Annotated in this window: 48 protein-coding genes (1 of these 48 running past the window's edge); 15 read left to right on the top strand and 33 right to left on the bottom strand. The window is 57.9% G+C overall.

The annotated features are described in order from the left end of the window. A protein-coding gene (locus UP06_RS07050) for a LuxR C-terminal-related transcriptional regulator (RefSeq protein ID WP_045001639.1) crosses the window boundary here: on the bottom strand, positions 1–434 show its 5' portion. It extends 193 nt beyond the left edge of the window; only the first 434 of its 627 coding nucleotides appear in the window; the start codon lies at positions 432–434; its stop codon lies off the left edge, out of view. 879 nt (positions 435–1,313) lie between these two features. Here UP06_RS07050 and UP06_RS07045 point away from each other — a divergent pair. Continuing rightward, positions 1,314–1,652 (top strand): H-NS histone family protein, encoded by a 339-nt coding sequence (locus UP06_RS07045; RefSeq protein ID WP_045001665.1) that lies wholly within the window; start codon positions 1,314–1,316, stop codon positions 1,650–1,652. Positions 1,653–1,706: 54 nt separating this feature from the next. On the opposite strand, the gene UP06_RS07040 is transcribed toward UP06_RS07045, so the two are convergent. After that, on the bottom strand, positions 1,707–1,955 hold the full coding sequence (locus UP06_RS07040; protein WP_045001637.1) for a hypothetical protein: 249 nt from the start codon (positions 1,953–1,955) through the stop codon (positions 1,707–1,709). Between the two features lie 316 nt (positions 1,956–2,271). Between UP06_RS07040 and UP06_RS07035 the strand changes: the two genes are divergently transcribed. From UP06_RS07035 to UP06_RS07025, 3 genes are all read left to right on the top strand, one after another. Then, entirely contained in the window at positions 2,272–3,111 is an 840-nt protein-coding gene (locus tag UP06_RS07035) for a 2OG-Fe(II) oxygenase (protein WP_082078633.1), read from the top strand. 142 nt (positions 3,112–3,253) lie between these two features. Then, positions 3,254–4,222, top strand: a complete 969-nt coding sequence (locus UP06_RS07030; protein ID WP_045001636.1) for a hypothetical protein — start codon at positions 3,254–3,256, stop codon at positions 4,220–4,222. Further along, positions 4,219–5,220, top strand: coding sequence for a methionyl-tRNA formyltransferase (locus UP06_RS07025; RefSeq protein ID WP_045001635.1), 1,002 nt, complete (start codon positions 4,219–4,221; stop codon positions 5,218–5,220). Before UP06_RS07030 ends, UP06_RS07025 begins: the two co-directional genes overlap by 4 nt. 42 nt (positions 5,221–5,262) lie before the next feature. Here UP06_RS07025 and UP06_RS07020 read toward each other — a convergent pair whose 3' ends face one another. Further along, complete coding sequence (locus UP06_RS07020) at positions 5,263–5,874, bottom strand: transglutaminase-like cysteine peptidase (protein ID WP_045001634.1); 612 nt, start codon at positions 5,872–5,874, stop codon at positions 5,263–5,265. A gap of 434 nt (positions 5,875–6,308) precedes the next feature. On the opposite strand from UP06_RS07020, the gene UP06_RS07015 reads away from it, so the two are divergent. Beyond that, positions 6,309–6,791 carry a hypothetical protein gene (locus UP06_RS07015; RefSeq protein ID WP_045001633.1) on the top strand — a complete coding sequence of 161 codons (483 nt, stop codon included), beginning with the start codon at positions 6,309–6,311 and terminating at the stop codon, positions 6,789–6,791. Here the strand turns inward: UP06_RS07015 and UP06_RS07010 are convergent. From UP06_RS07010 to UP06_RS06970, 9 genes are all read right to left on the bottom strand, one after another. Continuing rightward, entirely contained in the window at positions 6,761–8,077 is a 1,317-nt protein-coding gene (locus tag UP06_RS07010) for an HlyD family type I secretion periplasmic adaptor subunit (protein ID WP_045001631.1), read from the bottom strand. The two genes, UP06_RS07015 and UP06_RS07010, sit on opposite strands and share 31 nt — an antisense overlap. Beyond that, a complete protein-coding gene (locus tag UP06_RS07005; RefSeq protein ID WP_045001629.1) occupies positions 8,074–9,777 on the bottom strand; it encodes a type I secretion system permease/ATPase in 1,704 nt (567 codons plus the stop codon). Before UP06_RS07005 ends, UP06_RS07010 begins: the two co-directional genes overlap by 4 nt. Before the next feature lie 325 nt (positions 9,778–10,102). Then, positions 10,103–12,571: an Ig-like domain-containing protein gene (locus UP06_RS07000; protein ID WP_050031572.1), complete on the bottom strand. Its 2,469-nt coding sequence runs from the start codon at positions 12,569–12,571 to the stop codon at positions 10,103–10,105. 823 nt (positions 12,572–13,394) lie between these two features. Then, a complete protein-coding gene (locus UP06_RS06995; protein ID WP_082078627.1) occupies positions 13,395–14,162 on the bottom strand; it encodes a class I SAM-dependent methyltransferase in 768 nt (255 codons plus the stop codon). After that, positions 14,149–15,444, bottom strand: a complete 1,296-nt coding sequence (locus UP06_RS06990; protein WP_045001627.1) for an O-antigen ligase family protein — start codon at positions 15,442–15,444, stop codon at positions 14,149–14,151. Before UP06_RS06990 ends, UP06_RS06995 begins: the two co-directional genes overlap by 14 nt. 93 nt (positions 15,445–15,537) lie before the next feature. Further along, positions 15,538–16,461 carry a right-handed parallel beta-helix repeat-containing protein gene (locus UP06_RS40625; RefSeq protein ID WP_197087136.1) on the bottom strand — a complete coding sequence of 308 codons (924 nt, stop codon included), beginning with the start codon at positions 16,459–16,461 and terminating at the stop codon, positions 15,538–15,540. Then, positions 16,461–17,465, bottom strand: a complete 1,005-nt coding sequence (locus UP06_RS06980) for a glycosyltransferase family 2 protein (protein WP_045001625.1) — start codon at positions 17,463–17,465, stop codon at positions 16,461–16,463. The genes UP06_RS40625 and UP06_RS06980 overlap by 1 nt, the downstream gene beginning before the upstream one ends. After that, positions 17,462–18,712 carry an acyltransferase family protein gene (locus tag UP06_RS06975; protein ID WP_045001623.1) on the bottom strand — a complete coding sequence of 417 codons (1,251 nt, stop codon included), beginning with the start codon at positions 18,710–18,712 and terminating at the stop codon, positions 17,462–17,464. The genes UP06_RS06980 and UP06_RS06975 overlap by 4 nt, the downstream gene beginning before the upstream one ends. 117 nt (positions 18,713–18,829) lie before the next feature. After that, complete coding sequence (locus UP06_RS06970) at positions 18,830–20,212, bottom strand: class I SAM-dependent methyltransferase (RefSeq protein ID WP_197087135.1); 1,383 nt, start codon at positions 20,210–20,212, stop codon at positions 18,830–18,832. Between the two features lie 327 nt (positions 20,213–20,539). Here UP06_RS06970 and UP06_RS06965 point away from each other — a divergent pair, with 327 nt between their 5' ends. Beyond that, on the top strand, positions 20,540–21,874 hold the full coding sequence (locus UP06_RS06965) for a glycosyltransferase family 4 protein (protein ID WP_082078625.1): 1,335 nt from the start codon (positions 20,540–20,542) through the stop codon (positions 21,872–21,874). Between the two features lie 24 nt (positions 21,875–21,898). Here UP06_RS06965 and UP06_RS06960 read toward each other — a convergent pair whose 3' ends face one another. From UP06_RS06960 to UP06_RS06920, 9 genes are all read right to left on the bottom strand, one after another. Beyond that, positions 21,899–23,038: a DegT/DnrJ/EryC1/StrS family aminotransferase gene (locus UP06_RS06960; protein ID WP_045001622.1), complete on the bottom strand. Its 1,140-nt coding sequence runs from the start codon at positions 23,036–23,038 to the stop codon at positions 21,899–21,901. Continuing rightward, on the bottom strand, positions 23,035–24,033 hold the full coding sequence (locus UP06_RS06955; protein ID WP_045001621.1) for an NAD-dependent epimerase/dehydratase family protein: 999 nt from the start codon (positions 24,031–24,033) through the stop codon (positions 23,035–23,037). Before UP06_RS06955 ends, UP06_RS06960 begins: the two co-directional genes overlap by 4 nt. Continuing rightward, on the bottom strand, positions 24,030–25,208 hold the full coding sequence (locus tag UP06_RS06950; protein WP_045001620.1) for a DegT/DnrJ/EryC1/StrS family aminotransferase: 1,179 nt from the start codon (positions 25,206–25,208) through the stop codon (positions 24,030–24,032). Before UP06_RS06950 ends, UP06_RS06955 begins: the two co-directional genes overlap by 4 nt. A gap of 112 nt (positions 25,209–25,320) precedes the next feature. Beyond that, entirely contained in the window at positions 25,321–25,827 is a 507-nt protein-coding gene (locus tag UP06_RS06945; RefSeq protein ID WP_045001619.1) for an acyltransferase, read from the bottom strand. A gap of 22 nt (positions 25,828–25,849) precedes the next feature. Beyond that, entirely contained in the window at positions 25,850–27,319 is a 1,470-nt protein-coding gene (locus tag UP06_RS06940) for an oligosaccharide flippase family protein (protein ID WP_045001617.1), read from the bottom strand. Between the two features lie 48 nt (positions 27,320–27,367). Next, positions 27,368–28,429, bottom strand: coding sequence for a Gfo/Idh/MocA family protein (locus UP06_RS06935; RefSeq protein WP_045001616.1), 1,062 nt, complete (start codon positions 28,427–28,429; stop codon positions 27,368–27,370). A gap of 68 nt (positions 28,430–28,497) precedes the next feature. After that, positions 28,498–29,760, bottom strand: coding sequence for a UDP-N-acetyl-D-mannosamine dehydrogenase (gene wecC / locus UP06_RS06930; protein WP_045001614.1), 1,263 nt, complete (start codon positions 29,758–29,760; stop codon positions 28,498–28,500). Continuing rightward, a complete protein-coding gene (gene wecB / locus UP06_RS06925; RefSeq protein WP_045001612.1) occupies positions 29,753–30,877 on the bottom strand; it encodes a non-hydrolyzing UDP-N-acetylglucosamine 2-epimerase in 1,125 nt (374 codons plus the stop codon). The genes wecC and wecB overlap by 8 nt, the downstream gene beginning before the upstream one ends. Before the next feature lie 3 nt (positions 30,878–30,880). Continuing rightward, positions 30,881–31,675 (bottom strand): WecB/TagA/CpsF family glycosyltransferase, encoded by a 795-nt coding sequence (locus tag UP06_RS06920; RefSeq protein WP_045001657.1) that lies wholly within the window; start codon positions 31,673–31,675, stop codon positions 30,881–30,883. Between the two features lie 200 nt (positions 31,676–31,875). On the opposite strand from UP06_RS06920, the gene UP06_RS06915 reads away from it, so the two are divergent. After that, a complete protein-coding gene (locus UP06_RS06915; protein WP_045001611.1) occupies positions 31,876–32,763 on the top strand; it encodes a glycosyltransferase family 2 protein in 888 nt (295 codons plus the stop codon). Here the strand turns inward: UP06_RS06915 and UP06_RS06910 are convergent. Genes UP06_RS06910 through rfbC form a run of 8 tightly spaced genes read right to left on the bottom strand, consistent with a single transcriptional unit; the run spans position 32,760 to position 41,429 of the window. Beyond that, a complete protein-coding gene (locus UP06_RS06910) occupies positions 32,760–33,977 on the bottom strand; it encodes a hypothetical protein (RefSeq protein ID WP_245305426.1) in 1,218 nt (405 codons plus the stop codon). The two genes, UP06_RS06915 and UP06_RS06910, sit on opposite strands and share 4 nt — an antisense overlap. Positions 33,978–33,999: 22 nt before the next feature. Further along, positions 34,000–35,427 (bottom strand): HlyD family type I secretion periplasmic adaptor subunit, encoded by a 1,428-nt coding sequence (locus UP06_RS06905; protein ID WP_045001610.1) that lies wholly within the window; start codon positions 35,425–35,427, stop codon positions 34,000–34,002. Continuing rightward, positions 35,424–37,637 (bottom strand): peptidase domain-containing ABC transporter, encoded by a 2,214-nt coding sequence (locus UP06_RS06900; protein WP_082078623.1) that lies wholly within the window; start codon positions 37,635–37,637, stop codon positions 35,424–35,426. Before UP06_RS06900 ends, UP06_RS06905 begins: the two co-directional genes overlap by 4 nt. Further along, on the bottom strand, positions 37,615–37,950 hold the full coding sequence (locus UP06_RS06895; protein WP_045001609.1) for a hypothetical protein: 336 nt from the start codon (positions 37,948–37,950) through the stop codon (positions 37,615–37,617). The genes UP06_RS06900 and UP06_RS06895 overlap by 23 nt, the downstream gene beginning before the upstream one ends. Positions 37,951–37,975: 25 nt before the next feature. Further along, entirely contained in the window at positions 37,976–38,893 is a 918-nt protein-coding gene (gene rfbA, locus UP06_RS06890) for a glucose-1-phosphate thymidylyltransferase RfbA (protein WP_063775639.1), read from the bottom strand. Then, positions 38,802–39,791: a dTDP-4-dehydrorhamnose reductase gene (gene rfbD / locus UP06_RS06885; protein WP_045001608.1), complete on the bottom strand. Its 990-nt coding sequence runs from the start codon at positions 39,789–39,791 to the stop codon at positions 38,802–38,804. Before rfbD ends, rfbA begins: the two co-directional genes overlap by 92 nt. An 8-nt stretch (positions 39,792–39,799) precedes the next feature. Then, entirely contained in the window at positions 39,800–40,858 is a 1,059-nt protein-coding gene (gene rfbB / locus UP06_RS06880) for a dTDP-glucose 4,6-dehydratase (RefSeq protein ID WP_045001606.1), read from the bottom strand. Positions 40,859–40,871: 13 nt separating this feature from the next. Then, entirely contained in the window at positions 40,872–41,429 is a 558-nt protein-coding gene (rfbC, locus tag UP06_RS06875; RefSeq protein ID WP_045001605.1) for a dTDP-4-dehydrorhamnose 3,5-epimerase, read from the bottom strand. 318 nt (positions 41,430–41,747) lie between these two features. On the opposite strand from rfbC, the gene UP06_RS06870 reads away from it, so the two are divergent. The 3 genes from UP06_RS06870 to UP06_RS06860 all read left to right on the top strand — a co-directional run bounded on the left by UP06_RS06870 (position 41,748) and on the right by UP06_RS06860 (position 47,842). Continuing rightward, positions 41,748–44,084: an AAA family ATPase gene (locus tag UP06_RS06870; RefSeq protein ID WP_349509923.1), complete on the top strand. Its 2,337-nt coding sequence runs from the start codon at positions 41,748–41,750 to the stop codon at positions 44,082–44,084. A gap of 88 nt (positions 44,085–44,172) precedes the next feature. Then, the gene (locus UP06_RS06865; RefSeq protein WP_045001604.1) at positions 44,173–46,197 is read left to right on the top strand and encodes a hypothetical protein; all 2,025 of its coding nucleotides are present in this window, start codon (positions 44,173–44,175) and stop codon (positions 46,195–46,197) included. Positions 46,198–46,384: 187 nt separating this feature from the next. Then, complete coding sequence (locus UP06_RS06860; RefSeq protein WP_045001603.1) at positions 46,385–47,842, top strand: exopolysaccharide biosynthesis polyprenyl glycosylphosphotransferase; 1,458 nt, start codon at positions 46,385–46,387, stop codon at positions 47,840–47,842. A gap of 22 nt (positions 47,843–47,864) precedes the next feature. Here UP06_RS06860 and UP06_RS06855 read toward each other — a convergent pair whose 3' ends face one another. Next, positions 47,865–48,233, bottom strand: coding sequence for an H-NS histone family protein (locus tag UP06_RS06855; protein ID WP_045001602.1), 369 nt, complete (start codon positions 48,231–48,233; stop codon positions 47,865–47,867). Between the two features lie 672 nt (positions 48,234–48,905). Between UP06_RS06855 and UP06_RS06845 the strand changes: the two genes are divergently transcribed. Then, positions 48,906–49,292 (top strand): H-NS histone family protein, encoded by a 387-nt coding sequence (locus tag UP06_RS06845; protein ID WP_045001600.1) that lies wholly within the window; start codon positions 48,906–48,908, stop codon positions 49,290–49,292. Between the two features lie 167 nt (positions 49,293–49,459). On the opposite strand, the gene UP06_RS06840 is transcribed toward UP06_RS06845, so the two are convergent. Continuing rightward, on the bottom strand, positions 49,460–50,458 hold the full coding sequence (locus UP06_RS06840) for a nucleotidyltransferase family protein (RefSeq protein WP_045001652.1): 999 nt from the start codon (positions 50,456–50,458) through the stop codon (positions 49,460–49,462). Positions 50,459–50,519: 61 nt separating this feature from the next. Then, entirely contained in the window at positions 50,520–51,737 is a 1,218-nt protein-coding gene (locus UP06_RS06835; protein ID WP_245305425.1) for a serine/threonine protein kinase, read from the bottom strand. Between the two features lie 921 nt (positions 51,738–52,658). Here UP06_RS06835 and UP06_RS06825 point away from each other — a divergent pair. The 4 genes from UP06_RS06825 to UP06_RS06805 all read left to right on the top strand — a co-directional run bounded on the left by UP06_RS06825 (position 52,659) and on the right by UP06_RS06805 (position 57,120). Continuing rightward, complete coding sequence (locus UP06_RS06825; RefSeq protein WP_245305424.1) at positions 52,659–54,155, top strand: coiled-coil domain-containing protein; 1,497 nt, start codon at positions 52,659–52,661, stop codon at positions 54,153–54,155. 122 nt (positions 54,156–54,277) lie between these two features. Further along, a complete protein-coding gene (locus UP06_RS06820; RefSeq protein WP_156162819.1) occupies positions 54,278–55,318 on the top strand; it encodes a TAXI family TRAP transporter solute-binding subunit in 1,041 nt (346 codons plus the stop codon). Positions 55,319–55,978: 660 nt separating this feature from the next. After that, on the top strand, positions 55,979–56,572 hold the full coding sequence (locus UP06_RS06810; protein ID WP_082078621.1) for a DsrE family protein: 594 nt from the start codon (positions 55,979–55,981) through the stop codon (positions 56,570–56,572). Between the two features lie 230 nt (positions 56,573–56,802). Continuing rightward, positions 56,803–57,120 (top strand): hypothetical protein, encoded by a 318-nt coding sequence (locus UP06_RS06805; RefSeq protein WP_045001595.1) that lies wholly within the window; start codon positions 56,803–56,805, stop codon positions 57,118–57,120. 243 nt (positions 57,121–57,363) lie between these two features. Here the strand turns inward: UP06_RS06805 and UP06_RS41415 are convergent, their stop codons facing one another. After that, positions 57,364–57,531: a hypothetical protein gene (locus UP06_RS41415; RefSeq protein WP_197087134.1), complete on the bottom strand. Its 168-nt coding sequence runs from the start codon at positions 57,529–57,531 to the stop codon at positions 57,364–57,366. Positions 57,532–57,671: the final 140 nt, after the last annotated feature.

The following is a 57,671-nucleotide window of genomic DNA, read 5'->3' as shown; positions in this document are numbered from 1 at the left end:
TCATCAGTTGCGGGGGGGTCCTTACTGCTCTCCTGGCTGGTCCGTGGAACAGACAGCGGTCTCTGGCCCTGTGCAACCTGTCGCAAGACCTCCACCAGCGTCGCCGGTGTCGCATCCTTCGAAACCACGGCATGCGCGCCATTCGCAGCCAGTCTCGCCAATTCACGGTCCTCGGCTAAACCGGTAAAGAATACCGCGCGCGTACGCAGGCCTGCGGACTTAGCGAAAGCGAGGATTTCCACTCCATTCATGTCGGGCATTGCGACATCGAGAAGCAAAATGTCGGGAACAAGACGTCGCATCGCCTCGATGCAGTCTGCACCGCGGCCGCAGGACGCCACGACAGCGAAGTCATGCTGCGCTGCAAGAGTGATATTGATCCCTTGCAGGACAATGGGATGTCGGTCTGCGATGACGACTGTGATGCGGCGCATGCTTCGTCAACCTATTCCCAGAAACCCCGCGGGCGCTAGCTTAATCCCGTTAGACGACAATTCATTGTAAAGCAGGCCATATTTACCAAGGCTGCAATTTCGCTCTGACAGAATGTCGCACTCCCCTCGGACTTACTCCGGCAACACCTGAGAGCAACATCACCAAATGTCAACCAAAGGATGCGTAAGGTACCTCAAGTACGCAGGGCTTTGAATAAACTCCAAAAATGCAGATTCATCGCGAAAAGGGCGGAGTTGAGATCAATTGACGATAGTTTCTATATAGAAGTTCGCGCAATAAGTGTGGCGGCGCCATGGCTGGGACATCCCGTCATATGATGACCGACATCCACTATTGTTACGTCAGGCCCTATTACCAACGACATATAGGGACATTTCGATTTCAAATCTACCATGAGCCAGAGTTCGCCCAGAGGAGTGAGGACTCGACTCAAGGGAGTGACAAAAAGGAATTTCCTTCTTTTAAAAATTGGCTTCAACCTTTTTCAAGTTCGGTCGCGTGCCGGCCCGAGGGGCTCAGAGGTGCGAGTTCTGTCTCCGAACCGGCACAACCGCTAGTAATGAGTAGGTTGTCACATGTACTGTTCAATTATTTTACGCCAAGCACACCAAGCTCTAATCGTTCAATTCGCGGAATTGCAGAATTTGCGTAGTCGCGTGCTGGAGGCCGAGCAGCGACTGCTCGGTACACGGCGACGGGCGAACAGGCAGGCGAGATTCCGGCGCGTTCGTAAGCGCGGACTGAGCCGGTAGTGCCGGCACTTCATGGAGCTAGGCCGCCGGCCCTCAAGCAGGATCGTACTTGCTCAATCGGGGTATGACCTGATAGTTCCCTCCACTTGGATGGGGAAGGGTTCTATGCAGAAAGACGATTGGGCATCAATGCCCACAGCCGAGCTGTGGGCGCTCTACGACGGGGTGACCGCTGTCCTCAGTCGCAGACTGGCTGCAGAAAAAGCCAAGCTGGAGGAGCGGCTTCGCCGAATAGAGGGGGCCGCCGGCACAGCCCGAAGCGATGAAACTGTGCGCCGCCCTTATCCGGCAGTCTTGCCCAAGTACCAGAACCCGAAGAACCCCTCCGAAACCTGGTCGGGTCGCGGTAAGCAGCCCCGGTGGCTGAAAGCCCAGCTCAGAGCCGGAAAGAAGCTGGATGATCTCCTGATCGACCGGCCATCCAAGCGGCGGCGGACCGGCTGAGCCCTGCTGGACCGGTACGGCGTTCGCATACCAAAATTGGCGGCTTGGCCTCTCTCAGCGGTCACGGTCCTCTTTACCGTTCGGACTACCGTCGCCGCCGCCGTTGCCATAGCCATAGCCATAGCCATAGCCATAGCCATTGTTGCGATGCGCAGCGTGGCCGCCCGAGCTGGCTATCGCGGTCGAGGTTAGAGAGGTGGAAAGCAAAAGGGTCATCACCGGCGGAGTCACGGCTGCAAATTTTCCGCAGCTCTTTAAGAACTCCCGGCGATCCTCACTCTCTTCGATATCAAGGTGGGTCATCACCACACACGAACGCCTATTTAATAATAACCCAAAACCGACAAATCACAACTTAAATATGTTAATTGTACGGTTTTAAGTTTCAACTTGCAATCACTCCTCGCTGCAGTCTCTCGACATTGGACGAAACAGGCACCAAGTCGTCGCGCAAGAAGCGTCGAAACGCTCTCTGCAAATAGGGCCGGCAATCGCGCTCACGCCGCCCCCCGGTTCCACAATATTATTAGTTTTGACATTTAATTTGATCGGATTTATCTATTTTGATATAATCGGAAATGATCACGTGGCTGAAGCAATAACCGTCAGGAGATGCGGATTGTACGTCGATTTTCAGCTTCACTCACTCAGCAGACTCTTCGCCCGGACGGATTCCCTGCGGTACGAGTACGCCAATGCCCAGCCTTGGCCCCACATCGTCGTCAATGACGCGTTTCCCGAGAGACTGTTGGACATGGTCGCCGCCGAATGCGCGGCGATCAAGGCAGCCCGGCTTATTGCAACCAACACTGATCGCTTGGTGAAGCAGGAAAGTTCGGAAGGTTTGGGGCCGGCTACCGAGCATCTACTAGAGTTCGTCGACAGTGATCGTTTCAGAGACTTCATCTCGGGCATAACCGGAGTCGAAAATCTTATCGCCGATCCGACGCACAAATTCGCCGGGGTGCACAGAACGCCCGCAGGTGGCTTCACGAAAATTCATCGCGACTTCGAGATTCACCCAGCGACCGGCCTCTTCCACCGTGTAAATCTGCTCATTTATCTCAATAGGGACTGGCCCGACGATTATGGAGGCAGTTTGGAATTGTGGCCTCCAGATATGTCAGCGCTTGGACGCCGAATCTTCCCAAGATTCAACACCATGATCGTCTGGGAGACACATGGAGCCACGCTGCATGGCTTGCCTGATCCCGTCGCTTGCCCAGCCGAACGAATGCGCCTCTCGGTCGCAGCCTACTACTACACCACGACGCGCCGTATCCCCGCACGCGGCGAGCGCCGTGTCCGGTATTGGGCCGCCCGTCCTGGCGAAGACCAGTCGATCGAGCGCATGAGCTGGCAGGATCAGCTTCGCGCGCTCATCCCCGACCGGCTGTACAACGCGCTCCGGGCTGCGCGCGACCGGATATCAAGGCCTCGCCGCCCGAAAGCATCATGAATTTTTTCTCAGTGGCAACGGTGGGACCCGCCCCATGACCGGAACCGACGCCGGACAATCCTTCAGACACGTGCGACCCGCTGGTGCGGAGACACGAGTTTCCGGCCGACCCGGCTTCTCACTCGCCCGCCTCCGAACCCTGATGACGCGCGCCGTCGCGGCAACGGAGCTGGATCTTTCCGGATTGACCGTACTGACCGAAGCCGCGACCGGAGCTTATGCTGTGACCGCCGTCATCGCCGCGATGGCCGGAGCGGCACATGTCTACGCGCTCACCAAGCCCACCCGCCACGGGACGGTGGCCGATGTCCGGCTGCAGACGCTCGACCTTGCCGCTATGCTCGGCGTCGCCGATCGCATTGAGATTGTGGAGGAGATCAGCCTCGGTGTGCTCCAGAACGTCGATATAGTGACCAATAGCGGTCACCTTCGACCCCTGACGGCCGCGCTGATCGACCAGTTGCGCAGTGACGCCGTGATTGCCTTGATGTTCGAGGCCTGGGAGTTTCGCCGTGAAGACCTGGATATCGAAGCGTGCGCGAGGCGCAAAATCCCGGTCGTCGGCGTGAACGAGCGACATCCTGCCGTCGATGTCTTCTCGTTCCTCGGGCCGCTCAGCGTGAAGCAATTGCACGATTGCGGTCTGGCGGTCTATGGCAGCAGAATCGCCTTGCTATGTGACAACGACTTCCTTGAACCGCTGCGCGCCGGGCTTGCAGGTGCAGGCGCGAGCGTTGAGACATTCAATAGTGTCGCGGCGGTTCATTCCGACGCGTGGGATGCAATTCTCGTCGCGCTCCAGCCGGCGGCAACGCTACGCATCGGTGTAGCGGAGGCTGCACATCTCGCCGCCTGCGCACCCACAGGCGCTGTCGTGGTACAATTCTGGGGCGACATGGACCGCGCCGCCCTCACTCGAAACGGGCTTGCGCTCTGGCCCGCGCAGCCTGTCGGGCTGGGCCATATGGGCATTCTTCTATCGGAGATTGGCCCCGAGCCCATCGTACGGCTGCAGACGGGAGGATTGCGCGCGGCCGAATGGGTTCGGCGCGGCGGCGCCATAAAGCCGGACGGCTTCGCTCAGCTCGTACCGTGGCAGGGATTGACATGACGAAGCGGCTGGAACCGGATGTCGTACTTCTTGCGGACGGACCAACCGGCTTGGCAGCTCTTCGCTCGTTGGCCGCGCAGTGCCGCGTGGCCCATGTCTTCCGAAAGCCAGATCAACCGGAGGACAATGCGTTCAGGGCGTTTGCGAAAGACCGCGATATCCCGATTTCGGAGTTGCGTGAGTTGAATCAGCTTCGGAATCTGATCACCGACCTACGCCCGGCTGCGGTCGTGATTTCCTCTTTTGACCGCATCATCCCGGCGCAGATTCTCGCGTTGTGCCGTTTCATCAATGTGCACTATTCGCTTCTACCGCACTATCGCGGCCGCGCTAACGTGAACTGGGCGCTCATCAACGGCGAAACGGCCGCCGGCATCAGCATTCATCTGGTCATCCCGGAGCTCGATGGCGGCAATCTGCTGTTTCAGCACGCGATTCCGATCGGTTCGAGCGACACAGTCACATCCCTCTACGATCGTCTCAACGCAATCCAGGAACGTGAGCTTGGCGGCGTGGTGCTCCGAGCCATCACGGGTTATCAGGGCGTCGCTCAGACTCCCGATCAAGCTTCCTATGGCTGCGCTCGTGTGCCGGAAGATGGAGAGATAGATTGGCGACAGCCCACCGATGTCATTGACCGACTGATCCGCGGCTTGACACCGCCATTCCCCGGCGCCTTCACTCACCTCGATGCTCAACAGCTCATCATCGCCGGCGCGTCGCCACGGCACGACGCTCCTGCTTATGTCGGCCGCGTTCCAGGACGGATCGTAGGCCGCTCAGCCGCCGAGGGTTGGGTGGACGTGCTCACTGGCGATGGCGTCCTGCGCATATTCCGTATTCTTACATCCAATTCCGAACACCCCTGTGCTGCCGCATCCGTCTTAGGATCGACACGCGCTACTCTTGGTCTGTCGCGCCTCGATCTTCTCCGCCGGATCGTCGCGCTCGAAGACAGGCTAGCCTCGCTCGAGCAAGTCAAATGCGTTCAGGAATAGTCTGCAGCTTGCCGCTGGTGGAAAGCGGCAGGTGCCCGGCACTTATACCCTTTCCTGCACAACCGTCGCCCACAGCCGACTATCGCCTGGCAATTGCAGACGAACCCAGCGATAGGGCACCCGCGACCACGATTTGATCTGAGGCGTGAGATTGTCGAGGACGAGATCGCCGCTCCGGGTGCGTACGAGAAGCACCAGATGATGCTCTCCCGAATTGAGGACGACCTCGCTCAACAGCAGGACTCTGGCCGGCCAGCCCCGCTGGAGCAACTCGTGGCGCTTGCTCACCGCGTAATCGTTGCAATCGCCCCGATCGGGGTTGATGACCCACTCCTCGCCTGCAACGCCCAGTTCGTTGCGAACGGGCACGATCGCGAGGTTGACTGCACGGTTAATCTCTTGCAGATCCACCCAGCGTTCCTCAGTCAGCCGGACCGGCCCGCCGCGGAATGATCGCCGCGGACGACATTCAGCTGCATGACGCAGGCAAAAGACGGTGTACGCGAACGGAGCAAGTGTGGCGCGTCCGAGCACAATGTGCTGAGGGGCCCGCTGCCAGACCGCGGGCACGGCCACACGGCCCGCACGCGCCCCCTGAATCCCTCCGATCATGACGGCAACCGTCACCGCGATCACTGAGCAGGAGGTATGCATCTGCCGATCCCCTTGAGAACGCAAAACGGAGGTTCGGATGAACTGACAGGGCAGCGATGAGCGCGGCTGTACGCAATTAATTGAATTATCTTATTTTAAATATATATTATTATTAAAATATAAAATCAACAATTAAATCAAGGCGACGCATTTAAACGACTGATCGCAGATGCATGACGAGAGGCCGCATCTGGGTCTGCGGCAGATCCGGGAGGGACGATTGAGCAATCCCACAGCGATCGGCTAGACCCCGGGGCACACTGAGCGGGTCTCGCAACAGCGAGCCGATCCACTAGGCGAACCGACACGGTCGATTCTAATAATCCGAATTTACGAGAGAATTAAATGACTTCTTGAGATTTAATTATTGATTTAATCTGTCGCCGACGCGATCTTTCTCTGAATGGAGCCCCCTGCAACGGGAGTGTTTGCAAATGCCGGACGAGCTGCTGGTTATCCTGGGAGTCGAGGCCACAATGCTCATCTTCATCGCGGCGATGACCCTGCACGTCAGGCGCACGGATGTACTGAGTGGGCGGTTCTTCGAGCCGTCGTCAGTCACGCGGGACAAGGGGCACTTGCCGCAATCACTCCGCGCCGGCGTGCGGGATCTGCTGCCGTTGATGCGGTCGCGGATCAGGATCAATCCATTCAGTCTGTCGCTGTGGGGCGGCCTGGCCAGAAGCCTACAATCGGGTCTTCGAACAGCGCTGCGAAGACCGTCGTTGCTTGCGGCACGTTTCCGTCGAGCCGGAACGGCCATTGCCACCGATTCCGGTCGCAACGTCTTGCGACGGCCTGGTGGCAAGCCCGGCGCTCTCAGACGCACCGCGCCAAGTCCGAGCGCTCACGCTGTCGAGGCTCTGCTATTCCGCCCAGTGAAGCGTCAACGCTCCTTGAAGGCGCGCTCCGCCTGATCCCGTAGCGGCTTGAGAAGATAGGACAGCGCGGTCCGCCCCGACGTCTTGATGAAGACTTCGACCGGCATGCCGGGCAACAGCTTCGCCGACCCAAGCTTCGCCAGGTCCTCCGCGTTCAGCAAGACACGACCGGTGTAGTAGCTCGTGCCGGTGCGCTGATCCTGTGTAATGTCCGCGGAGACAACGCCGACCTCCCCGTCGATCTCGGGCGTGGTTTTCTGATTGAAGGCCGCAAAGCGCATCGTCGTGGTTTGCCCCACATAAACCTGATCAATGTCCCGAGGCGTGATCTTGACCTCAACTGCAAGCGAGTCAGCATCGGGCACGATCAGCATGATTTGCTCGCCGGGAGAAATTACACCCCCGACGGTATGAACGCTGAGTTCGTGGACCCGGCCGGACTGCGGCGCCCGGATATCAATCCGATTCAGCTGATCGACTGCCGCCGTCTTGCGCTCGGAAAGCTCGGAGAGTTTCGAACGCGTTTCGATCAGGTCCTTGCCGACCTCCGTCCGCAGGTCCTGATCGATCTGAATGATCTGGAGTCCAATTTCCGCTATCTTGCCCTTCGACTGGGCTATCATTCCTGCCAGCTGGCTACGCTCGCCGTCGAGACGGGCGGTATCGCGTTCGAGGGAATTGAGCCGCGTGATCGGCACCAGGCTTTTTTGCCAGAGGCTGCGCACGCCTTCTAGCTCCTGGCGGATCAGATCGATCTCTCTTTGCTTGGCCTCGGTCTGGCCCGTCAATCCCTTGATCTCGTTTTCCAGCTGCACACTTTTCTCTTGCAACTGCGCCTTTTGGCCACTCCTGGACAGGCGACGCAGGTCGAATAACGTCCGCTCCGCGGTGATCGCCCGGCCCGCCTCAGAGTTGCTTTCTTTAGTCCGGTCGATCAGCACCTTGGGAAACGCAATTTGCTCGACACCGTCGCGCTCCGCTTCGAGGCGAGCCTGCCGTGCGAGCAGTTCATCAAGACCCTTGGTGACAATTGTTGCGTTTGCCAGCGTTTGGGTCTCGTCGAGACGAACCAAAACGTCGCCGACATTGACCCGGTCCCCCTCCCGCACGCGAAGCTCGCCGACGATCCCGCCCGTGGCGTGCTGAACTTTCTTCACGCTCGAATCTACCACGACGACACCCTGGGTGATCACCGCACCCGACAGTTCGGTCGTTGTCGCCCAGCCACCGACGCCAAACGCCACGGAGCCAAACATGATCATGCCGACGATCATGTAGCGCTGGATGGATTGCATGGCTGGTAATGTTATCTGGCTGTTCATCGGCTGCCTCCGAGACCGTCCGCGACCACCTTGAGCGGTACGGGATTGCGCAGCACCCTCCTGAGGACCTCCTCCCTCTTCCCGAATGATTGAACCCTCCCGTCCCCGAGGACCAGAACATGATCCACACCTTCGAGCGCCTTAGGGCGATGCGCGACAATGGCGACAATCCCGCCGCGGCGACGCACATTGAGGATGGCCTTGGTAAGCGCCTCTTCGCCCTCCGAGTCGAGATTCGAAGACGGCTCATCGAGTACGACCAGGAACGGCTTGCCGTAGAAGGCGCGCGCAAGTCCGATACGCTGCCGTTGACCTGCCGATAGCGCCACTCCACCTTCGCCGATTTTCGTGCTGTAGCCGTCCGGAAGAGAAAGAACGAGGTCATGTGCGCCCGCAGAGTGGGATGCTTCCAGAACCGCAGCGGCCGTCGCCTGGGGATCGAAGCGCGCAATGTTCATCGCAATGCTACCGTCGGACAGTTCAATGTCCTGAGGCAGATAGCCTATGTGCTTGCCGAGCGCGTCCGAAGACCAGTGGTCGAGTGCAGCGTTGTCAAGCTTAATCCTGCCGCGCGCGCATGGCCACGCGCCAACCAATGCGCGCGCGAGTGTCGATTTTCCAGATCCGCTCGGACCAATGATTCCAACAGCCTCACCTTTACAAAGCTGGAACGACACTTCACTGAGGGTGGGCCGCTCCGCATTTGGTGCACCGACATAGAGCTGTTCGATCGTAAGCGTTTCCACAGGGGGAGGCAGCGCCAGTCGCTCCTCTTCGGCCGGCAGAAGCCGCAGCAACTGGTCCAGCCGCAGTCCCGATTGCCGCGCGGTAACAAATCCTTTCCAGTTCGCAATGGCGACCTCGACTGGCGCCAGCGCCCGCGCAGTGAGGATCGATCCGGCAATGATGATGCCGGCTGTCGATTCCTGATTGATGACGAGAACCGCGCCAACGGCAAGAACCAACGATTGCAAGATCGAACGAAAGACCTTGGAGATGCCGCCGAGGCCATTTGCGACATCGCTCGCCCTTTCGTGGGCTGCGAGATACTTCGCGTTGACATCATGCCAACGCAGGGCTGCCTGCTGCCGCATGCCCATCGCCTGTAGAACTTCGGCATTCCGTCGCCCCTCTTGGGCCAGGGCGCTGCGAGACACCGCCAGACGCGAAGATGCTGTTGCCGGCCCTCGCGTTCGCGTTTCAGCGAGCATGGTAATGCCGATCAACACCAGCGCTCCAATCAGCGCGGTGATCCCGATCCAGAAATGAAAGAGGAAACAGACACCGAGATAGATCGGCATCCATGGGAGATCGAACAGCGCCGTCGGCCCTCCGCCCGACAGGAAGCTACGGACCTGGTCAAGATCGCGCAACGGCTGCAGGCCGTCGCCGTCAGTCCTGGTTTTCAGCGGAAGCCGCACGAGTGCATCGAATACACGAATGCCCAGCCTCTCGTCGAAATAGCGGCCGATGCGTACGCTGATCCTGCTCCTGACGAAGTCGAGCCCACCCTGGAACAGGTAAAGCACGGTCGCCAGCACCATGAGTGAGATGAGCGTGGGGATGCTGCGCCCAGGTAAGACCCGATCGTAAACCTGCAACATGAAGAACGAGCCGGTGAGCATCAGAAGATTGCTCATGCCGCTGAAAGCCCCGAGAGCCCAGAAAATCCGGCGGCAGGACCGCAGAAAGGCCGACATCTCTGATTGCGGCTCGTCATAGTCGTCAGCCGGCCGAAGCCGGTCGGGGAATAATCGTTTCCGCAAGGCTTCGACGAGGTTCGTTACCAAGTCAATCAACCGCGGCGCTCGCAGCTCGGCAGCTTCGGCCCACTGTCGTCCGGCAGACCAAAGCCCGGTCAGGTATGATATCTGTATTCGATAAAAACTCGCAGGCGGGGGGGATACCCCCCGCCGTCCAAAGTCATTCATGGCACCCGCCCTTGAACCATGCCTTTGTCCGAAGACCCCCCAAAGAGATCCCCAAGGCACTGTTGAGTACTGCTTCGTGTCGTCGACCTATCTGCTACGCGAAATGGAAGTCGTGGCTGTTCAACGCATCGAGCTTCGTATTCTTCAGCGTGAGGGTGTCGCTCCCCGTCGTGACAACGACGTCGTGGCCGGACTGGGTCGCGTGGGAGAGAACGCTCGCAAAACTGTCGAACACGGTCTTGCTGAACTGGACCGTATCCTGCGCACGACCGCTTGTTGCAAAGTCCTTGATAGCGTCGTGGCCGAAGTTCGTGGCAAATACGAAGGTATCCGCCCCTCCCTTGCCGACCATGACGTCATTTCCGGTCGTGCCGGTCAACGTGTCGCGCCCGCTCGAACCGACGATCGCCTCGCCCGAGCTCTTACCGACCACGTGGCCAGCCGTGTCAACCTGCTCCGCTGTGAAGGCACGAGTCTTCCCCGACAGATCGGATGTCTGGAAGCTCCACTTGCCGTCGGCTCCCACCGCGACTGATCCGGCGGATACCGTCCCGTCAGACAGCTTGACCTGGCTACTGGGGTCAGCAGTGCCGTTGATCGTCGCGGAGTGATTCCAGTGCTGATTTACGTTGGTGATCTCGACCGTGGAGGTGCCGTTGCCGCCGTGCGAGCCAATCGGTGGATCGATCGGCTGGGACAAGGCGCTTGTGTTCCCGGCAGCGTCAGTGGCCGAAGCTACGAAAGTGTGGGACCCGTGCTTGAGATTCGAGGTCGTAACGCTCCAGTTGCCGTCGGTCGCGGCCGTTGTTGTCCCAAGCAGAGTCGTCCCCTCGTAGAGCTTGACCGTACTGCCCGCTTCCGCCGTCCCGGCTACCGTCGCGTGATTGTGCGTCGTCAGATCGCTCAACAGCACCGGCGCAGTCGGAGCCTTCGCATCCACCGTCACCCCCAGTGCAGCAGAGGCTGCGCTGGTAACACCGGAAACCATATCCGTGGCGGTGAAGCTGTGCTTGCCGTCGGGCAACGCGGCAGTCGTATAGTGCCATGCTCCGCTAGCATCCGCCGTCACGGTGCCAAGCTGGGTTTTGCCGTCGTAAACCTTCACGGTGCTCTTCGCAGCCGCGCTCCCCGTCAGCGTCAACGTCTTGTCGCTGGTGATGTGGTCCCCGACAACCCCGGTATCTGTAGAGAACGAGGCAATCTTCGGTGCGGCAGGCGGTGTCGACGAACTCGAACCGGTGCTCCCTGAACCTGACGAACCTGTACCGGACGAACTCGACCCGGACGAACTCGAAGATCCGACGACGGGATCGGACGCCGCCGACGCGGCGCTTACGTTGCCCGCGAGGTCAGTCGCTTTCGCCGTGAGAACGTGTGCACCGGCCGCAAGAGCAGCGGTCGTCACCGTCCAGGCACCGCTGGCGTTGGTTGTTGCGCTGCCGACCTGCGTCGTTCCGTCATACACCTTGATGGTGCTGTTTGCTTCCGCCTTACCGGACGCGACTACCTGATTCGCGCTGTTGACGGTATCGCTGACGATCGTCGGCGCGGCAGGCGCCTTGGTGTCGACGGTAACCGCCAGCGCAGCCGACGCCACGCTGGCCTTGCCCGACGAACTGGTCGCGGTAGCCGTCAGCACATGCTTCGCGTCAGTCAGAACCGAAGTGATGTAGTCCCAGCCACCGCTCGAGTTTGTTGTTGCGGTGCCGATCTGCGTCGAGCCGTCATATACCTTTACAGTGCTGCCTGCGGCGGCGGTCCCGTGCAGAGTAATCTTGTTCGCGTCAGTGACGCCGTCACCGGAAATGCCGGTATCGGGCGACCACGACGCAATGACGGGAGAGCCTGGAGCCGCGCTCGTCGTGCCGGAATTCGCCGGCGCGCTGGAATTCGCCGACGTGTTCAGCGCTGCGGTCAGCGCCGCACCGTCATCGACGTTGCCGGAAAAGACCGCATTATTCCCACGGATCAGCGCATCGCCGTACTGGGCCCCACCGATGTGATTGTTGGTAAACGACACCCCCGTGATCGGGGCGCTACCACCGTTGGAGTCCGAGTAGACAGTGTACGCGCCACCATACAGCAGGTTATTGGTGACCGTGACGTTGGAGACCGCCCCGAAGTCGTTGTCAATCATGACCGCTGAGGTCCATCCCCATTGGTTGATGATCGAGTTGCCGGTGATTTGAATGTTGGAGAGCCCTCCATCGATCTGGATGCCATCGTAGTGCGGCGATCCACCCGCATGGAGATCATGGATGTAGTTGCCCTGGATAACGGAGTTGCTTCCGGGCACAATCCCGTTCTCGACATTGAAGATATTATTCCCGACAAACGTGCCGCTCCCCATGATGCCCTGGTTGCCTGTACCGTCGGGAGCACGGCCGGTGCCATCGATGGTGCAGTTCTTGACCACCGCGCCCGTCACTCCGGAATCGATGTTCACAACCGCCCAATCACCAGACGTGATCTTGCAGTTCACAAGCGTCACATTGTCGGCCTGGATATAGACGCTTCCTGTGATGTTGAGTCCCGAGATCACCGCCCCTGCCTTGGTGATCACTACGTCACCAGATGGAGTTAGAGTTACTCCCGCCGGCACGCCGGTGTTCGTCGCGTCAGGCCATGCAGTCGTTGAAGTTGCTGCCAAAATAGTCTCTCCGTCTCTGTGTTGTCCCCGTTAATTGACACTCGACGCTTTCGGACTTTTTCGAACTTTCCGATCTCGCGATTTAATCGCCCAAACGAGATCCGCCGATGCCATGCTTAACGCAGCGTTAATGGTCGGCTACAGAAGGCCTTTTTTTGACGACACCACGGCTCCGCTAAGGTCATTTAGCTGCGTGCGTCGTCAAACTCACGAATCGCGAGACTTCACTTTAGAATTTACATCACGGAAAATAAACGCAATTTGCTTCTAGCCGCGCCCTGGATCGCGATGAAATCCGATGACAGGCGGTTTTAAAGACACTTTTCTTGCGGAGACGGGCACACACCCCTGGCCGATCAGGGAGGCAAACAACCCTTTATACGAAGATATTAATTAAGAATACGATCGCATATATAATTGGCACCGATTATAGGGATTAAATTAGTGACCTCAATCCAGGTCTCTCTGTGGCAAGGACCCAGATGTCGGCCGCATCGAGCGATCCAGGTGCTGCACGGAGATGTCATTCGCGTGCGCGCGCGTCCATCGGCACAATGTCCGTGAAATTGTTCATGGAGGTGCTATCGCAAGTGTTACTGCAACGAAGCTTCGAAGCCGCCGTTCCGAACCGGGGGCCGCGCCGCGAGTGGTGCCCACACCTTGACAAGCATAAGTCTGCGATAGTTGTGTTCTGCGAAGGCAGTCCGCCGTCCCTATGTGGGCTCGGAACTTCCAACTAGACCTTTCGGCACAGAAACACCTTCTCCCCCCGAATAAGTCCACATTGTGAAACCGCCGGTTCGACCGCTGTGAATTCATCGACGATAAAGCCGGCCTGCTCGAGCCGTTCTCGGAAATCGCTACCGAAAAAACGGACGTGATCGTGCTGATTAAAATACAATATGCGGTCGTCCACCGACTTCTGCCTCGCCTGATCCTCAAACGTCTTCTGCCAACCCTCGATGATAGGAATCATCGCAACCAACGTGCCGCCTTTGCGCAAGATCCGGAACAATTCCGGTATTGCGAGACGGTCGTCCACGTGTTCCAGAATATGGCAGCAGATAATCACATCGAATTTGTCATTCTCGATGCCAATGTTTTCAATATTGATATCTAGATCTGCGCCCCTGCCGCCAAATTCGCAGGTCACATAGCTGCGCGGCTTTCTCGCTTGTAGATACTTTTTGAGCCCGGCCTCAGGTGCGAAGTGCAAGATATCCTTGCCCGCAAACAAGTCCCGCTCGGCATCGCATAACGCCAACAATCGGTGCCGCTCATGCGAGAGACAGCTCGGGCACAGCGAATCGATGTTGATGCCCAATCCAAGCGGATTGGCATAGGCAAAGAAACGCCCCCGATATCCGCATACCGGGCACATTCTCTCGAATCTTCCGAACAAGAAGCGGATCGTCCGAAGCCCACTGCGTATCGACCAGACGTATGGACGCAAACGTCCCCTGAAGCTTCCAATCGACGACGTGGCCACATCAAAGTTGCTCATCTTGCGCTCCCAACATCTGCCATTCCCGGAGCGAGGCGCGCACCCCGATGCAAACGCCCCAGAATGTCCACATATAATTCCAGAAATGCACCGTCAGCCCGGTCAGCAGGAAGACCAGGCAGACGATCGTAAATCCTCTTTGAATTTCACTCGGGCGCTGACCCGGAACCGGCAACAGCGCCGAGAGGTTCAGACCAATCAGCAAGATGGTAACCGGCACGCCGTAATGCAGGCTGGTAACCAGCCACACGCTGTCGACGGTGCGATCGAGCAGATAATATCCAAATGTCACAAATCCTGCGCCTGTTAATGGTGCCTGCCAGACCTGGGCCGACACGGCGTCCCAGATCATGAGACGATAAAAGCCCGTCTGCGGATCGAACGTTACGTGCGACAATATCCAGCTGAGCGGATTGTTTGCGGCAAGCGTGACCGCAACAACAAAAGCCCCGGCGCCAATCCACAGCAGGCTCCATCGCCAAGAACTGCGCCACATCAACTGATCATAGACGTAGCTCGAGCCGACGATCGCTATACCCATGACAGCCGCCGAAGAAAGCGACAGCAGCCCACCAACGAAGCACAGGCCCGCCCACATCAATCGCTTCGCGGCCCTTTCCGGTGAGTACAGCAAGATCGCCGCGGCCAGCGAGCAGAATACGCCATAGAGGATAGGGTGATCGAACGTTGATATTGCGCGACGGAGCCCGGCCCGCACGCCATCTCCGCTCGAAGGATCATCCGTCAGGAACATTTCCTGCGGAGGAAAGATAGCAGCTACGGCCTCCCGGGCGATCCAATGCCCGGTCAGAACGTCCCCTACCGCAACGCAGATTGCAATCGCCGTGAACACTTTCAGCAAGCGAACGAACTGTCGAATCGCGGTCGGCCCGAAGACAAACACACGTGCAACGAAATACCCTCCAACGAAGTCAAGGGCCTCAGCAGCGGCGGAAAACGCCGACTGAAGCCCGGCAGCATAGCCAGCCGCGACCACCATTCCGATCGCGAGCATCGCCGCCAGCCCATCCGATATCAGCAGCCGTCGGTTAGGCTGCATTAACCGGCTAAGCGCCGGCAGGAACAAAATGATCAAGCCGATCCGCGTCGGCGTCAGCTTTGCGCCGGCGATCAGCAACTGCAAGCCAGACGGCAGCACAATGCCGACGAGAAGCAGCGGAACAGCAAGACTCGTGCGCGGCTGCACGGTCGATGAAAGCTCGACCGCGGTGGCGCGCGCGTAGGGCCGCCTCGCGACAAGAGCATTGCCGGAGTAACTCATGCGTCGAGCTCCTCGAACCGGTCGGCGAGCGGTGGCGGACCACGCATGCCGCTCAGTTGATGCGGCACAACAAGCCGGCGCTTCATGTGCAGACTACTCCCGCGCCGAACTATCAAATCTCAGATTACGAACCAACGACCAACCATCGTTCTCATTCTGAAGATAGTTGGGCCTATTCTTCCGAAACAGGACGGGCCCGTACTGTCCAGGACCAATGTGATTATTGGTGATCGAGATGCCGGATATTGGACTGTCGTTAAACTTCCCGTCGGAATAGATCGTATAGCTGCCGCCCGCCAGGAGATTGTCCTCGATTACGACGTTGGAGACCGGTCCAAATTCGTTGTCAATCATGATAGCGCTGGCGGCGCCATGCGAATTGATGATCGTGTTGTGCCGGATGACCACGTCGGAAATTCCGCCATCGATCTGAATACCGTCATAGTGCGGGGCGCCGCCGGCATCGAGATCGTGAATGAAATTGCCCTCGATCAGGTTTCTATTTCCAGTCAGCACGATGCCATTTTCGACGTTGGAGATGTTGTTGCGCAGGAATGTGCCCTGCCCCATGATGCCCTGGTTTCCGTTGCCATCAGGGTCCGCGCCCAATCCATCGATCGTGCAATCCCTCACGACAATTCCGGTTTGGTGTGGATCGATTTTGATGACGGCCCAGGCGTTTGCCGAGATACGTGACATCTCGATGGTCACGTTGTCGGCGCTGATGGTAACACCGCCATGGATATCTAGGCCTGAAATAGTCGTACCTCCAGAAGTGACCGTAAGCGGCCCGGATCGCTCCAGCTTGTGATCACCGGGCCCTGTACTGGTTGCATCGGGCCAAGATGCGGACAATCGCGGCTTCGCCGGATCGTTCGGCTCGAGTGCCAGGCCTGTCGCAATCTCGAATAGGGAAACCCAACCAACAATGAACGCTGTGGCGAGCACACCGCGTCCCCATCGGCGCTTACAGCCGCCTGCCGTCGATCCGGCACTGCCGGCGGATACCATCATCATCACGCTGCTTCGGCCCTGTATGTCTGATAGCCGTTGACCCACTCTCGGCGGCGCTTCCAGACTGCTCCCCAGTATTCGGCATTCCTTCGCCATTCCGAATTTCGCGCTACCGCAGCCGCCATTCCGTAGCCGCACCAGCGTGTGAGCGGTGCAATCAAATGCAACACATGGCCGATCGTCCGCGCCGGCCAGCCAAAATGGCGATTGATCAGCGTCATCCGCCCCTTGAACACTTTGACCCGCTTGTCGACAGGCACGATGTCCGATGCGCCGCCATAGTGGACGATGGTGGCGTCAGGCGTGACGGCGGGGTGCGCCCCCAATGAGCGTGCACGCTGGCAGAGGTCCGCCTCTTCTCCGTACATGAAGAATATCGGATCGAAGCCTCCGAGCTTGTCCCAGAGCATTCGGTCTATCAGCAGAAAACAGCCCGTAACGATGTCGACGTGCCGCTCGGTATCTCGGTCCCACCCGCCATAGGCCTCGGAATTGAAAATCGGATTTTCCCGGCCGAAATATGTAAACCCCAGCGCAAAGCATAACAAATTCCACAGGCTCATTCTTCGAAAGCAGGACGTACGGTTGAGGCTGCCATCCGGAAAGAGCGTGCGTCCGCCCCACACATGAAATGAAGGATTTTCTTCGGCAAACTCGACCAGGCGATCGATCGCATGGTCAAGAATGATCGTGTCCGGATTGAGTAGAAGTATTCGTCGACCGCGCGCCTCCTGTACGGCCATATTGTTGGCGCGACCGAACCCAACGTTGTCATCCAGCGCAACCAATTTGACCTCAGGGAATTGACGCGAGATCGCAGCGGCACTGCCGTCGGATGAGTTGTTGTCGACAACGATTATTTCATAGCTCGCAGCCAATGTTTCCACGACAATTGACGACAGGCAGTCGAGCGTGATGTCTCGGGTATTGTAGCTCACCACAATGATCGAGACATCCAGCTGGCTGCCCGATCCCAACGGCTTTTCACCACCGAAAGCGTTGCTCATCGTAACTCTGCTCCCTTAAGAGCTCTCCGTCTGATGCGGACTACCGCCTTCAAATCGGGTGTATACGCGCCTTCGCGCCGCTGCACTGAATCAGCTTCAAGGTTCTCCATCACATTGTTGCGCCGCTCGTATTGTCGCGCCGCAGCGGGGATTACGAGACGCTGCCGACGGGCAAAGGTCCGGAGGCGCGAGGACACCCAATTGAAGACCGGTGCCTTTTGCCTCAGCGCCGGCTCTTCGACAAATCGCCAAGAGGCGTACGCCAGAATAAGAGTCGCGAGTGCTGCGAAAATGGCCAGCCGCCAGCCGGCCTGAAGATCAAACATCGTCACCATCGCCAGTATGACTGGCGAATGGATCAAATATACGCCATATGACAGATCGTGCTTGAGCGGCACTCGAGCGGCGAGGTCGGAAAGTCCGAAATACACCACGACGTAGGGTATGCATAACGGCAGCACGACCGCACTGAATCCTCCGGCTGCGCCAACCAATGCGAGTCCCACAGCCAGCCCCGCCCAGAATCCCGATAACGGAATTCTGTCGCCGTAGAGATAGAGACATGTGCCGGTGATGAAGTAGATGAAGAGACTGATGAAGTCCACGAGGCGTTGCGGACAAAGGGCGTGCAGCGAAGGAGCGAACGCCAGCGCGACATAGGCAAGATAGAACAGGCCCCAAACAACCAACGTCAGCACGCGACGGCCTAGAAATCCGACGACGCTCAGCACTACCAGCGCCGCATATGACCAGATCTCGATATTGAGCGTCCAGAGCGGGCCATTGATCTGAACTTCATGTCCATACCGCACGACCCCGGGCAGGTAGTGAGACATCAGCGTGACGGCGTTTTTCAGGTACGAGTAGAGTTCGGGGCTCCCAAAATAGTCAGCCAAGGAGTAAGTCGTGAGGGCGGGGCCCAACACGAACATAGACGCGACGACAACGACGAAAAGTGCGGGGAAAATCCGCAACGCTCTATTCACTGCGAACTTAACCAAGTCGCCCGATCGAACCAGGCCCGGTGCGAGCAGGAAGCCACTTACGCAAAAGAAAATAACGACTGCAAACAGACCGAGCTGAATGAAACCGCCGCTGAACTGATAGAGAACGTCATTGACGCCCCACCACGCGTGGTGAGCGAGGACTATCAGCGCGGCCACAAGCCTGATCTGGTCAAAACCAGGTCCTCGGGCTGACACGCTGGCGAGCCGGTCACTGATCGTCGCTCGCCGGATCAAAGACATCGAATTCTCGCGCAAATTGATATTAAAGCATTATCCCGACGAGATTATTAAATGTCAAAAGAAATTAAACAATGATTATATTTAATGCATGAACCACGCGGAGCATCGAGCTGCCTTTCAATCGGAACCCAGCACCTGCGGTTCGACGGCGCGGCCATCTTTCCCTGCTTTTGAAGCGATCACGACGATGGACTCAGCGAGCGGAAGTGAAAGAGCCCTCGGCATTATCCCTGCAAGAACTGACGTCATGCCAAACAGGCCATCACCGCGACGCGCTGGAATTCCGAGCACCTTGTCAACGTGCAGTCCCGCTGCGGCGCACCACTTCCTCAGTTGCCGAGCCGACGCAAAATGGACTCCAAAGACCTGATATTTGCTGGACCGTTTGGATTGCCTCGCCGCCCGGAGGTAGGATCGAAACGCCCTCGGAGACCTCATGTTGGGCATTTGGATGACGGCAACCGATCGCTCGTGCATGAACCACCGTAGCTGCTGGAGCAGCTTCTGCGGATCACGGGCGAGGTGCAGGAGGTTAAGGCAAATGACACAGTCGTATGCTTGGCGATGCCTTCGTTCGGCACCATTCATATCTCCGTAGATCATTTCGATTCCGTTCGCGGCCGGACCGGCCACGATCACGGGATCCAGAGGTATTGCCACCACTCGCAAACCGCCGGCCTGCAGCCGCTTTTCCGTGCCGCCGGAGCCGCAACCGACCGAGAGAACACTGCGCGCAGCTGTCGGCACCAGAGACACGATTTCGTCTGCCGCTGGCTCATAATAGTCCTTCGAAAAAGCTGCATGCCGGAGACGGGTTTCCGTTGGCAGCAAGGAGCAGGCATCGTACATGCCTTCGGCGACTTGCATCAGAGCGTCCGTCTGCCGGCGAAGCTCTTCTGCGCCGACACCCATCTGACCGATATAGCGGTTGGACAGGTGGTGTACGGTAAAATCCTCCAGACGGGAGATCGGGACCAATTTGGTCAACCCGCACTGGGTATACGGATCTGTTGCTGCTGTGCAGGCAAGATCGTACTTACCTTCATGCGGAACAACGTCGAATCCCCCAGAACGCAGCGCGTTACGGAGCTGCTCGCGCGTCAGGACAAAGCAGGCAGCGTGCTCATTGGTGAAATGCGCCAGAACACAATCGCCCCGCCGTCTGACCGAGGAAGGATCCCAGTGAAAATGAGCATGAACATCGGGGTAGTTTCGGCGGCCATCTTTCCCAAATTCCACCCGTAGAAAACCGGCAATCTCGTTCCCGGACATGAATGGTGTCACTTCGAGCCAAGCGCGGATGTTCCGCTCGGTGACCAGGATGTCGTCTTCCGAATAAATGAAGAGGTCGTATTGGTCGCAGCGCTCTGCAAACAGCTTCTTGTGTGCGAATGGCAAAGACCACGGATTCTTGCTGGGCAGCCCGACAATACAATCTGTTCCGAGCGAAGCCCGTTTGTCGAGATTTGAGAGCACGACGATATCGACGGCGAATGCCATCGACCTATATTCCTTGACGACACGTTCTAGATGAAGATCATTGGTGCTCCCATAACTCGCAATTGCGACCAGCACACGAGGCGGAGCGTGGGCCGCCCGCCTCACCGCCTCCTGAGTGACATGCGTATTCATCGCGCCCGCCAAATCTTGGTTTCAGGGATTACGCTGCTGCAAATATGAGAAACATATCTCCCAAGCTAAACATTTTATCTTTTAATGTCGACATTATTATTGATTTAATTTAAACGCTGTTCCACCATTGAAAAACGATGTGAATTCCGTCGAACATCCCCGACCGAGGCAGCCACCCTGAGGAATCATGCCGGCATGAAGGTGCTGATCTACCCACATTCTATGGAGTTGGGAGGATCACAACTCAATGCTTTGCAGCTTGCCGAGGCAGTTCAACATCTCGGTCATGATGTGACTGTGGCTTCCGAACCTGGTCCTCTCCTGGACAGGGTGAGGGAGGCGGGCCTTAGGCATGTCGAATTTCCGCGGCATCGGGCCCGGCCGTCGCCCACCGTCGGCCGCATGCTGCGCAGTATCGTCAAGGAAGGTTCGATCGATGTGGTGCACGGCCATGAGTGGCCGCCCATAGTCGAGGCCTTTCTGAGCCTAGCTCTATCGAGCAGGGCCGCCGTGGTCGGGACGGTTATGTCGATGTCCGTGCCGCCCTTCCTTCCACGCAACACTCCCCTGACTGTCGGCACAGAAATGATCCGGCAAGCCGCCCTCGCGGCTGGACATCGAGACGTCACCCTGCTCGAGCCACCGGTCGACACGATATCCGACCACCCGCTGCTGGATGGCTCCGGTTTTCGCCTTGCTTACGGAATTGCACCTGACGAGATAACGATCGCGATGATCTGTCGGCTGGTGCCGAACCTTAAGTTGGAGGGTCTGCTTTCGGCCTGCGACGCCGTCGGGGCGATGGCCCTCGACGGGCGGCCCGTGCGGCTGATCATCATCGGTGACGGGCCCGCGCGGCCCCTCGTCTCCGAGCGCGCAGCCGGGGCCAATGCCGCAGCCGGCCGAACAGCAGTCGTGCTCGTGGGTGAGATGTCGGATCCACGCCCGGCCTACGCTGCCGCGGACATTATCATCGGCCAGGGAGGTTCGGCCCTGCGAGGCATGGCGTTTGGCAAGCCGCTGGTGGTCATTGGCGAGCACGGATTCAGCGAACTCTTGACGCAGGAGACTGCCCCGATTTTCCTACGACAGGGCTGGTACGGCCTCGGCATGGGCTCTCGTGGTGCCGGCGCAGAGGCACTTCGATCGGCTCTCGAGACCGCCCTCACCTCTGCACCGCTCCGTCGTGATTTGGGGGCATTCGGGCGCCGTTTGGTGGAACACCGCTTCAGCCTTGAGCACGCAGCACGAGCGATTGAGCAGATTTATCTGCGCGCCGTGCGCAACAAGCTATCTACCCAACAACGTTTCGCAGATGCCACTCGATGCGTTGCCAGCGTTGCCGGCTACAAGCTTCAGCGGAAGTACCGGCGATGGATTGGTTCGGCTTCCGGGGAAGACGACAATGATCTCGCTCGAATCTCTGCCGTTCTATCCACAGCGCATCACGCGATGAAACCAATCGCCTCTCGAACCGATATGGTCGCGTCGGATACGGCCCCAGAGATATCCCAGCACCCCGATCGCTGACCTGCTACACGGCGCGTCGTAGTCTCAGCGGGCGAGTTCTGCCCTTACAGCGGTCGCGACGCGCTCCTGATCCTCGTCACTCATCTGTGCATAGAGCGGCAGCAGGATGGCGTGATCCTGAGCGAGCTCCGATTGCCGCAGAACATGACGCGGCTTCAAGCCAGCATAAGGCGCTTCGCGATGCGAGCACATAATGCCGCGGCGCGTGGCGATTCCCTGATCGAGCAACGATTGCATCATCGCCCGCTGGTCGATTCGATCTGGCAAACGTACACAATAGCTCTGCCAGTTCGACCGGGCCCATTCCGGTTCGAAAGGCAACCGCAGTCCCTCGGTATTGCCAAGCAGTTCGACGTAGCGAGATGCTAACCTGCGCCGTCGAGCAATCAGCTGCGGAAGCCGCTCGAGCTGTTTGCGCCCAATCGCCGCTTGTATATCGGTCATTCGGTAGTTGTAGCCGACAAGGAGGTATTCCTCGAAGATGACGCGCGGCGAGCCGTGACGCACACTGTCCGGAACGCTCATACCGTGCTGGCGCAGGAGCCTGAACTTGCGATCGAGCTCAGGGTCTGCGGTGGAGAGCATTCCGCCCTCGCCAGTCGTCATTACCTTCCGGGGATGGAAGGAGAAGCACGCAATGTGTCCATGGGGCCTGCCGATCGGCTGCCACTCCTCGCCTATCCGGATTTGCGAGCCGATCGCACAGGCCGCATCCTCGATCACGGTGATGCCGTGGCGATTTGCCACGGCCAAGAGCGCGGCCATGTCGCAAGGCATACCCATCTGATGGACTGCGATGACCGCTCGGGTTCGCTCGGTAATGGCTTCGGCTAGCTGCCGGCAATCCAGATTGTATGTCTCCGGATCAATATCGACAAACACCGGAGTAGCGCCCTGATATCGGATGGCGTTCGCGGTCGCGATGAAGGAGTGACTGACCGTAATCACCTCATCGCCGCTACCAATTTCCAACGCGGCCAAGGCGAGCTGCAGGGCGGTCGTGCAATTCGCTACGGCACACGCGTGCGGGGCACCGACCTGGGAAGCGAACTCGCGCTCGAATGCGGCGACCTGCGGCCCTTGCGAGAGCCAGCCCGATAGCACGACTTCGCGGGCAGCGTCAGCCTCCGTCTCGGCCAGAAGGGGTGCCGCAATCGGAATCACGACGCCGCCGCCTGTCCTTGACGGACCGTCGCGTCACGTTCGGTGCGCCACCATTTCACCAGGTCTGCAAGACCCTGCTCAAGTGAAACCGCGGTGCGGAAGCCCAGCAGGCGCTCCGCCTTGCCCGTGGATGCCAGCCGACGCGGGACCGGGTTGACCGAGCGCTCAGGTGCCAATTCGGGCGCGAGGCCGCGGCGCCCCATCACCGATGCGAGAGCTTCAGCGAGTTGGATCAAACTGGTCTCGGTACCGCTGCCGATGTTAAAGACCTCATCGGTAACCTTTGCCCTGGCCGCGAGAATATTGGCCCGCGCGACGTCGCGGACGTGCACGAAATCCATGGTTTGATGGCCATCACCAAAGATGATTGGACACAACCCTGCTTCGAGCCTCTCCATCCACCTGATCAACACTTCGGTGTACCGCCCGTGGATATCCATGCGGCTGCCATAGACATTAAAATAGCGAAATGCCACGTAGTCGAGGCCGCTTACATCATTGAAGGCCCGCAGCAGCCCTTCGTTAAACGCTTTGGCCGCGCCGTAGAGAGTTCGGTTATTATACGGATTTTGCCGCTCGGTCGTTGGAAACTCCTCGGCCATACCGTAGACGGAGGCGGACGATGCTGCGATGATCTTCTCGATGTCGTATTTGGTGCACAGCTCGAGCAGGTCGAAGGTGGCGTCCACCATGACTTCTTTGGCAAGGCGCGGTTCGGTTGCACAATGAGTGATGCGCAGGGCAGCCTGGTGAAAGACGATATCGGCGGACTTGACCAACGCCTCCATCAGCTTGCGATCGCGTATGTCGCCATGAACCAACCGCACCGGTCCACGGCCGAGCGCCCGCCGTACATTTTCAGGCCTGCCCCTGACCATGTTGTCGAGGGCGACGATTTCGATGCAGCCCTCGTCGCAGAGCAGATCAACGATATGCGAGCCGATGAATCCCGCCCCGCCGGTGACCAGAACCCGTTTTCCCTTGAGATCGATCAAGACGCTCTCCTATTGTGGGACCTTGCCATGAGGTCTTGTGAAGTTTGGTCTTCGGCGCTAACCGGCCGGCTGGAGGATGATGTCGCCAGACACGCCAATGTCGATACGACTTCGGCCACCTGTTCCGGCAGCAACTCTGGATAGACCGGAAGTGAAAGGAATTCGTTTGCAAGCATCTCGGTGACAGGAAGATCGCCGGGCCGATAGCCGAGTTCCGCATATGCCTTCTGCAGGTGCACCGGAACGGGGTAGTGAATTCCGGCGCCGATGCTCGCCTCACGCAACCTCTTCAGGGCCTCCTCGCGCTGCGGCAACCTGATCGCATACACGTGGTAGACGTGGCGGCTGTGCCAAGGCGGCTCGGGGTGAGCGAATGGAAGGCTCGATAGCAACGCATCGTATTGCCGGGCGATCGTACGTCGCGCCTCTGTCCAGGATTCGATGTGACGCATCTTCACGTTCAGTACCGCGCCCTGAATGCCGTCCATCCGATAGTTGTATCCGGCGATAACGTGGTCGTATTTTGCCTCCTGGCCCCAATCGCGCAGCAATGCCACGCGGCGCGCGAATTCGGGCCGGTTCGTTACGACTGCTCCTCCTTCGCCAAATGCGCCCAGATTTTTGCCGGGATAGAAGCTGAAGCATCCGAGATCGCCAATCGAGCCGGCGCGGCGGCCCCTGTATTCCGCACCGTGGGCCTGCGCCGCGTCCTCAATGACCACCAGGCCATGGCGACGGGCGATCGACATGATCGGATCCATCTCGGCCATCAGTCCGTGAAGGTGAACGGGTAGGATCGCTTTCGTTCGCGGCGTTATCGCGGCCTCGATGGCGGCTGGATCCATTGTCCATGTTGCCGGATCGACATCGACGAACACCGGCTTGGCGCCGCTGTAGAGAATGGCCGCGGTTGTCGCGACGAACGTCATCGACACGGTGATGACTTCATCGCCCGGTCCAATGCCTGCCGCGAGCAGCGCCAAATGAAGCGCCGATGTCCCACTGTTCACTGCGCGACAATGGGCCGTCTGGCAATAATCCGCAAAACGTTGCTCGAACGCCGTCACCTCCGACCCCTGCACAAACTCCGCACTGTCGATAACCCGTGCGACTGCCGCGTCGATGTCGAACTTGATCTGGCTGTATTGGGCTTTCAAATCCAGAAATGGTATCAATGTATGACCTCAGAGCTTGTCGAGATTTAAAATATTTAAACTATTATTATTCTAATTAATCAAGCATTAAATCGGCGCAATGGATATCGAGGACTCAACTCGTAAAGATGGTTTATGGAGCTGTTTGAGATATGCGGTCAGTCAACGTCGTGTTTTTCGCGGAAACAACGCGAGCCGGCACTCCCGCAACAATGGCTGCCGGCGGCACATCCTTCGTTACCACCGCTCCGGCGCCGACCAATGCGCCGGCCCCGATCGTCACACCGCATAGAATTGTAGCATTCGAGCCAATGGACGCTCCCTTCCCCACCTGGGTGCGCTGTAGCGTCCAGTCGGAAGCCCCCTGAGGACGGCCATCGGACGTGGTCGCCTTCGGATGCTTGTCGTTCGTAAACATAACGCCATGGCCGACGAATACCTCGTCCTCGATGATTACACCTTCGCAGATGAAGCTGTGTGACGATATCTTGCAGCGAGCACCGACAATTGCGCCAGCCTGGATTTCGACGAACGTGCCAATCCTGCTCTCATCACCGATTTCGCATCCATATAAATTGACCAGTTCGGGATGGAGGATGCGGACGTCACGACCAAGCTTGACGTCTTGCGTTATGGGCATGTTTGAACTCCTAGTTATACGGCTACGGGTATCGGGCGCGACGGCCCTGGAGCGACTCGACCAGACCGATTGCAGCCCGATGAAGTTCATGCAGCAGCGGGTGTCCCGTGATAACCAGCCCCAGCCACCAACATAACGCGACGGCGACGCCCCCTGACATCAAAGCGACAACGGGCGCGAGGCTCTCCGCCTCTGTCAACGTTGCACTTATAATCACACCGGATGATGCGATAGCCGTTACAATTCCGCTCTTTAGCAGAGCACGCGCAAATTCTCCGGGCCTGAAGTTGAGATGGCGCCCGAGAAAATATACCGCCACCGCGGCTTGGAATGGCAACGTCAGGATCGCCGATGCTGCCACCGCCTCTACGCCCAGGAACGATGCCCCGAAAATGACGAGAAGCGATGGCGGAAGCGAGATCAGAGACGAGATCAGCGCATCATGTACCCTTCCGACGGTAACGAATACCGGGTAGGTCAGGCAGGCAGCGAACAGCGCCAAGCTACCGACACATAGAAGGCGCACCACCGGAACGATTTCCAGCCAGGTCGGACCAAGCCAGAGCAAAACGATAGGCCGCGCCATGACTGCGACAAAAATCATGAACGGCCATTGTACAACAGAGAGCAACTGAACGGCGTCAAGGTAGACGGACTTCAAGTCGCCTCCGGCCTTGCTACGGGCGACAACCGCCGGCATGATTACAGGGCTTAGGACCTGCGTGACCAACTTGTCGAACACTTGCGTCAAGGCGGTCGCCCGGCTGTACAGACCGACCGAGGCGAAGTCGAGAATCTTTGCCAGAAACAGCTGAGGCGCGAGGCCGTAGAATACGTTAACGACGCTAACCGCACCGGAATAAAGACCGAAGCCGACGATCTCACGGCAATCGAGCAGCGACGGGCGCATCGCGCCAAAATCGCGCCGCCACATCAGCAGCATCAGAGCTAACATCGCGTTGCCCGCCACGCCACCCCAGATCGGCGCCATGTAGCTGAAGTCAGCAACTGCGAGGACGACGGAAACGGTCGCGACCACCATACCGGCTATCAGATTGCAGATCGCCAGCACGCCGAATTCCATCTCTCGCCGGAACAGCGCCGATATGGTTCCGGAAAACGGCAACAGGAGAAGATTGAGCGCAGAAACCTCGATGCCGCGCTTCAAGCTTGGCATCTCGAATAGGTGCGAAAGCGGTTGGGCAAGCGCAAATAGAGCCATGGCGGCCGCCGCCGAGATCACCATAGTAATCGTGAACGTGGTCTGCACATTTGCGCGCGTCAATTCTCGCTTCTGAACCAAATAGCTCGCACCTGCAAACTCCTGAAAACAAGCAGAGATCACCGATATGATGGCGTTCGCAACCGCATAGATGCCGAACTCCGACGGCGACAACAAACGGGCAAGCACCGCGGTCACGACAACGAAAAGCAGAAGGCTGGCGTAGCGGTCGAACGCCGAAAACAAGATCGAACGCTGTACTGAGCTCATTGCGCTGCTGCCACACCTGCCACGATGAGATGCTACGTCATGGCACCATTATGCCGTCGCTCTGGTGCGTTCCGGAATTCCGCGCAACCGTTTGAGGAATATGGGCGCGCCTCGCTGCGCGATAGAAAGCGATGCAGCCTCCAGCACCTCGATCACCTGGAGGCTCGAGATCCCGTCCGAAATCGGCTGCGCGCCCGTACGCACACACTCGACAAAATGCTCGACTTCCGTTTGCAGCGCCTCGGTCGGCGCGATGTGGGGAGCCCACATGTCCCCGGCACGATAACCGATCCGAAATTGATGCGCATCTTCGGACGGCGCGTCGAGTGTAATTCCTTTGTCGTAGACCTTGATCTTTTCGGTCGGCTCGAGGTCGTCATAGACAATCATCTTCTTGCTGCCGCCAATGAATGTCTGCCGCACCTTGACCGGCGAGAGCCAATTGACGCTCACATGGGCCACGCACGCATTCGCAAAGAACAAGGTGATGTGAGCCATGTTCTCCGGCGATCCGGCGACGTGGCACGATCCCGTCGCCGACACCGCGATTGGCTCCTCATCGAGAATATAGCGGATGATTGAAATGTCGTGCACCGCTAGATCCCATATTACGTTTATATCCTTTTGGAACAAGCCGAGGCTCGATCGGGTGCTATCGTAATAGTAGATGTCCCCGAGCTCTTTCTTCAACAGGAGCTCACGAATCTTTTGAACTGCCGGCGTGTAGAGAAACGTGTGATCAACCATCAACGTCAAACCGCGCCGATCGGCTTCATCGATCAACCGGCAGACAAGGTCCGCGCTTGGCGCAAGGGGCTTCTCCACCAAAACATGCTTCCCGGCCCTCAATGCCGCAAGGGCCAGATCGTAGTGTGTATGCACCGGGGTCGCGATGGCGATTGCGTCAATCTCGGGGTTTTTCAGAAGCTCTTCATAGTGCTGGGTCGTCACAATGCCCGGATAGAGACGATTACTGACGGCCAGCTTGCCCGGATCGAGATCGCTCACGCCGACAACGCGGGCGGCGGGGCTGCCCGCAAAGTTACGAACGAGATTCGGCCCCCAATAGCCGTACCCCACAATCCCGATTCCCAGTTGGCTGCTTGGCATGCTGTCCTCGGCGTTGTTCTGGGTTTAGACCTTGATCTGGTTTGGCTGGTGGTCGAACAAAATGGCCATCACGTCCGTGCTGGCATGTCCTGCCATATGCCTCGCGTGTCCACGACATCGAGATGACGGCGCTCTGCCAGCGGCACCATCTTGAATTCATCATGGTCGACAAGAAGAACTGCGATTTCGCAACTGCGCAGCGCTTCGTCGATGCTCATGAACGCAACGCGATAGTCCGCGAGCTGAGGTGGGAGACGCCGCAAATTCGGTTCGACAATTTTGATCCGTTCACCATATTTCGCGGCTAGATGGGTCGCGATCTCCATCGCCGGGCTTTCGCGCAAATCGTCGACGTTGGCCTTGAACGCCAGTCCACAACAGGCAACGTTTGCATACGGATGATCGTCGATCAGCGCCTCAATGCGCTCGATGACCTTTTGCGTCTTGGCATTATTAACTTCGCGGCTCGTCCGCATGACGCGCGCGAGATCCGGCGCGGAATCAATGATGAACCAGGGGTCTACTGCGATGCAGTGCCCGCCGACTCCCGGCCCTGGCCGCAGTACATTTACGCGCGGATGACGGTTAGCAATATCGATCACCTCCCAGACATTGATGTCGAACCTGTCGCAGATCAGCGAAAGCTCGTTGGCAAATGCGATGTTGGTGTCGCGGAAGGCGTTTTCCGTCAACTTGACCAGCTCGGCCGCGCGCGCCGTGGTGCCAACGCAGGCGCCGCGAACGAACATCTTGTAGAAGCGTTGAGCGCGCCTTGTGCAGGCTGATGTAATCCCGCCGATGCACCTGTCATTGTTGATGAGCTCAGTCAAAATCCGTCCTGGCAGCACGCGCTCCGGACAATAAGCGACGTAGATCGCTCCGTCTTCCTTGCCGTTGACGCCGATATGCAAATCGGGCCTGCGTTCGCCAAGACGTTTTGCGATACCCTCGGTAGTTCCGATCGGCGAGGTCGATTCAAGAATGACGAGGTTGCCAGGCACCAGAAGGTCTAAGACGCTCTCGACGGCGGCATTCACGCTTGACAAGTCTGGCCGGTTCTCGCGATCAATCGGGGTAGGTACCGCGATGATGAAAACGTCGGCTGGCTCCGGTTTGTTCGACGTCGTAAGCACACCGCTCGATACGACCTTGGATACGAGGCCATCGAGGTCGGGCTCCGCGATGTGAATCTTGCCGCTCGCCACTGTATCGACGATACGTTGATTGGTGTCCACACCCACCACCTTGAGCCCCCGGCTCGCAATCAGGGCAGCGGTCGGCAACCCGATATAGCCAAGCCCAACGACACAGACTTTCTGAAATTCAGGCATCGAGAAGGACTTTCACAATCCGCTCGCTAGCATGCCCGTCCCCGAACGGATTATGCGAGCGCGCCATGGCGGCGTAGGTTTCGTCATCGTCCAGAAGGCGGAATGTCTCCGCAACGATCTTGTCGTAGTCCGCTCCGACCAAGCGAGCCGTGCCCGCTTCCACTCCCTCCGGACGCTCGGTCGTCTCGCGCATCACCAGGACCGGCTTCCCGAAAGTCGGCGCCTCCTCCTGTACGCCGCCCGAGTCGGTCAGCACCAAGTGAGATAACGACAGGAGGCTCACAAAGTCCGTGTATTCCTGAGGCGAAATAAGAACGACCCTCGGGTGGTCCGCGAGCCGAGACGCGAAAACATCGCGGACATTCGGATTCGGGTGGACGGGAAGCACAATAGCAACGTCCTCCCTGCGCAGGATCGTCTCTAGTGCATTGACAATGTTGGTAACACCGCCCCCGAAATTCTCCCTCCGATGGCAGGTCACCAGGATAATACGGCGGTTCCCGTGGCGTTTCTTGATGCCGTCCCAACGACAAGAGAGTTGTGGGTCGGCTTCGACCATGGCTTTCGCGAAGATGAGAGCGTCGACCACGGTATTTCCGGTGACGTGAATGCGGTCATCGGAAACGTTCTCAGAGCGCAACGCGCTCGCGGCGCGCTGTGTTGGTGCAAAATGCTGATCGGCGATCGACCCGACGATCTTTCGGTTCACCTCCTCGGGCCAGGGAGCGAAGATGTCTCCACTTCGCAGTCCGGCTTCGATGTGCGAGACCGGAATACGATGATAATACGACGCCAGCGCACCCGTCATGGCCGTCGCGGTGTCGCCCTGCACAATAACCCTGGTAGGCTTGACTTTGTCCATAAGCTCGCCGATTTCCCCGAGCAGCCGGGCGGTGAGATGATCCAGGGTCTGATTGGCCGTCATGACGTTCAAATCAAAATCCGGGACCACTTTGGCCAGCTTCAGGACTTGATCGAGCAACTGCCGGTGCTGTGCAGTCGCACAGATGGTTATGGTAATGTCCTTGCGCTTTTCGGCCTTAAGTCGGTTGATGACTGGAAAGAGCTTGATTGCCTCCGGTCGGGTCCCGAGGAGAATGAGAAAATGCTTGTGCACGCCTCACCCTCCAATCCGGCTGGTACCCGACGGAACCGTGCCGAGCGCTCCAAGCGAACGTCGAAGCGCCTGCCGCATAACGGCCGGCGCAAGAATGCCTGCGAACAGCGTATTCGTCCTGGCGTATCGCCACCACATACGCCCGGGCTCCTGATAGATGCGGTACAGCCACTCGAGACCAAGCTTCTGAATTTTTATCGGAGCGCGTTGAACGGCGCCCGCCAGAATGTCGAACCCACCACCCACACCCATGATAAACGGCACACCGAGATCATCGCGATGGGCCGCGAGGAAGCGCTCCTTCCGGGGTGTCGGCATGCCAATGAAGAGACAATCGGCCCCGCTGGATTGGATGTCCCGGACGACCTCAGTCTCCTGGTCGCGCTTGAAATAGCCGTCGTGTAGGCCCGCAAAGACGAGTGAAGGATGCCTCTCGCACGCGTGTTCCATTGCCTGCCGCAGGACGGCGGGAGTAGCCCCCAGGAAATAGGGCTTGAAGCCGTTCTGCGCGCACACCGCGAGCAGCTCAATGAGGAGATCCACGCCCGTGACGCGCGAAGTAGCCGGGAGGCCAAGCGCACGAGCGCCCCATAGAATTCCCATGCCATCGATGCTGACGACGTCGCTATTGGCGACATCGGCCGCGAGCATGGGATCGGATCGCATATTGATGAATTTGGCGACGTTCAGCGCTACATGCTGCAGCCTGCGGCGGGTGCGCATGGCATTGCGCGCCAGCTCGACTGTTTCTGCCATCGTCAGAAGGTCGACGGGGCACCCCAAGAATGACGCACGCATGGGAAAATCCTCCAAAAACATCACTTGGTTTAATTTAGATTTAAGTTTATTAATCCAAATATAGCTGGCAACCATTTAATAGCAAGTTTTAAATTATTAAAAGCCAGGCGCCTAAATCGACACTGAAACGGCAGAGCTGCAGCGAAAGGAATCGCTGCAAACAGCCCTGGAAAATTAAATAATGAAGGGATTATCAGCGCATGATTTCGGTGATTGTTCCGCACCTCAACCAACCCGCCGCGCTGGAAGCCTGTCTGTGCAGCTTGGACGTCCAGAGCCTGTCTCGGGATCTGTTCGAGATCATCGTGGTGGACAACGGCTCTGCCACGCCTCCCGTAGACGTTATTGCCGCCCATCGTAGCGTACGGCTGCTGCATGAGTCGCAGCCGGGGCCCGGGCCGGCGAGAAACGCCGGAGCCGCGAATGCGCGAGGGGACATTTTCGCCTTCATGGACGCGGACTGCCGCGCGCATCCCGACTGGCTCACCGCTATTGATGAAACGTTTCAGCAGGCGGGGCCAGGAACCATTCTTGGCGGGGAGGTTCGGATTTGGCCGCTCGCCAAAGGACGCTTAACGGCGATCGAAGCGTACGAAAGCGTTTTCGGCTTTCGTAACCGCCTGTACGTTACGAAGCACGGTTACTCGGTGACGGCGAACCTTGCTGTCCGCCGTGCTGACTTTGCGGCTATCGGACCGTTCCCGGGCATCCAGTTCGCGGAAGATATGCAGTGGGGACAACTGGCAATCCGGGCTGGCCGCCAATTCCGCTATGTTCCGGAGATGATCGTGCTCCATCCTGCGCGGCGTTCCCTTCAGGAGCTCTATGCCAAGTGGGACCGGCAAATCACGCACTACCGCAACATGGCGCAAGGCAGACGCGGCTGGCAGATCCGCTGGTTCGCGCTCGCGCTTCTCATCTTCGGGTCGCCGGCGGTTAGCGCGATCAGCGTTCTGACCACCAGCCGCGTCCGGGGAATAAGCGATCGAGTCAAGGCGATCGCCGTTCTTTGCGCCGTCCGAAGCCATCGGACCGCCAAGATGCTGGCGTTGCTCCGTGGCCAGAGCGCTGTCATCTGGAACCGCTAGCGTACCGGACGCCCAGGCTCAGGTTCGCCATCGGACGGTGGCGGCATTTCCTCGAAGGCCGCATGGTGGCTTAGATTCCGCAGGTCGGTACGCCGGCCGAAGGACCACAAGATCCAACCAAGTTCGTAGCTGCGGCACTCGAGCCGAACTCCCACGCTAGCGCTGTCGATCAGCGTCTCCTGCCCGGCTCCGAGCCAGGCGTTCTTGAGCGCTCGCAGCACCCGCGGTGCCTTGGTCTTCAATTCACGCTCGCGAACCTGCGAGCGGATGGTCAGGTTCAGTTCGGGCACGAGCATGGATCGTGCAAGCTGGTTCTGACCAAGCACCCAGTTGAATCCCTTAGTAAGGGCGTCCCGCGCTCCCCGCCGCTCATAGCGCTCCGCCCATTCCAGCAATGCTGGGGCCATTCCATACTGATGGACCGAATAGACTTCGTAGAAATCAAGCACCCGGCCGTTCAGCGCATCGAAAAACCAAGGCCATTCGCCTTGGGGGCCTTGAAGCGCCATCAGATTGCGCACACACTTATCCGCCATGACAAGCGCGGAGGCGTCACCCGCGAACTCGCCGTAGTGATAGCAAGCGAGCGAGAGATAGGTCTCGGTCGCAAATGATGCGAAACGGCGCCGAAACCCGAATGGCGCGTCGAAGAACAATCCGGAATCGCTACCGAAACGCTCCCTGAGGAAGCGATAGAGCGGTTCGGCGAAACACGCCCACTCCCTTTCGCCAGCCTTGGCTTGAGCCACGACTCCCGTCAGCAGCATACCTAGGTCCTGCGCGCGGAACGAATTCCACCGTGCCTGGTCCGAAAGGATTTGTTTCAATCTGCGATTCACTTGCTCCGGAATCGGAAGGCCGAGTTCGGCGGCGGCCCACAAAGCCATACCAAAGGCATAGGTGCGCACGGGAAGGGCGGTGAGGTTCATAGCATTTCGATGGAATATCTCAGAGAGATCAATACCGTTTGGCAGATCCGCAACCCGCGACATCCCAAGCAGCACATTGAGGGTATAAAACACGTCGCTATGCGGTACCGACTCGTTTGCCGAAGCACGACCGTCAAGGTGATAAATGTGCGACCAACGGTGCTCTTTAGGTAACCAACAGCGCTCCAACCCCTTGAGCGCGTAGTTCACCAGCGGAGAGTTCGCCGACGGCCTGTTCGCCGTAGCAGGCATCACCAGCTTAACACTACTATTCGGACTGTTCATGATTGCAAACCCAGCTGCCAGGTCAATATTCCCGAATGCTTTCATCCAGGCCGCGGATCAAGGGATAGAGGAAGTACGAAATGATCGTGCGCTTTCCGACCTTCAACTCCGCCGTCACCGCCATACCAGGAATCAGTTGAACACGTTCCGACGGCAGCCGAAGGTGCGTGTCCCGCAAATCGACCAGTACGCGATAATAGGGCGCTGGCGCGCGGTTCGCACCTTCGGCCTTCGGGTCCGGTGAGAACGAGTCCTGGCTGATGACTCGTACCTCACCGGTCGCCGTACCGTATTTCTGGAATGGGAATGCCTCGAATTTGATCCGCACGGGCTGCCCGACCGCAATCTGCCCGATGTCCTTGCCCTCGATCCTGACCTCCGCCTGGAGCGCCACATCGCGAGGGACCAGCACGAACAATGTCTCGGCCTCGCGTACGACCGAGCCGATAGTTCGGTTGGCAACCTCGAGCACCACAGCGTCGGCCGGGGCCTGCAGTACGATCAACCGACGGCGGAGCTGCACCTTCTTGAGCTCCTCCGCGGCCCCGTCGCGCTTCGGCATGGTCTCCACAAGCTCCTGATAGGCCGTCCGCCGAAATTCTTCTGCGAATACTCTCTGATCCGCGCGTGCCTTTTCCAAACGATGCGTGTTATCGACGATGCTGCCGCGAACGCGAGCCATATTGCTCTCGACCTCAAGCCGCGCATCTTGGGAAAGCAGGAAGTTCAGCCTTGAGCCGACTTCCTTGGCCATCAACGCGCTCCTCATGGCTTCGATAGAGCGCATCGTGTCCAATCGTTGACCCAGCAGATCCTCCTCGTCGTGTGCAGTCTTCAGATTGGCTTGAGCGGACGCGATCTGAGCATCATAGTTTTGGATTTGGGCCTCGAATGCGGTCCTACGCTGCATAAACACCTTGCGTTGCAGGACCTGGTCGGAATCGGCAGGATCCACAACGACGTACTCTGAACCATCCAACTCCGCCTGAATCCGGTGAATGGAGGCGTCGAAGGCGGCGACCCGGCTGCGCAATTGATCAAGGTCAGCCTGCGAAAATGTCGGATCGAGCGTCGCCAACACCTCACCGCGGTTAACGGAGTCACCTGCCCTGACATGAACATCCCGGATAACCGAGGTTTCCAGCGGTTGCACAACGAGGTTGGGACGCGTGGTAGTCAGCTTGCCCTGCGCCGTCACGACCGTGTCAACACGCGAGACGCATGCAAAAACGACCCCGGCCGCTATCGCCGCTACAACGCAATAGAGCGTGATCCGGCCTACGCGCGGCGGCGTACGTTGCTCGATCTCCACGGCATCTGACTGAAACTCCGCCAGGACGCGCGGCTCTATCGGCGCTCGCCTCAACAGTCCCCGCCTCCGCCGTGCAACCGTCGGAGACCCCGCTCTGTCGAACCCCGCTGCAGCTTGCGAATTCTTGGAGGCGGTCATGCGACCTGCCTCATCTGCTGATTCCAGAGATGCCTGTAGATAGTGCATTTCGACAGCAGCCGATCGTGACGGTCGACGTCGACGATCCTGCCTCGGTCAATTACCAGAATCTGGCTCGCGTCTGACAACATGGAGAGCCGGTGCGATACGATGATGACGGTCCGTCCCTCCGCCATACGGCGCAAGTTGCGGCGGATGATCGTTTCACTCTCGGAGTCGAGCGCGCTGGTCGCTTCGTCCAAGATCAGAATACGCGGATCGACGATCAGCGCGCGGGCGATCGCAAGGCGCTGCTTCTGCCCGCCGGACAGGTTCGACGCCTGCTCCTCGAGCATGGTGTCGAACCCTCTCGGCAGCCGCTCGATGAACTCATCGGCGCCCGCTAGCCGAGCCGCCCTGACGATTTCGTCGAACGTCGCGTCGCGCTTCACGCAGGCAATATTCTCGCGCACGGTCCCCCGGAACAAGAAGCTGTCCTGAAGTACGATCCCGAGATTCCGCCGCAAATGGGCCAGATCCAGCTCACGCGAATCGTGACCATCGATCCGCAGCAATCCCTGCTGCACCGGATACATTCCGGCGATAAGTCGCGTTAGCGTCGTCTTGCCCGAGCCGCTGCGGCCGACAATTCCGAAGATCGACCCGGGTGCGACCGAAAACGACACATCGTCCAGCACGGGTGGACCGTCGCCATAGCGGAAACTCACGTTTTCGAACTCGATTTGACCGGCGAACTCCGGCCGCAGCCCTTCGCGGTGGCCGTCCCGTTCCTGCTGCTGGTTCATGACCTCCCCGAGCATCTTAACGGCCAGTGCAACCTCCTGATATTCGTGCACCATGGTCACCAATTGAACCAACGGCTGCGAAACGCGTCCGGCCAACATATTGAAGGCGACCAGCGCGCCAATCGTCATTTCGCCGCTGAACACATCCAGCGCGCCCAGAACGACGATGCCGAGCGTCATCATCTTCTCGAGGAAGCCCGTCACCGCCTGAGCTCCCGCCGATATCTTTTCAACACCGAAGCGCATCGAAACGGATTGCGCACAGCGATCGTCCCACGCCCTGTTCTGGGTTGGCTCCATGGCCAACGACTTGACCGTGCGCATTCCGTGCACGGTCTCAACCAGAAGAGCCTGGCGTCCGGCCTCGGCCTGATAGAGACTATAGAGCCGTCGTCGGAACGGTCCCATCAACAAGGCGACCACACACCCGCTCGCGGCGGTGAAGGCCAGTACGACGCCTGTCAGCTTGATGCTGTAGAGGGCCAGGACAGGAAGGAACACAAAGAGCGAAAGCGCGTCCAGTGCGGTCAAGAACAGACGGCCGGTCAGGAATTCGCGGATCCGACCGGCCTGCTGCATGTGCTTCACGAGGACGCCGGCAGATATGTGCTCGAAGAACGTTACGGGAAGTCCCAGAAGATGCCGGAATGTCTTGGTCGCGACCCGGATATCAATCCTGTTCGTGGCATACAAAAGCAGGTAGCGACGCAAAAAGCTGAATATGGCGTCGAAGCAAAGTGCAACAATCGCGCCGGCCGTGAGTACGTAAAGCGTCGTGAAACTCTCGTGCACAAGAACTTTGTCGATGACGAGTTGAAAGAAGATGGGAAGCGCGAGACCGAGCGCATAAAGGAAGACGGCAGCGATCGCGACATCGGAGAACAAACGCCATTCCCGTAGCATCTCCGGTACAAACCAGCGCAGTCCGAAGGCCCCGCGGGCGTCCGTTGTCCGGCGTTCGCGCTTGAACAGGATCGCCGTTCCAGACCATCGCGTACAAAACCGATCTGTATCAACAACCACCGGCTCGTGCTTCCGCTCAGCCAGCGGATCGAAGACCGTTACAGTCTCCGTACCGTCGCCCTGCGTCCCAGCGCCCATGACGACGACCCAGTTCTGGTTCGAGAGCTGAACAAGGGCCGGGTATGCTTCACCGAGATGACATAGCGCCTCCCAATCGAGCTGGGCCGATCGAGCACGAAGTCCGGCATCGTGCGCCATGCGGAGCACAAGGCTGGTCGAGACTTCCTGTTCGCCGACAGCATAGGCATGGCGCAGACGCTCCGACGGCAGGTCGATACCATGATGGGTAGCAATCCTGGAAAGGCATTCAAGTGCGGTCCACGCCGCGAAACGAACCTCGTCGTCGGACGCTGACGAGCCCGGTTCACACCGCTCGATTTCAACGGAAGTTGGTTGAGACATTTGGAGACCGCGGTTGATCCGAAACTAACGAAATGCGCTCCGCCGACGAGGAGGCTTGCGGCGTCGCTACGGTCGCCCTCGGCTGAGAGCGCTGAATGACGCCCGCGTCGACAAGCCCCTGAAGCGCGTTCTGCAGTACCTCGACGGAGTTCGCGAACGACTCCGCTGAGAAGATCAACCGCTGGAGAAAGACTTTCTTGGGCGCATTGTTGGCGTCACGTTCCGTGGGAGAAAGACTTACCAGGTCCACTCGTACGATCGATCCGCCGATTGTGACCTCGTCAATCCCGTCGGTGTAGAGTTCGTCATGCATCGGCTTGCTTCCTTGCGGCGTCAATTTAATGTTGATCGACTCTGACATCGATTTTCGGAGCCGGAAATGGCTGCGGGAACCGAAGGATTTCACTGAGATACTTACCGTATCCACTCTTCTCCAACGGCTCGGCCAGCGCCAGGACCTGTTTGCGATCGATGAATCCCTGCCTGAAGGCGACCTCCTCAAGGCACGCCACTTTCATTCCCTGGCGTTTCTCAAGTGTCTGCACGAACATTCCCGCGTCGATGAGCGACTCGACCGTGCCGGTATCCAGCCATGCGAACCCCCGCCCCATTCGCTCCACATGAAGAGCATTGGCCGAAAGGTAGCGCGTTTGCAGATCGGTGATCTCAAGCTCTCCGCGCGCTGACGGTTCGACGCGACGAGCATACTGAACAACGCGATTGTCGAAGAAATAGAGGCCGGTAATCGCCCAATTTGACACCGGCTTATTCGGCTTCTCCTCGATTCGCACCGGGCGATCTGTCTCGTCAAAGCTGACGACGCCATATCGTTCTGGATCGCGCACGTGATACGCGAAGACCGTCGCGCCCTGTTCGCGCGCCGCGGCTTTGGCGAGCAGTTCGCTCAAGCCATCTCCGAAGAAGATATTGTCCCCGAGTATCATGGCCACGCGATCGCTTCCGATGAAGTCGGCGCCTACAATGAACGCTTCCGCGAGACCTCCTGGTCGGGGCTGTTCCGCGTAGCTGAGACGAACGCCCCACTGGCTGCCATCACCTAGCAGTCGCTCAAATTGGCACCGGTCTGCCGGCGTCGTGATGACCAGAATCTCTCGGATGCCCGCCAGCATCAGGGTCGACAGGGGATAATAGATCATCGGCTTGTCATAGATGGGCAGCAACTGCTTGCTGACCACGCGCGTGATCGGATAGAGGCGGGTTCCGCTGCCGCCTGCTAAAATGATTCCCTTCAGCATTGGTATTTCCTTCTCCGACGAGTTGGTCGAGGCAGGCTTCGAGAGAATGCTGCCAGGCCGGCAATCGAATTCCGAACACACGTTCGGCCTTGGATGAATCAAGTCGCGAATTCGGAGGTCTGCGCGCGGCGCACGGATACTGTTCGGCCGTGATCGCTTCGAGTTTGGGAGGCTGCACTCCACGACGGGCAAGTCCTTCGAAGATTGCCTCCGCAAAACCGTGCCAGCTCGTAGCCCCTTCGCCGGCGAGGTGGAAGATGCCCGCGACGGTACGCCGGTCATCGGTTAGCGCCCGTTCCACGATCTGGAGAAGCGCCGCCGCGAGCGCGGACGCCGAGGTCGGGTTTCCAAGTTGATCGCAAACGACCCTTACAATCGGGCGCGTTTCCGACAGCCGCAACATCGTCCGAACGAAGTTGGTGCCATATGGGCTGTAGATCCAGGAGGATCTGACCACAGTCGCAAGCGGATGCGCTGCCAAGACAGCCGCCTCCCCCGCGAGCTTCGAGGCGCCGTAGACGCTTAATGGTGCGGGAATATCCGCCTCGTCGTAGGCCCCCTGCTTCGCACCGTCGAAGACATAATCGGTCGACACATGTACAAACGGGATGTTCCTTTGCCATGCAACATTTGCCAACGCTGCCGCACCGTCCCGGTTGATGCTGAAGGCCCTTCCGCGCTCCGATTCTGCCTGATCCACTGCCGTGTAGGCGGCGGCGTTGACGATCATTGAGGGGGCGAGGGAAGCGATAGTCCTGTCGATTCCTACGCGAGCCTCCAGGTCAAGCTCGTTGCGCCCAAGAGCCACCGTACGCAGGCCGCGGAGAGCGGCGAGATCGTCTAGGCATCTTGCCAATTGGCCATTCCGACCAGCTATTAGAATCGGTTGCTCAGTCATTTGTGACCTCAGTGTTGCGTGGCGAGAAGACCGAGGCGAGAACCGTCGTAGACCTCGGTGCGAGCACACCTCCACCAAGTGCGGCTAGCAAGATACCATTCCACGGTCTCGACTAGACCTTGCTCGAAGGTGCGCGCGGGTTGCCAACCGAGTTCGCGGTATACTTTGGACGCGTCGATGACGTAGCGCGCATCATGCCCTGGACGATCCGGCACGAACTTAATCAGCGAGCGCCTCGCGGCCGAACCCGGACACAACCGATCGAGCAAGTCGCAAATCTGGGTCACGACATTCAGATTGGACCGCTCACAATTGCCGCCTAGATTGTACTTCTCGCCGGGCTGGCCATCGACCAGCAACTTTATTAACCCTGCTGCATGATCTTCAACGTGAAGCCAGTCGCGTACATTGCTTCCGTCGCCATAGACCGGCAGCGGCTTGAGCTCGATCGCATTGAGGATTGTCAACGGAATGAGCTTCTCCGGGAATTGGAAGGGGCCATAATTATTTGAACAATTCGATACGATGATCGGAAGACCATATGTCTTGAACCACGCAAGAGCGAGGTGGTCTGAGGCTGCCTTGCTTGCCGAATACGGCGAGCTCGGCCGGTACGGCGTATCTTCACAGAAGCAACCAAGTGGCCCCAACGAGCCATAGACCTCGTCTGTTGAAACGTGGATGAACCTGAATTGTTCGCGCCGCTCACTTGGTAATCCGTCGTAGTATTTCCTGGCCGCCTCCAACAAATTGTAGGTCCCGACTATGTTGGTATTGATGAACGCCGCAGAGCCTGTAATTGACCGATCGACATGACTCTCCGCCGCAAGATGGATTACTGCGCTCGGCTCCCATCTGGCGAATACGTCATTCATCGCCTCCTGGTCGCAGATATCCTGCTGCACCAAGCGATACGAACTCATGCCGTCGATCGACGCCAACGAATCTAAGCTGGCTGCGTAGGTCAGCTTGTCGACATTGACTACCGCGGCACCCGCCTTCAGCACCAATTGTCGACACACCGCAGAACCAATAAAGCCCGCGCCGCCCGTTACCAGGACACGCATCCCACACCCCTTCCTAAGCGAAAATCGAGGCAAGTTGATCGAACGTGGGAAGCGTCCGGTCCTTTGGAGAAACCAAAGCCGCCGATGCCGTCACCGGCCACTCGATCCTCAAGTCAGGATCGGCCCAATAGAGCCCGCCGTCATGCTCGGGAGAATAGATCTCATCTACCTTGTAGAAGACCACCGTCCGGCGCTGGAGCGTACAGAAGCCGTGAGCGAACCCTTTTGGAACAAACAGCTGATCGTTGTTCTCGCTATCCAGGTTCACCGAGACATGCTTGCCATAGGTCGGCGACGCCCACCGGAGGTCGACAACAACGTCGAGAATTGCCCCGCTTAGCACCCGGATTAACTTGGCTTGCGCAAATGGTGGCCGCTGGAAGTGCAAACCGCGAACGGTTCCAACCCGCTCCGAGCATGACTGGTTGTCCTGAACGAAGTCATGGGGAATTCCCTTCTCGGCAAAGGCCGAACGCCGAAACGTCTCGCAGAAATAACCACGGCTGTCGGAAAGGCGATCGGTTCGGACCATTTTGACATCAGGGATCGCCAAACATCGTACTTCCACCATCGTGGGTATCCTCCGACACCTTTAAATCGTCTCAGCTGAAAACCATCTTGATCTATGCGGCGTCTTCTAATTAACCGAGCGGCGCACCCGATTCAGACGATCGGGCCGCCTGGTCCGAATATAATTACACCATTACGATTTAATGCCGCCTTCGGTCGCCAGCTCCGACCGGCTAGCATTTTATATTAATAGCCGATACCCATTTAATTTGGCAACCCTAAATTTATTAGATATATTGTTTTTAATGTCGCGCACCCCTTTCAATTAATCGGCAGTCTTTAGAATCGACGCGATCCCATCTACGGCAAAGAGATAAGAATGATGCTTCAGACCCCTTCGCTGCAGACCGACAGAACACGCCTGCCACTAACCATGCAGATGCAATCCGGCCAGCAGGACGGGGCGGACATCGGAGCGTTGATCAAGTCGGCGCTTGTCTTTCTCAGGCGCCAGTACCTGATGATTCTTGTCACTGCAGCCCTCGCAAGCGCGACTAGCATGCTATATCTGCGATTGGTTCCCCCGACCTACACGGCTCAGGTTCAGATTCTTCTTGGCAATCCCCGAGCGCAATTCCTTCAGCAACAATCTCTTCTCTCCGAGCCTCTCGTCGATGTTGCTCAGATCGAGACGCAGTTGCAGATCATCAAATCGCGCGCGACGGCGGTTGCGGTGATTAAGCAATTGGCGCTCGCTGATCATCCGGACTTCAAGGAGGCGAGCTCTTCACTGTCTTCACTTCAGCGCTGGATCCGGAAGTGGAGATCAAACCCTCCGGAAGGTGGGCAATCTACGAAGCCAAATCAGCTCTCAGAAAACACGATCGCCGCTTTTCTGGATCGCCTTTCCGCCGGTCGGGTGAGCTATAGCCACGTCATTGAAGTCAATTTCAGCTCGAGCGATCCGCAGCTGGCCGCGGACATCGCTAACGCTGTTGCCAACGTCTACATTTCCGATCAGCTCAGCGCGAAGTTTGAAGCCACTCGTACCGCAACGGGCTGGCTGCAGGAGCGGCTGCGCAGCCTGGGAGACGAGGCGCTGACCGCCGAACGCGCCGTCAATGCATACAGATCGCAGAACAACATGGTTTCCGCGGGCGGGAAACCAATCGATGAACAGCAGATCAATGACCTCAATGCCCGCCTCGTGGCCGCTCGGGCGCAGGCATCCGACGCGCAGGTAAAACTCAAACGTTACGAGAGCATTCTGCAGAGCAACTCGACGAATTCGTCCGCGGCAGATCTTCCGGAGGCACTCGGCGCCGACGTGCTTCAGAGCCAGATCATCAACGGCCTCAGACAGCAGTACCTCGATTTCTCCAGACGCGAGGCCGAGTGGTCGACACGTTATGGACACGATCACCTCGCCGTCGTCAATCTGCGAAATCGCGTGCGGGATACTCGCACCTCTATTCTCGAAGAGGTCAGGCGACTTGCCGAATCCAGTCGCAACGAATTTGAAGCCGCCCAGCAACGGCTGCAAGAGCAGGAGAAACAGCTCGCGCAAGCTGTATCACAATCGCGCGTCACAAACTCGGCGGAATTAACGATAAGGGAGCTAGAGAGTCGGGCGAAGAGCTTGCGCGCGCTATACGAGACATTTCTGCAGCACTACATGGGCTCGGCGCAACAGGAAACGTTCCCTATTTCCGAAACGCGGGTCATTTTTCCTGCTTCGGCCGCGCAAACGCGGAGTAAGCCGAAGACCAAGGTGGTCCTTGCCTTCGGCCTGCTGGGTGGGCTCGCGCTCGGAATTCTCCTTGCTTTCGTCCGCGACGTAATGGACCGCGTTTTCCGTACATCTTCGCAACTCGAGGCCGCACTAGAATTGCCCTGCCTGTCTCTCGTGCCGTTGCTGCTAGTGCCCAAGACGCGGCGGCGAACGATCCGCGCTCAACAGACACACGAAGACTTGAGCCAACGGACACTCTCGACCGTTCCAGAGATCCATCATGCGGTCGTCAGCATGCCTCTCTCTCGATACACCGAGGCCATTCGATCGATTAAGCTTGCGATTGACCACAGCCCAGCGAAAGCGTCCAACCAGGTGATTGGCGTCACGTCGGCTCTCCCAAACGAAGGAAAAACCACGATTGCAGCTTCCCTTGCGCAACTGATCGGGCACAGCGGCAAGAAAGTGATCATCGTCGATTGCGACCTCAGAAATCCTTCACTCTCGTCGAGCGTTGCTCCCAAAGCGACGGCCGGCATTGTTGAAGTCGCGAATGGTAGTCGTCCACTTGAGGAAGCAATCTGGCACGATCCCAAGACCAATCTTGCATTTCTTCCGGCCGTTCGGCGCGGAACTTTGCTTCACACGAGCGAGATTCTGTCCGCGGAATCGATCTCCAAACTCTTTGATCGCCTCCGGCAGAACTATGATTACATTATTGTCGACCTTCCGCCGCTGACCCCCCTTGTGGATGTACGCGTTACGGGTTCCTTGGTCGATTGCTACGTTCTCGTGGTCGAATGGGGACGCACGAAGATAGACGTCATACAGCACGCCCTCCATACGGCTCCGATGGTCTCCGACGCGCTTATCGGCGCGATTCTCAACAAGACTGATATCAGAGCGATGTCGCGATATGACGCTCGCAGAAGCGATTATTATGATGACAGCCATTATATCCGCTATGGCTTTTCGGATGCCTGAAATGATCTGCTGGATATGCACGACAAGCGAGCCATCGTTTGGCGAGACGGGTATCTGCCGGAAAATCAGACACAAAGGATGCCGTTAGATGGTTGCTAGGCTCCTGATGTTGACACTTCTGGCGATCGTCATTTCCGCATTTGCCATGCCGGAGACGCCGCAGATACGGGCGACGTTGGCTGCTGTTCTGGCGGCGGCATTGCTGGGCGTAGCAGTTTTACCGTCCTCTTCTACGCTGACCCGCTTTGCGAGACTGCTAGCGCCCTTTCTCGCCCTCGCGATCAGTGCCCCGGCCATTTGGATGATTCTGCAACTCGCTCCAATACCTTTCCGCGGACTCGGCAACCCGATATGGACAACCGCATCGTCTGCGCTGAATGAGCTTCTCGCCGAGCGGCTCACGGTCGATATGTGCGCGACGTTGCAGGCGTCCGTTCAGTACGGCGCGGTCATTTCCCTGGGGCTTGTTACAGCCCTCGTCGCTCAGGAGAGACAGCGCGCGGCGCAACTCCTTTACACGCTTGCAGCGGCCACCACACTCTTGTGCGCGCGTATGATTTGGCGGCACACGGGCGGCCTGGATGGTTTTCCGTCCACTCAGGACGCTCCCTCCCTGGCGGGTGGTGCAGTCCCTGCCGTGTTGGGTGTCTTGCTGTCCGCCGCGATGGTGGTACGTACGATCGACAAAATTCAACGGGGCAGGCTTCCGTCAGGTTTGGCCTCCAATCCAATCATAGCGCTGCCGTTCGCACTTTTTTCGATGCTCATCTGTGGGGCGGCGCTTCTCCTTGAGGGCAGCTCTAGCATCGCCATTGCTGCTTTTCTTGGAACGGCACTGCTGCTCGCCGTGTTCGCGATACGCAAATGGTTCTACCGGATTTGGAGCACCGTCGGCGTTCTTGCCACCATTGGTGTGCTCTTTCTTACAAGCGTCACGATGCTACCGATGAAGGAAAATACCGATCCAACGATCGCACTATCGATGCAGAACCACATGGCGACTGAAAGGATGCTCCTCGATACAAATCAGGTCGGATCCGGTGCAGGAACATACGTGGCGCTTCTCCCGATCCATCGAGACATTGGCACGATTGCATCGCGCGAGCGCCCAACGGCTGCCGCTGCCGTCGCGATCGAGATGGGCCGACCATTCCTTTTGGGTGTACTGATCGTGACTGTACTTGGTATTTGCACTTTGTTCAGACGTTCCTTGCTGCGACGCTACGACTATGTCTACGCGGCGGTTGGCGCAAGTGCCGCGGTGTCCCTGACCATATTGGCCTTTATCGAGGACGGCATTCTGGATTTCGGCGCGTCTCTGTTGGCGGCCGCGCTTTTCGGATTGGCTTTTGGGCAAAGTCGATCGAGTAGCGAGATCACGTCCTCGGGACGGCCGCGGCCGGCGGATGGGGTAAATAGCCGGAATTCGACGTGGCTTCCCTTCCGTTTAGTTACCCTCGGCAGTGCATCCGCTCGCGTAGTGCTGGGCGCCGTCGCAGTCGTGGTGGCCGTCCAATCAGCATGGCTGCTCACGCATGAGAGGTATCTCGTTGGTCCGCCAACTGCGACCAGCGGCGTGTGGTTCGGGACGATGTTCGGTTCCGCATTGCACTCACAGCCACGCGACAGCGGCTTGCGAGAACGGCAGCTTGCCGCAGCGGCGCAAACATCCATCGACGGGGCTGAAGCCGCACAGCGGGAAGACCGCCTGCAGTCGGACGTTTCGAACACCCTCGCAGATGCCTTGCGGCACTCACCATTGCGAGGTGATCTTTGGCTGATGCTTGCAGCGATGTCGAAGGAACTCAGGTCGACCAAATATGACGTCGTTACTTTGCTAAAGATCTCATACTACACGGCGCCAAATGATTTGGACCTACTTCCGCTACGTCTATCTGTCGCTTTCGCCACGGACTCTGCAATAAATGATCCTGATCTGCGTGAGCTGACAAAACGTGACGTCAAGATTGCGGTCACGAAGCGGCCTGCTCTTAGAGCCGCCATTGCTGCCGCCTATCAATCGGCGCCAGTCGACGTAAGGGCTTTCGCGGATAATCTGGTTTCCGAGCTCGATCCAACTTATCTCCCTAACATGCGCAGGCAGCGTCCCTAGTCCCGAGCCGCCGCACGAACATCGCGCATGGCTCAAAGACAATGCCCCACCCCGCCGGATGGTGGAGCGCAGATCGCCGGCGAGAAAATACTTTGACAGAAATTTAACCGCCCAAGTGCGCATTTTTAACTTGATGGATATGATTAATTAATAAATAATTAAATATTAATTTTCAGGCGCCTCGCCAATGAATTTCGTGAATCGGCATATCACTGATCCGGGCGATACGGTGCGTGTCGCAGCCCAGCCGCTCCGGTCCCGCAGGCACAAATGGCCTGTTCGTTATGATTCAATTGAGCACGTGGCGCTCGGTATTGACATTGCGACGATCTTTGTTGCTGGCGTCCTCTCCACCTTGCTCTATCAGGTCCAAAATAATGGAGGCAACTCAGGTAACGCCTTCAGTCTCACGCTGGTCTCCTCGGCGTGCTTTGTTTCTCTGTTGAAGTCCCATGGACTATATCGGCCAACCGAGCTCCTCGTCGTCCGAAATCAGATTCGCGCAATTTGCATGGCGTGGACATTTTTGCTTCTTTTGGTTTGGGCGGCGAGCGGTTTCAAAGTCCATCTTGAATATTCTCCAGAACTCCTCTTCGCCGTTTGCGGCTTAGCCCTCCTCATAGCGCAGCGGGGGGCCGTTAAGGTCCTTCTGGCAAAAGGTCTGAGCGGAAGAAGGTTCGCCAACACCAACATTGTTCTGATCAGCGATCAACCGCTATCGAAAAGCGCTGGGCTCTCAGAAACTTTGGCAATTCAGGGCTTTTGCGTCAAAGGACGCTTCAGCTTGCCTCCGATTGGATCCGGTCCTGCTCTTCGAAGACGGATCAGTGCCAACGTAATTGACTACATACGCAATATCGAACTCAATGCGGTCGTGTTGGAAGCGGCCCCGGAGCGCTGGTCCGAGCTTCGCGCCTTCGTCGCCGATCTAAGGGTAGTGCCGTTCCCTATCATGTTCGTCCCAGTCGGGACAGCATCCGAATGGGTTCGACATCCCCTCCGGAGCCTCGGAAGCGCGATCTGCGCCGAACTCCAGCGCGGCCCTCTCACAGCGGTCGAATGCGCGGGCAAGCGAATGATTGATCTTGTCGGCGCGGGACTGGCGTTGATGATACTTGCGCCGGGGATCGCGGCGGCTGCCATCGCGATTAAATTGGATTCTGCCGGACCCGTGTTCTTTAGACAAAAGCGTTGCGGCTTCAACGGCCAGATCTTTTCAATCCGCAAATTTCGGACAATGCATGTGCTTGAGGATGGACCTGTGATCATTCAGGCCACCCCCATCGACCCACGTGTCACTCGGGTCGGCAAATGGCTGCGCCGAACCAGCTTCGACGAATTACCGCAACTGCTGAATGTCCTTGACGGAAGCATGTCACTGGTAGGCCCGCGTCCTCACGCCCTATCGCACGATGGGCAATTCGGCAAGCTCGTACGGAACTATGCCTTTCGCCGCAGGGTCAAACCAGGATTGAGCGGGTGGGCGCAGATCCATGGCTGCCGTGGCCCAACCCCCACAGCTGACATGATCGAAAGGCGCGTACAGTATGATCTCTGGTACATCGACAACTGGAGCCTTCGGCTGGATCTCGCAATCCTGATTCGAACTCCCATTGAGATCCTGCGGGGACGCAATGCCTGTTAGGCTCCACGCCGCGCAGATCAAATCATGCGCGTTGTCGAACCTTCGAGTTTGCTTCACCTATCCGAAAATCCTCGATCCTGCGGCCAGACTTCATAGCAGCGACCAACCATCTCGGCCGCTTGCCGCGCCCCGACCAGGTTTCGGATGTTTGCGGGTTCCGATATTTCGGAAGCACTCGCGGATACTTGCGTCTCTGTTTGCCAGCCGCGCCCCCCTCTGGCCCACTGCGATCCGCCGAAACCGGCATCCCGCCACCAAGAACCGCCAGGCGCTTCTCCAATTCGTGCTTTTCCGCCTTGATGCGGGCCGACAAAATGCCGCTGATTTCCTCGTGGAGTAACCACAGGTCATCAAGCGACATCGTTTCTAACTCTAGTTTCTTCAGTGCCATGCCACTACCCGATAGCTGCACTTCACTAATATTGCGGCGAAAAACATTAATCAAGGGCGAGTTCAATATTACACAGAAAAATGTATGGAGCCGATATAACCGCCCCCGACCCCAACAATAAATGCCGCACGTAAAAAGTGCATCCCGGCCGCTCTGCGAGTCCAGACCGCAAGCCGTAAAATGTCAAATCGGTCGCACGAACAATCTGTTAGGCTGGACCCTTCTAGAGTACGCCCCTCTCCCGCGGCCACCTTTTCGCCTTCGGGGTACACCTCTCACATTATACCCTTTGGACTGCCGCAAACGGGTGTGAATGATTTCTATGTCCCTCAGGGCACGCAACCTGAGCTCGATTTGGACCTCCAGCGCCTGGACGTCCGACAGTGCCCCCGATGGAACGATAAACTGACTAACCGACTTCTGGAGACGCCCGAGAGCATACTGGACCAACATGTTTCCGCCTCGTTGCAGCCCAGCAATTTTATTTTGCCGGACAAATTAAATAAAATAATCATAGCAACGCAATTTAAATAAATTATAATACATTTACTGCGACGTCAAATTAAGTAGCAAGCATCGGCAAACCTCTAGTTCGCCGCACAGGGCGCTCCGCTACTCGACAGTCGTGGATGACGGGACAGACAACTTCAGTTGAACGGTGACGAGAGTGCTATGCATAGGCAAGAACTCGAAACCATGGATTTTGAGGAACTTTGGCTCCTTCACGAGGAGCTGACAAAGATCCTTGCTGAGAAGATTACTGCGGAAAAGCAGGAGTTGGAAAAACGGCTAGCGCAACTCAGCCGGCCGGATCGGCTTGGTCAAAACGAAATGGTTGCGGCGGAGACGGGGACAGAGCAACCGCCTCGCCGCAAGTACCCGAAGGTCGTACCGAAATACTTTAACCCGCTCCGGCCCACCGAAACTTGGTCTGGCCGCGGCAAACAGCCTCGCTGGCTGGTCGCCGCGCTCCAATCGGGACACTCATTGGACGAGTTTCGAATTCTTGAAAGCGGCGGCCCACCGGATACAAAGGCCGGTGGCCGAGGGCATTCATAGCACGCGAAGCAGTACAAACACGGCATGCCCTAACATGCTGAGACCAGCGAAAATTCGGCGGGCATCTGCCGATATTGAAAGCAGCCGATGCCAAGAGGCCGTTCGGCCGAAATGATTTGCGCTCAAGCCAACTCTGTTTTCTGGACCACGGTTGGCGTAGCCTAATGTTAGACCTTTCCCGCACGAACTCCGACAGCCTTTCCCAATAGAAACTGCAACGTATCGGCGCTTGGCATGGACCACGATCCGTGGCTGCGCTTGCTGGCATATTCGATTGCCGCCTCTCGCCTGTAGTTTCCGAGGTCCAGAACCGTGATCGCAAGCAAAGGCACCCGTGTAACTGGAAAGCGGGCTTGCATCAGCCGTCGCACGAATTGCAGCCGGGGGATAAATCTCGAGCGGAGCGACAACGGAACGTCGACCCCGAGCAATTCGGCGAGAGCGAGTAGCTGGCTTTCGAGGGCATTTCTCATCAATTTGCCCGAGACCTGGGAGGTAAGTTCCGCCCAGTCGATGCCACCGGCCGAATAGTTCAGATCTCGCAACTCGACAAGATGCCGCAGATCGATGTCACCGAGCCAATAACCATAGTCCTGAAACTGATCATGTATGATCAGCATCAATGCTTGGAAAGTCGGTGTGGGAATATACGCCGTCCCACGACCGAGTTGTGCAAGCCGACAGTGATCCGGAGCATGTCCAAAGTCCCGGTAGAAGCATGCCGGACCAGGTGCGCTTCGTTGCAGATCGATTGCTCCAACATCACACGAGCGGTTAAGCTCAACGTACCATCTTTGGCCCGCAGAACGGCTTCGGTCAGGAATCTCGTAGCCAATTGCGGTCAGAGCCGCTACTGCCCTTTCCGTTTCCTCCGGCCTGACCATGACATCGAGATCAGCCATCAGGCGCACCCCTCGGCGCCCGTACGGCGTGGTAGCTAATGTTGCTGCCCCCTTAAGCAGAACCGGCGTAACTCCCCGGTCATTCATCGCAGCAACGGCTTCTTCCAATTGAGCGAACAGCCGATCATTGCGCCGCACGTTCCGGCGATAGATATCGCGGACGCAAGCGCAGACATCGTCCGGAACCATCGACGTAAATTTGTCGACTACGTCAATGAGCCACGGCGTGGTTAATGTCTGATTTGCCAGGCCGACTACGGACATCCACTCGACACCGGCCGGCGGGACACCTCGCAAGCAATTGCATAGACTTGTCAAAGCCCGACTATGCCCTACCATCACACAGGTCCAATACGATCCGCCGGGCTTCCATCGACTCGCAGTATGTGAGTTCAAATGAACTCGCGCCTGCGACAATGCGCTTCAATGCGGAAAAGCCGGCTTGCGAAAGTTTCCCATCGACAGCGAATGCACTCTCAATCAGCCGTTTCATCGACTCGAGCTGATCAAGCGCCCTGAGCTTGGCGGGGCCGCCTGTGATCCGGTTCAAAAAGATAACCCAATTTGCGGACAGCGCTGCATTGCATAGATCAGCTACCGGCGTGTACCGCACTAAAGTTCCATCTGATCGACGAGACGTCGCGGTGGGCCCATCGGTTTGCAATCGCGAGAATAGTCCCCATGCCCCCTGCTTAAGGGTGAGAGCAAACGGAATTCCAGAGATGGTTCCGTCAACCCCGATCAGCGCCACGTCGTCGCCGGCATACCGAAATCCCGCATCTAACAGCCGCAGGGTAAGCGTAGACTTCCCGGCTCCCGGTTCGCCGCACAGTAACAAGCCGCCACCATCTCTCGTAAGCGACGCTGCGTGCAGAGCGAAGGCCGAACGATGGCTTCGGATAAGTCGCTCGGTGATATACGCCTTGATGGTAGGTGCCAATGCTTCGATTTCACACCTATGGACACTCGCGTCATCTCCGCGGAAAATCACTTGGCCGCCAAGCTCTACGACCTTGATGGCAATGTCATCATCGCTGGCACCGTCGTCCAAAGCACAGAACAAACACACCAATTTTTCCAATAGGCCCCGGTTGGCGGCATAGATGCTGATCCTGCGTCGATCTAGAATAGCTGACAAGGAATAGTCATTCGATGCTCCCCAATCAACATCGAGAAGCGCTCTGTCCAGCCAGGCGCCTATGGCCTGGTTCGCGAATTGGCAGGCTATGCCTTCGCTAATACCGAACTTCCCAAGCCCCCGATAAATATCTTCCAAGGAGGCATTTTGCGCCAAACTACACCAAACGAAAGCCCCGACCTTGTCGAGTTCATAGATCTCCTGTCTCGCCCCACTGAAGAGCACCGATCGACCGTCCAGTAGCGCAAACTGCGCGTCGACGGCCGGTCTCAATATGATTTCCGGTGGGAATTTGCGCACCGCGGCCTCAACAAATCTGCGCCGACTGGACGAGCGGCGGCCGCCAGTTAACTTCAACGATACCGCCGCAGAGAGCCGGATGCCGCAACTCACTTCGCCGTTCAACGCGCTAAATCGCCCCGATCACGCCACCATATGATTGCTCTCACCTGTCTCAGGTGGAGACATGCTCAATATATGGTCTCTAACAGGCCGCCCGTAGGCAAACAGCCTGTGAGCATCGAGCAAATACCGATAGGCCTCGCGATCGGCACTCCGCTCTCTCAAAATCCGCTCTTTCTCGCCGATGCCTATCAATTTCTGGTGCATCTCGGCCAATTGCCGCGCAGACGAGGTTGAGCTGTGATTTTTATGAATTAAATTCCACATCGTTCCCTCCAGCCGTACACATTTACAAGCTTAGATTATGCCGTCGTCGACAATTAACGCAACGGTATTTTGAATTTAATTCATCGTCTCATTTGTTTTAGATTTGAACCGCACCATGGTCTTTCAGCACTAAAGACGCTGGCGGTAGCTGCGGACCCACTCGGTCCCCACAAATTTCCGCACACGAGTTCCGACCATAGGAACGATGGCGCGGGTGCAAGACGCCCTCGAGCACTGCCGAAGTCCTTTCCGCAAAGATCGCGACGCACGAGCCACCGATCTCAGGCGTTCGCCAACGCCAGGTTTTCTTTTCCGCCTCGCATCTATCCGTTCGCGTGGAAAGTCAGCCGCGATCGCGCCCCCTGGAATACATCTGCATTAAATAAATATATTGAAATCTATTGGGATTTCGGTTAATTTTAATAGGTTCCGGATAAATCAAACAAGGAACATGGCTAAAGTGTCAACACTCGGCTGCCGGATCTGTCCGACAACCGCAACAGGGTGAGGCTTGCATACGGGTTCCTATTTATGTTCGGCCGCGCTAGCACCAACAAATTCGGTGTGGGTTGCAGTACCATCCTGACAATAACGTTGGTATTGACAGCCCCCGCTCTCGCAGAACTAACGCCAACTCCGGTGGCGCTAGAGCCTAACGTGACGACAGCAGACCCCGGCTGGACGACAAGCCGAGAGAGACAGCGCTCGCCGCGCCGCGGACAACTCAACAACACCGATGTCCCGCAGCTCGCACAAGCTAAAAGCGGCGATACCGAGGAGCTGCGACAAGCTATCGCCCATGAACAGCAGAAGGTACAGGCCCTTGCGCGCGACCTTCGAACATCCCGACAGGATCTGGAATCCGTCCTGAAGTTGTTAGAGCAAGCACGCCAGCAATGGATCAGCATAGCGGAAGCCGCCGAAACTGAAACGGGAAGACTGCAGAAATCGCTTCAAGAGGAGCGCGCGCGGGGACAGCGGCTAGAACAGGACCTAACCATCGCGCGCCGCGATCTCGAACTCCAAGCGGGGCTAACACCCGGAGCCGACGATAACAGGAGTGAGCTCAAACACGCTGCAGAACGCGATCTGCGGGAGTTGAAAGACGTTGCGCAGCGGGAGCGTGATCGGGCCAGCCGGTTGGAGCAGGATCTGGCCGCTGCCCGCCGTGAACTGGAGACGCAGGTAACACTGGCCGCCAGAGCTGCCGCGGCGATCAGCGCTAAGGAAGCGGCAGAGAAAGCACTCACAGAGTTGCAAACGAACTTCCAACAGGAGCACGAACGTGCCAAGCACCTTGAGGAGGACCTTGGAAAGACGCGATCCGAGCTCGACAAGCGTTCCTTGCAGATTGCGAGAGCGAACGAAGAAACGACGCAGATCAAACTGGCGGCGGACAACTCCCTCGCCAAAGTGAAGCTGTCATTGAAAGAGGACCGCGAAAAAGCAGAAGGACTCGTGCAGGAGCTATCGCGGGCGCGCGCCAGACTGTTCGCATACGAAGCGCAGGCTGCGGCAAACGACGATAAGGCAAACGAGTCGCAAGAGCTGCTTCGACACGAACGCGATCGATCCAGCCGACTTGAGGAAGAACTAGCGGGAGTACGTCGGGCTCCTGAGTCAAGGTCCGCGGCGGGCAAACCGGGCGAAGACGCCGCCGGCACACCGTCTCGACGGGACCTACCATGGGCGGGACTGCTCCGCTTGCCGCAGCAGCCACAGTCTCTGGGAGAGCTTGCAGCAACATCAGATAAGACGAAGACAGCGCCTACCGACCCTGCCGTCGTCACTACCGGCGAAATCGAACGCGAACCCTTCATTGAAGGGCAGACGGTTCGCCCCCTGGCCGGCGCCGGCGATACGCTACTCGAACACGACTACGCAGCCGAACTGATGCGGCTGACCGCCCGTGCAACGGGACTGCTTCGGCAAGGCGACATTGGCGCGGCAAGAGCTGTCCTGGAACGCGCAGCCGAGTTGGGTAGTGCTCAGGCAGCGTTCGCGCTCGCCGAAACGTTTGATCCGAATGTTCTCGCGAAATGGGGCGCCTACGGAATGCGTGGCGATCCGATCAAAGCGCGAGAGCTCTACGCCAAGGCTGAAGCCGGAGGGATCAAGGAAGCGAAGGAACGATTTGACGCCGTTAGCCGGTAGCAGCGTCGTCGCGGCAAGCACGAAATTTCGACGGGCTGGCCATGACTTGTTCAACCCGATCTGGTTGCACATGGCAAAGCGAAGACTGCCGCGATTAACTCGGTTCGACCAAGGAGCTTTCGATGGAGCAGATTATTGAAATACGCCGATGGGCCTTTCTTATGGTACTTTCTCCGCTGCTCTTGATTTTGGAACCACGGCCCGCAATTCCGCAAGCGCAACATTCGCGCCCGTCTCAGACTCAGCTGACTCGAAATGGGGCGGAGTACGCGAGACCGGAAATTGCGGCGATGAACGCCTGGACCGTCGGACTTGCTGGAGGCCTTCTCGAAGGAGCCCCCCTCCGACTTGCCGCGGAAATTGCACGCGTGACCGACGATGGAAACAATCTGCACGTACTTCCTGTTGTCACACGCGGCGCAACAGAAAACGTCAATTCCCTGCTCTACCTGCGTGGCATCGATGCGGCGATCATCAACTCCGACGCGCTTGAAGAGTACAAGAGCCAGGTGCCGGATATCCAGCAGCGTATTGCATATATTCTCAATCTGTTTCCGTCCGAGCTGCACATTTTCGTCAGGCCTGAAATCCGGAGTTTAAGCGATCTGGCCGGGAAGACGGTCAACTTCAACACAAAGGGTACTGCTGCGGCCTATTCGGGGCCCCTGATCTTCAGTCGCCTCCGGCTTGAGGTGAATCAGACCTTCATTCCCCACCAAGTCGCGCTCGAGCAGATGCGCAAGGGCGAGATCGCAGCCGTCGTCTTCGTGACGTCAAAGCCTGTAGATGCCTTCGTGCGCGGCCGTTGGGACTCTGGCTTTAAGTTCCTGTCAATCCCCTACGATAGCAGGTTCGAAGATTACTATTTGCCATCTTCGCTGGACGCGACGGATTACCCCAATCTGATCAAGCAAGGCGAACGCGTATTGACCGTTGCCGTGCCAACCGTGCTCGTTGCTTTCAACTGGCCGCTCAAGTCGAAGCGCTTTCAACGTGTTACGCGCTTCGTCGATCACCTGTTCTCTCGAATAGAAAAACTGCAGGAGCCGGGCTTCGATCCGAAGTGGAAATCGATCAACCTGGCCGCGGTAGTGCCCGGCCTCACGCGATTTCCAGCAGCACAAGCCTGGCTTGACCGTCAGCCGATCCAGGCCTCGCAATGATATTCCTCGTCGTGGTGCTCCTTATGACGCTCGCAATCAGCAGCGGAATCGCTTGGGCGCAAGGCTTCGAAGACCCCATGGTACAGCTTCGTGCCTGTTCTCTGGTCGACCGCACGCAGCGTCAGGATTGCTTGGACCGATTGTCCCGCACGATATCCCCCGATAGCCCGTCGCCTCGTGAAGGCCCGAACTGGACCATTAGCGAGACCACCTCGCCAGTGGATTACTCGCCGATCATTAGTGCGATGACGTCATCGCGGGGCGGCGGCGCCGGACCCACGATGAAGCTTTGGATAGGATGCCGCAGTGGACGGACGGAAATGTGGTTGGAGGGATCCGAAATTTCTGGCCACGGCAATGATGACATCATTTCTCTGCGCATCAATGACGGCCCATCTCTTCAGGTCCCTGCAATAGCGTCGGTGTCCAGGCAAGGTGTGGCTGTCGGAGGGGACGTCATTCGCCTCGTGCAGTCTCTGCCCGATAGCGGCGTACTCGCCGTGCATCTTTCAATGAGCACCAAGAATGGCCACGACGCAGTGTTTGCGCTCGGAGGCTTCGAGAGCGTGCGGGCGAAAATGGCACCAATATGCAAGTGGCCGCGCGCGGCTGCGAAGTCCCGAAATTGACAATGAATCGAGGCTTGTTCGGAGAGGCACAATGAGCATGTTTCAGCAAGTTATCACAGGAACAGCAGCGGCAATCATTTCATTACTGGTCGGTCTATCGGGCTCCGGAGCACAGGAAGCCGGCGCTGCCCAAGCAACTTCGCCGGCTCCTATGCCAAAGCACCACGCAGCAGCAAAGCCAACAAATCCAACGGCGACTGCCCTAACGCAAAAGCGATCGGCGATGGCTCGCATGATGTCACGATCTGCCAGCACGAAGGAGCATCGCTTGATCCTCCAGGTCAACAGCAACGACTCGGCCGCGATGAATCTTGCATTGAACAACGCGACCAATGTCACGCAATACTATAAAGACCTCGGTGAACACGTAAAAGTTGAGGTTATCACTTTCGGCCCCGGCTTGCACATGCTCCGTAACGACACTTCACCGGTGAAGGCTCGAATCGAGGAAATGGCCCTGAGCACGCCAGAGGTGTCGTTCAAGGCTTGCGGGAATACTCAAGAGAAGATGCAAAAAGCCGAGAACAAGGACATACCAATTGTTCCGCAAGCGCAGGTGGTAAAATCAGGCGTCGTCAGAGTGATGGAACTGCAGGAGCAGGGATGGGCCTACGTTAAGCCGTGAAGAGGCGGCTTCGACAGACGAACAGGTAGAACTCAACTTTGGAGAAAGTGCACGTCGGCTGGCCTGCATTTTCCGACTCGCAAGGAGTCGCCACTTATTCGGCATCGCGGCTACAGAGCACGTCGGTGATTCCGTTCTTAAACCGAAATTTATTATATCGATTTACTTTTAAATTCAATAATGCAACATTTTGCCGTTAATTACCTCTGCCTCGACTGGAGTTTCTGAGCATGGGTCGCTCCCCATCCATTGTACCGCATGTGGCGGCAGACCAGGATGTCTATCTTGTGCTTGAGGATTTTGGTGGCCGGCTCGGGCGAGCCTGGTGCGAAACGGCCGAAGAGGACACCAGTCGCGCGACATTGATGCGACACATGATAGACGGCCTGTACGAGCATCCCACTCGCATCGTGGCCTTCAATACGGCGGAGGGTTGGTCGCGCGATGTAACGGCAGACGTCGCGGATGAACTGCGGCGCCGCGTTGTCGAGTTCGATGAAGTGACACCATCCCTATTGAATTTCCTGGACAGAGCGATAAGGCATTGAGGTGGGGATTCGCGGTTTGTGCACGCGCACGCTCTGATCGGGAAGAGTTGTGGTGAATATGAGGGGCGTGGCCGAGCCGCTGACAAGCAAGGCGTCCGCTCCTCGCCCGAGATCCTGATCGCAAACTTCGCGGCGCAATCTTCAACGATTTCACGTCAACCTTGTAACTTGAGCTGCGAGACTTGCGGCGAGCGCGGCGCCATTCTCCAAGGGCGGATCTGAACCGATCTTGCATTCCCCCGATCAATGCTCTGACTGACGGTCGACCGGTGATTTCTTGTGGAGCAGCCCAAGACGCTTTTCGAGTTCGCCTTTCTTCGCAATGAGCCTCGCGGCAAGAATAGCATCGACGACGCTGTGGAGATCCCACAGCTCATCAATTGACATGTCCTTGAAGCGCTCCAGATCCATGATCCCCTCGAATCACGCTTTCCCATAAGCTGGGCTTAAGCGATGGGGGATGGCAACTAATTGCGGGTTGTCTGGAGTGGATTTCTGTGAATCCTACCCTCCCGTTAGGAAGAGGGCGCGTACAAGATCGCAGGTGGTGT

The organism is Bradyrhizobium sp. LTSP857 (assembly GCF_000938285.1).
Classification (GTDB): domain Bacteria; phylum Pseudomonadota; class Alphaproteobacteria; order Rhizobiales; family Xanthobacteraceae; genus Bradyrhizobium.
The sequence above is the reverse complement of the archived record's forward strand: the minus strand, read 5'-3'. Positions and strand labels throughout refer to the sequence as shown.

Excerpts from the sequence above, each read along its gene's own strand:
- UP06_RS06935 (WP_045001616.1), bottom strand. The coding sequence starts at position 28,429 with ATGCCAAGCAGCCAACTGGGAATCGGGATTGTGGGGTACGGCTATTGG.
- UP06_RS06965 (WP_082078625.1), top strand. The coding sequence starts at position 20,540 with ATGAAGGTGCTGATCTACCCACATTCTATGGAGTTGGGAGGATCACAA.
- UP06_RS06895 (WP_045001609.1), bottom strand. The coding sequence starts at position 37,950 with ATGCATGACGAACTCTACACCGACGGGATTGACGAGGTCACAATCGGC.
- UP06_RS06980 (WP_045001625.1), bottom strand. The coding sequence starts at position 17,465 with ATGAGCAACGCTTTCGGTGGTGAAAAGCCGTTGGGATCGGGCAGCCAG.
- UP06_RS07010 (WP_045001631.1), bottom strand. The coding sequence starts at position 8,077 with ATGAACAGCCAGATAACATTACCAGCCATGCAATCCATCCAGCGCTAC.
- UP06_RS06975 (WP_045001623.1), bottom strand. The coding sequence starts at position 18,712 with ATGTCTTTGATCCGGCGAGCGACGATCAGTGACCGGCTCGCCAGCGTG.
- wecC (WP_045001614.1), bottom strand. The coding sequence starts at position 29,760 with ATGCCTGAATTTCAGAAAGTCTGTGTCGTTGGGCTTGGCTATATCGGG.
- UP06_RS06840 (WP_045001652.1), bottom strand. The coding sequence starts at position 50,458 with ATGTCCGTAGTCGGCCTGGCAAATCAGACATTAACCACGCCGTGGCTC.
- UP06_RS06915 (WP_045001611.1), top strand. The coding sequence starts at position 31,876 with ATGATTTCGGTGATTGTTCCGCACCTCAACCAACCCGCCGCGCTGGAA.
- rfbB (WP_045001606.1), bottom strand. The coding sequence starts at position 40,858 with ATGCGTGTCCTGGTAACGGGCGGCGCGGGCTTTATTGGTTCTGCGGTG.
- UP06_RS06860 (WP_045001603.1), top strand. The coding sequence starts at position 46,385 with ATGAATTTCGTGAATCGGCATATCACTGATCCGGGCGATACGGTGCGT.
- UP06_RS40625 (WP_197087136.1), bottom strand. The coding sequence starts at position 16,461 with ATGATGATGGTATCCGCCGGCAGTGCCGGATCGACGGCAGGCGGCTGT.
- UP06_RS07015 (WP_045001633.1), top strand. The coding sequence starts at position 6,309 with ATGCCGGACGAGCTGCTGGTTATCCTGGGAGTCGAGGCCACAATGCTC.
- UP06_RS06940 (WP_045001617.1), bottom strand. The coding sequence starts at position 27,319 with ATGAGCTCAGTACAGCGTTCGATCTTGTTTTCGGCGTTCGACCGCTAC.
- UP06_RS06995 (WP_082078627.1), bottom strand. The coding sequence starts at position 14,162 with ATGAGCAACTTTGATGTGGCCACGTCGTCGATTGGAAGCTTCAGGGGA.
- UP06_RS06905 (WP_045001610.1), bottom strand. The coding sequence starts at position 35,427 with ATGACCGCCTCCAAGAATTCGCAAGCTGCAGCGGGGTTCGACAGAGCG.
- rfbC (WP_045001605.1), bottom strand. The coding sequence starts at position 41,429 with ATGGTGGAAGTACGATGTTTGGCGATCCCTGATGTCAAAATGGTCCGA.
- UP06_RS07005 (WP_045001629.1), bottom strand. The coding sequence starts at position 9,777 with ATGTCGGCCTTTCTGCGGTCCTGCCGCCGGATTTTCTGGGCTCTCGGG.
- UP06_RS06910 (WP_245305426.1), bottom strand. The coding sequence starts at position 33,977 with ATGAACAGTCCGAATAGTAGTGTTAAGCTGGTGATGCCTGCTACGGCG.
- UP06_RS07025 (WP_045001635.1), top strand. The coding sequence starts at position 4,219 with ATGACGAAGCGGCTGGAACCGGATGTCGTACTTCTTGCGGACGGACCA.
- UP06_RS06920 (WP_045001657.1), bottom strand. The coding sequence starts at position 31,675 with ATGCGTGCGTCATTCTTGGGGTGCCCCGTCGACCTTCTGACGATGGCA.
- UP06_RS07030 (WP_045001636.1), top strand. The coding sequence starts at position 3,254 with ATGACGCGCGCCGTCGCGGCAACGGAGCTGGATCTTTCCGGATTGACC.
- UP06_RS07040 (WP_045001637.1), bottom strand. The coding sequence starts at position 1,955 with ATGACCCACCTTGATATCGAAGAGAGTGAGGATCGCCGGGAGTTCTTA.
- UP06_RS06865 (WP_045001604.1), top strand. The coding sequence starts at position 44,173 with ATGGTTGCTAGGCTCCTGATGTTGACACTTCTGGCGATCGTCATTTCC.
- UP06_RS06810 (WP_082078621.1), top strand. The coding sequence starts at position 55,979 with ATGAGCATGTTTCAGCAAGTTATCACAGGAACAGCAGCGGCAATCATT.
- UP06_RS06820 (WP_156162819.1), top strand. The coding sequence starts at position 54,278 with ATGGAGCAGATTATTGAAATACGCCGATGGGCCTTTCTTATGGTACTT.
- UP06_RS07045 (WP_045001665.1), top strand. The coding sequence starts at position 1,314 with ATGCAGAAAGACGATTGGGCATCAATGCCCACAGCCGAGCTGTGGGCG.
- UP06_RS06990 (WP_045001627.1), bottom strand. The coding sequence starts at position 15,444 with ATGAGTTACTCCGGCAATGCTCTTGTCGCGAGGCGGCCCTACGCGCGC.
- rfbD (WP_045001608.1), bottom strand. The coding sequence starts at position 39,791 with ATGACTGAGCAACCGATTCTAATAGCTGGTCGGAATGGCCAATTGGCA.
- UP06_RS06970 (WP_197087135.1), bottom strand. The coding sequence starts at position 20,212 with ATGGCATTCGCCGTCGATATCGTCGTGCTCTCAAATCTCGACAAACGG.
- UP06_RS07020 (WP_045001634.1), bottom strand. The coding sequence starts at position 5,874 with ATGCATACCTCCTGCTCAGTGATCGCGGTGACGGTTGCCGTCATGATC.
- UP06_RS06845 (WP_045001600.1), top strand. The coding sequence starts at position 48,906 with ATGCATAGGCAAGAACTCGAAACCATGGATTTTGAGGAACTTTGGCTC.
- UP06_RS06900 (WP_082078623.1), bottom strand. The coding sequence starts at position 37,637 with ATGTCTCAACCAACTTCCGTTGAAATCGAGCGGTGTGAACCGGGCTCG.
- UP06_RS06945 (WP_045001619.1), bottom strand. The coding sequence starts at position 25,827 with ATGCCCATAACGCAAGACGTCAAGCTTGGTCGTGACGTCCGCATCCTC.
- UP06_RS06870 (WP_349509923.1), top strand. The coding sequence starts at position 41,748 with ATGATGCTTCAGACCCCTTCGCTGCAGACCGACAGAACACGCCTGCCA.
- UP06_RS06805 (WP_045001595.1), top strand. The coding sequence starts at position 56,803 with ATGGGTCGCTCCCCATCCATTGTACCGCATGTGGCGGCAGACCAGGAT.
- UP06_RS41415 (WP_197087134.1), bottom strand. The coding sequence starts at position 57,531 with ATGGATCTGGAGCGCTTCAAGGACATGTCAATTGATGAGCTGTGGGAT.
- rfbA (WP_063775639.1), bottom strand. The coding sequence starts at position 38,893 with ATGCTGAAGGGAATCATTTTAGCAGGCGGCAGCGGAACCCGCCTCTAT.
- UP06_RS06855 (WP_045001602.1), bottom strand. The coding sequence starts at position 48,233 with ATGGCACTGAAGAAACTAGAGTTAGAAACGATGTCGCTTGATGACCTG.